51 protein-coding genes and 3 pseudogenes (2 of these 54 cut by a window edge) are annotated in these 56427 nt (G+C 64.2%); 30 read left to right on the forward strand and 24 right to left on the reverse strand.

Annotated elements, in window-relative coordinates:
• The 3 genes from QJT78_RS09205 to QJT78_RS09215 all read right to left on the reverse strand — a co-directional run.
• Positions 1-1005: the 5' portion of a di-heme-cytochrome C peroxidase gene (locus tag QJT78_RS09205; RefSeq protein ID WP_281460217.1), read on the reverse strand. Its footprint begins 774 nt before the window's first position; 1005 of the gene's 1779 nt are visible here — the first part of the coding sequence; it begins with the start codon at positions 1003-1005; the stop codon falls past the left edge of the window.
• A gap of 274 nt (positions 1006-1279) precedes the next feature.
• Positions 1280-4174, reverse strand: coding sequence for an AAA family ATPase (locus tag QJT78_RS09210; protein ID WP_162136998.1), 2895 nt, complete (start codon positions 4172-4174; stop codon positions 1280-1282).
• A gap of 249 nt (positions 4175-4423) precedes the next feature.
• Positions 4424-6013, reverse strand: coding sequence for an ATP-binding protein (locus tag QJT78_RS09215; protein WP_224580704.1), 1590 nt, complete (start codon positions 6011-6013; stop codon positions 4424-4426).
• Between QJT78_RS09215 and QJT78_RS09220 the strand changes: the two genes are divergently transcribed.
• Together QJT78_RS09220 and QJT78_RS09225 are read left to right on the forward strand one after the other, a co-directional pair.
• Positions 6012-6230: a hypothetical protein gene (locus QJT78_RS09220; RefSeq protein ID WP_231144588.1), complete on the forward strand. Its 219-nt coding sequence runs from the start codon at positions 6012-6014 to the stop codon at positions 6228-6230. The two genes, QJT78_RS09215 and QJT78_RS09220, sit on opposite strands and share 2 nt — an antisense overlap.
• Positions 6231-6598: 368 nt before the next feature.
• Complete coding sequence (locus QJT78_RS09225) at positions 6599-7567, forward strand: catechol 2,3-dioxygenase (RefSeq protein WP_028146669.1); 969 nt, start codon at positions 6599-6601, stop codon at positions 7565-7567.
• 156 nt (positions 7568-7723) lie between these two features.
• Here the strand turns inward: QJT78_RS09225 and QJT78_RS09230 are convergent.
• Together QJT78_RS09230 and QJT78_RS09235 are read right to left on the reverse strand one after the other, a co-directional pair.
• Positions 7724-11247 (reverse strand): annotated as a pseudogene (locus QJT78_RS09230) (molybdopterin cofactor-binding domain-containing protein).
• Complete coding sequence (locus tag QJT78_RS09235; RefSeq protein WP_028146667.1) at positions 11247-11729, reverse strand: (2Fe-2S)-binding protein; 483 nt, start codon at positions 11727-11729, stop codon at positions 11247-11249. Before QJT78_RS09235 ends, QJT78_RS09230 begins: the two are co-directional and overlap by 1 nt.
• Positions 11730-11979: 250 nt before the next feature.
• On the opposite strand from QJT78_RS09235, the gene QJT78_RS09240 reads away from it, so the two are divergent.
• The 9 genes from QJT78_RS09240 to QJT78_RS09280 all read left to right on the forward strand — a co-directional run bounded on the left by QJT78_RS09240 (position 11980) and on the right by QJT78_RS09280 (position 20761).
• Positions 11980-13437, forward strand: a complete 1458-nt coding sequence (locus tag QJT78_RS09240; RefSeq protein WP_038942390.1) for a hypothetical protein — start codon at positions 11980-11982, stop codon at positions 13435-13437.
• On the forward strand, positions 13434-14330 hold the full coding sequence (locus QJT78_RS09245) for a UPF0280 family protein (RefSeq protein ID WP_028146665.1): 897 nt from the start codon (positions 13434-13436) through the stop codon (positions 14328-14330). Before QJT78_RS09240 ends, QJT78_RS09245 begins: the two co-directional genes overlap by 4 nt.
• Positions 14331-14345: 15 nt before the next feature.
• On the forward strand, positions 14346-14930 hold the full coding sequence (locus QJT78_RS09250; RefSeq protein WP_028146664.1) for an amino acid synthesis family protein: 585 nt from the start codon (positions 14346-14348) through the stop codon (positions 14928-14930).
• 80 nt (positions 14931-15010) lie between these two features.
• Positions 15011-16213, forward strand: a complete 1203-nt coding sequence (locus QJT78_RS09255; protein ID WP_028146663.1) for an ABC transporter substrate-binding protein — start codon at positions 15011-15013, stop codon at positions 16211-16213.
• A 152-nt stretch (positions 16214-16365) separates the two neighbouring features.
• On the forward strand, positions 16366-18255 hold the full coding sequence (locus QJT78_RS09260; RefSeq protein WP_038952600.1) for an ABC transporter permease: 1890 nt from the start codon (positions 16366-16368) through the stop codon (positions 18253-18255).
• A complete protein-coding gene (locus QJT78_RS09265) occupies positions 18252-19037 on the forward strand; it encodes an ABC transporter ATP-binding protein (RefSeq protein WP_038942388.1) in 786 nt (261 codons plus the stop codon). The genes QJT78_RS09260 and QJT78_RS09265 overlap by 4 nt, the downstream gene beginning before the upstream one ends.
• Complete coding sequence (locus QJT78_RS09270) at positions 19034-19738, forward strand: ABC transporter ATP-binding protein (protein ID WP_028146660.1); 705 nt, start codon at positions 19034-19036, stop codon at positions 19736-19738. The genes QJT78_RS09265 and QJT78_RS09270 overlap by 4 nt, the downstream gene beginning before the upstream one ends.
• Positions 19739-19751: 13 nt before the next feature.
• Positions 19752-20207 (forward strand): MarR family transcriptional regulator, encoded by a 456-nt coding sequence (locus tag QJT78_RS09275; RefSeq protein WP_028146659.1) that lies wholly within the window; start codon positions 19752-19754, stop codon positions 20205-20207.
• Between the two features lie 164 nt (positions 20208-20371).
• Entirely contained in the window at positions 20372-20761 is a 390-nt protein-coding gene (locus QJT78_RS09280) for a hypothetical protein (RefSeq protein ID WP_028146658.1), read from the forward strand.
• A gap of 4 nt (positions 20762-20765) precedes the next feature.
• On the opposite strand, the gene QJT78_RS09285 is transcribed toward QJT78_RS09280, so the two are convergent.
• Complete coding sequence (locus QJT78_RS09285; protein WP_281460218.1) at positions 20766-21446, reverse strand: hypothetical protein; 681 nt, start codon at positions 21444-21446, stop codon at positions 20766-20768.
• 125 nt (positions 21447-21571) lie between these two features.
• The gene (locus QJT78_RS09290) at positions 21572-22768 is read right to left on the reverse strand and encodes an amidohydrolase family protein (RefSeq protein ID WP_038942386.1); all 1197 of its coding nucleotides are present in this window, start codon (positions 22766-22768) and stop codon (positions 21572-21574) included.
• Positions 22769-22927: 159 nt separating this feature from the next.
• Between QJT78_RS09290 and QJT78_RS09295 the strand changes: the two genes are divergently transcribed.
• From QJT78_RS09295 to QJT78_RS09305, 3 genes are all read left to right on the forward strand, one after another.
• On the forward strand, positions 22928-23701 hold the full coding sequence (locus QJT78_RS09295; protein ID WP_038942385.1) for a ferredoxin--NADP reductase: 774 nt from the start codon (positions 22928-22930) through the stop codon (positions 23699-23701).
• Between the two features lie 106 nt (positions 23702-23807).
• Positions 23808-24131 (forward strand): hypothetical protein, encoded by a 324-nt coding sequence (locus QJT78_RS09300; RefSeq protein WP_028146654.1) that lies wholly within the window; start codon positions 23808-23810, stop codon positions 24129-24131.
• Positions 24132-24220: 89 nt separating this feature from the next.
• Positions 24221-25528 (forward strand): cytochrome P450, encoded by a 1308-nt coding sequence (locus tag QJT78_RS09305; protein WP_049807475.1) that lies wholly within the window; start codon positions 24221-24223, stop codon positions 25526-25528.
• Here QJT78_RS09305 and QJT78_RS09310 read toward each other — a convergent pair.
• The 4 genes from QJT78_RS09310 to QJT78_RS09325 form a co-directional block, all read right to left on the reverse strand.
• Positions 25429-26679 (reverse strand): DUF763 domain-containing protein, encoded by a 1251-nt coding sequence (locus tag QJT78_RS09310; RefSeq protein ID WP_028146653.1) that lies wholly within the window; start codon positions 26677-26679, stop codon positions 25429-25431. The two genes, QJT78_RS09305 and QJT78_RS09310, sit on opposite strands and share 100 nt — an antisense overlap.
• Positions 26680-26771: 92 nt before the next feature.
• Entirely contained in the window at positions 26772-27302 is a 531-nt protein-coding gene (locus QJT78_RS09315) for a transporter substrate-binding domain-containing protein (protein ID WP_281460220.1), read from the reverse strand.
• A 5-nt stretch (positions 27303-27307) separates the two neighbouring features.
• A complete protein-coding gene (locus QJT78_RS09320) occupies positions 27308-27571 on the reverse strand; it encodes a hypothetical protein (RefSeq protein WP_281460219.1) in 264 nt (87 codons plus the stop codon).
• A gap of 10 nt (positions 27572-27581) precedes the next feature.
• On the reverse strand, positions 27582-28559 hold the full coding sequence (locus tag QJT78_RS09325) for a tripartite tricarboxylate transporter substrate binding protein (protein ID WP_028146651.1): 978 nt from the start codon (positions 28557-28559) through the stop codon (positions 27582-27584).
• A 114-nt stretch (positions 28560-28673) separates the two neighbouring features.
• Here QJT78_RS09325 and QJT78_RS09330 point away from each other — a divergent pair, with 114 nt between their 5' ends.
• From QJT78_RS09330 to QJT78_RS09355, 6 genes and pseudogenes are all read left to right on the forward strand, one after another.
• Positions 28674-29384, forward strand: a complete 711-nt coding sequence (locus QJT78_RS09330) for a TetR family transcriptional regulator (protein ID WP_028146650.1) — start codon at positions 28674-28676, stop codon at positions 29382-29384.
• A 30-nt stretch (positions 29385-29414) separates the two neighbouring features.
• A complete protein-coding gene (locus tag QJT78_RS09335) occupies positions 29415-30299 on the forward strand; it encodes an amidohydrolase family protein (protein ID WP_028146649.1) in 885 nt (294 codons plus the stop codon).
• A 51-nt stretch (positions 30300-30350) separates the two neighbouring features.
• Positions 30351-31064, forward strand: a complete 714-nt coding sequence (locus QJT78_RS09340; protein WP_027517331.1) for a PIG-L deacetylase family protein — start codon at positions 30351-30353, stop codon at positions 31062-31064.
• On the forward strand, positions 31061-31744 hold the full coding sequence (locus QJT78_RS09345; protein ID WP_038942379.1) for a 4-carboxy-4-hydroxy-2-oxoadipate aldolase/oxaloacetate decarboxylase: 684 nt from the start codon (positions 31061-31063) through the stop codon (positions 31742-31744). The genes QJT78_RS09340 and QJT78_RS09345 overlap by 4 nt, the downstream gene beginning before the upstream one ends.
• Positions 31745-31771: 27 nt before the next feature.
• Complete coding sequence (locus QJT78_RS09350) at positions 31772-32641, forward strand: hypothetical protein (RefSeq protein ID WP_038942378.1); 870 nt, start codon at positions 31772-31774, stop codon at positions 32639-32641.
• Positions 32638-33533: pseudogene (locus QJT78_RS09355) on the forward strand (DUF1932 domain-containing protein). The gene QJT78_RS09350 and the pseudogene QJT78_RS09355 overlap by 4 nt, the downstream one beginning before the upstream one ends.
• A gap of 19 nt (positions 33534-33552) precedes the next feature.
• On the opposite strand, the gene QJT78_RS09360 reads toward QJT78_RS09355, so the two are convergent.
• The 3 genes from QJT78_RS09360 to QJT78_RS09370 all read right to left on the reverse strand — a co-directional run bounded on the left by QJT78_RS09360 (position 33553) and on the right by QJT78_RS09370 (position 36534).
• Complete coding sequence (locus QJT78_RS09360) at positions 33553-33864, reverse strand: hypothetical protein (RefSeq protein ID WP_038942377.1); 312 nt, start codon at positions 33862-33864, stop codon at positions 33553-33555.
• A 152-nt stretch (positions 33865-34016) separates the two neighbouring features.
• Positions 34017-35222, reverse strand: a complete 1206-nt coding sequence (locus QJT78_RS09365; RefSeq protein ID WP_028146645.1) for an amidohydrolase family protein — start codon at positions 35220-35222, stop codon at positions 34017-34019.
• Between the two features lie 73 nt (positions 35223-35295).
• Positions 35296-36534 (reverse strand): amidohydrolase family protein, encoded by a 1239-nt coding sequence (locus tag QJT78_RS09370; protein ID WP_028146644.1) that lies wholly within the window; start codon positions 36532-36534, stop codon positions 35296-35298.
• Positions 36535-36682: 148 nt separating this feature from the next.
• Between QJT78_RS09370 and QJT78_RS09375 the strand changes: the two genes are divergently transcribed.
• Positions 36683-37099: a hypothetical protein gene (locus QJT78_RS09375; RefSeq protein ID WP_038942376.1), complete on the forward strand. Its 417-nt coding sequence runs from the start codon at positions 36683-36685 to the stop codon at positions 37097-37099.
• Here the strand turns inward: QJT78_RS09375 and QJT78_RS09380 are convergent.
• Positions 37096-37854: a GntR family transcriptional regulator gene (locus tag QJT78_RS09380; RefSeq protein WP_028146642.1), complete on the reverse strand. Its 759-nt coding sequence runs from the start codon at positions 37852-37854 to the stop codon at positions 37096-37098. The two genes, QJT78_RS09375 and QJT78_RS09380, sit on opposite strands and share 4 nt — an antisense overlap.
• Positions 37855-38052: 198 nt before the next feature.
• Between QJT78_RS09380 and QJT78_RS09385 the strand changes: the two are divergent.
• The 4 genes and pseudogenes from QJT78_RS09385 (at position 38053) to QJT78_RS09400 (ending at position 42220) form a co-directional block, all read left to right on the forward strand.
• Positions 38053-38911 (forward strand): annotated as a pseudogene (locus tag QJT78_RS09385) (ABC transporter ATP-binding protein).
• Positions 38911-39687 (forward strand): ABC transporter permease, encoded by a 777-nt coding sequence (locus QJT78_RS09390; protein ID WP_028146641.1) that lies wholly within the window; start codon positions 38911-38913, stop codon positions 39685-39687. The pseudogene QJT78_RS09385 and the gene QJT78_RS09390 overlap by 1 nt, the downstream one beginning before the upstream one ends.
• Before the next feature lie 40 nt (positions 39688-39727).
• On the forward strand, positions 39728-40753 hold the full coding sequence (locus tag QJT78_RS09395; RefSeq protein ID WP_028146640.1) for an ABC transporter substrate-binding protein: 1026 nt from the start codon (positions 39728-39730) through the stop codon (positions 40751-40753).
• A 27-nt stretch (positions 40754-40780) separates the two neighbouring features.
• On the forward strand, positions 40781-42220 hold the full coding sequence (locus tag QJT78_RS09400) for an amidohydrolase family protein (RefSeq protein ID WP_038942374.1): 1440 nt from the start codon (positions 40781-40783) through the stop codon (positions 42218-42220).
• Positions 42221-42285: 65 nt separating this feature from the next.
• Here the strand turns inward: QJT78_RS09400 and QJT78_RS09405 are convergent, their stop codons facing one another.
• The 5 genes from QJT78_RS09405 to QJT78_RS09425 are packed head-to-tail and all read right to left on the reverse strand — an operon-like array spanning position 42286 to position 46805.
• Positions 42286-43425, reverse strand: coding sequence for an ABC transporter substrate-binding protein (locus QJT78_RS09405; protein WP_028146638.1), 1140 nt, complete (start codon positions 43423-43425; stop codon positions 42286-42288).
• 20 nt (positions 43426-43445) lie between these two features.
• Positions 43446-44423 carry a branched-chain amino acid ABC transporter permease gene (locus tag QJT78_RS09410; RefSeq protein ID WP_028146637.1) on the reverse strand — a complete coding sequence of 326 codons (978 nt, stop codon included), beginning with the start codon at positions 44421-44423 and terminating at the stop codon, positions 43446-43448.
• Complete coding sequence (locus QJT78_RS09415; protein ID WP_028146636.1) at positions 44420-45274, reverse strand: branched-chain amino acid ABC transporter permease; 855 nt, start codon at positions 45272-45274, stop codon at positions 44420-44422. The genes QJT78_RS09410 and QJT78_RS09415 overlap by 4 nt, the downstream gene beginning before the upstream one ends.
• A complete protein-coding gene (locus QJT78_RS09420) occupies positions 45271-46014 on the reverse strand; it encodes an ABC transporter ATP-binding protein (protein WP_028146635.1) in 744 nt (247 codons plus the stop codon). Before QJT78_RS09420 ends, QJT78_RS09415 begins: the two co-directional genes overlap by 4 nt.
• The gene (locus QJT78_RS09425) at positions 46011-46805 is read right to left on the reverse strand and encodes an ATP-binding cassette domain-containing protein (RefSeq protein ID WP_240537511.1); all 795 of its coding nucleotides are present in this window, start codon (positions 46803-46805) and stop codon (positions 46011-46013) included. The genes QJT78_RS09420 and QJT78_RS09425 overlap by 4 nt, the downstream gene beginning before the upstream one ends.
• A gap of 354 nt (positions 46806-47159) precedes the next feature.
• Between QJT78_RS09425 and QJT78_RS09430 the strand changes: the two genes are divergently transcribed.
• Positions 47160-48068, forward strand: coding sequence for an amino acid ABC transporter substrate-binding protein (locus tag QJT78_RS09430; protein ID WP_028146634.1), 909 nt, complete (start codon positions 47160-47162; stop codon positions 48066-48068).
• 10 nt (positions 48069-48078) lie between these two features.
• On the opposite strand, the gene QJT78_RS09435 is transcribed toward QJT78_RS09430, so the two are convergent.
• Entirely contained in the window at positions 48079-49305 is a 1227-nt protein-coding gene (locus QJT78_RS09435) for an MFS transporter (protein WP_028146633.1), read from the reverse strand.
• A 91-nt stretch (positions 49306-49396) separates the two neighbouring features.
• On the opposite strand from QJT78_RS09435, the gene QJT78_RS09440 reads away from it, so the two are divergent.
• The 4 genes from QJT78_RS09440 to QJT78_RS09455 are packed head-to-tail and all read left to right on the forward strand — an operon-like array spanning position 49397 to position 52989.
• Positions 49397-49870 carry a MarR family transcriptional regulator gene (locus tag QJT78_RS09440; protein ID WP_028146632.1) on the forward strand — a complete coding sequence of 158 codons (474 nt, stop codon included), beginning with the start codon at positions 49397-49399 and terminating at the stop codon, positions 49868-49870.
• A gap of 1 nt (position 49871) precedes the next feature.
• On the forward strand, positions 49872-51923 hold the full coding sequence (locus QJT78_RS09445; RefSeq protein ID WP_028146631.1) for an FUSC family protein: 2052 nt from the start codon (positions 49872-49874) through the stop codon (positions 51921-51923).
• Positions 51920-52126: a DUF1656 domain-containing protein gene (locus tag QJT78_RS09450; RefSeq protein WP_028146630.1), complete on the forward strand. Its 207-nt coding sequence runs from the start codon at positions 51920-51922 to the stop codon at positions 52124-52126. Before QJT78_RS09445 ends, QJT78_RS09450 begins: the two co-directional genes overlap by 4 nt.
• Complete coding sequence (locus QJT78_RS09455; RefSeq protein WP_028146629.1) at positions 52123-52989, forward strand: HlyD family secretion protein; 867 nt, start codon at positions 52123-52125, stop codon at positions 52987-52989. The genes QJT78_RS09450 and QJT78_RS09455 overlap by 4 nt, the downstream gene beginning before the upstream one ends.
• A gap of 660 nt (positions 52990-53649) precedes the next feature.
• On the opposite strand, the gene QJT78_RS09460 is transcribed toward QJT78_RS09455, so the two are convergent.
• From QJT78_RS09460 to QJT78_RS09470, 3 genes are all read right to left on the reverse strand, one after another.
• Positions 53650-54861, reverse strand: coding sequence for an acyl-CoA dehydrogenase family protein (locus QJT78_RS09460; protein WP_028146628.1), 1212 nt, complete (start codon positions 54859-54861; stop codon positions 53650-53652).
• A 29-nt stretch (positions 54862-54890) separates the two neighbouring features.
• A complete protein-coding gene (locus QJT78_RS09465) occupies positions 54891-56000 on the reverse strand; it encodes a glycoside hydrolase family 172 protein (RefSeq protein ID WP_028146627.1) in 1110 nt (369 codons plus the stop codon).
• Positions 56001-56093: 93 nt separating this feature from the next.
• A protein-coding gene (locus QJT78_RS09470; protein ID WP_028146626.1) for a long-chain fatty acid--CoA ligase crosses the window boundary here: on the reverse strand, positions 56094-56427 show its end. 1292 nt of this gene lie beyond the right edge of the window; only the last 334 of its 1626 coding nucleotides appear in the window; its start codon lies off the right edge, out of view — the gene reads right to left on this strand; the stop codon is at positions 56094-56096.

Below are 56427 nucleotides of genomic sequence, written 5' to 3' on the forward strand. Positions count from 1 at the left end.
TTGACCGTCTTTAGCCAGCTTCGAGTCGATAGGCGGCCATTCTGACGGCCATTTTGGCGGGCCCATCTTCAGGACCAACTCCTCGAGTCTTTTCAGTCCATCGAAGTTGATGGAGTTGGCATAGTCGAAGAAGGGGCCGAACGAGCGCCGCTTTGGTTCGAAGTTGGCGAATGCCAGAGCCTGCCCGGTGTTCCGGGCAAGTGCGAAAATGCGATTTCCATTCAACACAAAACCGGCCCAATCGGTTTGGTTTTGCATCGGTGTATTCCACAGGAAAGGATAGCGCACCGGAGCGTCGCCAATCTTCATGTTTTCCGGGATCAAGAAATCAGGCGGTGGCCCAACGTCGGTGCCGGATATGCGGTTGAAGATGATCCCGATGGCGTCCAGCCGCCCAGGTCCCCAGCCGACTGGCGGGAATGTACCGGCCACGAATGCATGAACGCGCCGGTGCCATGCATCAACCCTCCGACGTAGTTCGGCAACATCGGCAGCAGAAGGTGTCGCAGGTTCGGAGACGGCCGCAGCAAATGCAGCGAATGCCGTCTCGCTGGCGGTTGCGTCTCCTACCGCCTTGGCCAGGTCGCTCAGGAACTCCTGGAAATCCATAAAGGCTGGACCGCCATCGATGCGGTACGTCTTGCCCCCCACTTCAACCTGCCGCGTGTGACACGCGGAGCAAGTTATCCTGACCATCTGGGAGTCTGCGGGACCTGTGGTGTGGAGGCCGACGGGGAGCTTGGCCTTATTGTCCGGATTTGGGAGAAAGCCGTATCGGGTCAGGCCATCCGAGAGGAACGGTTGTCCGTCCTTCGTTTTCAATGCACGTAGCCAGGTGAGGTTGATTAAGCGGGAGCCTTGGTCGCGCGTGTAGTAGTCAGCCCTGTCTTCCGCTGTCCAATTCGGGCCTTGGTCGACATATATTGGATCACCAAGAGCGGCCTCTATTCCCAAACCGGCCGCGACAAGGAGCGCAAAGCGAATGAGGAAAGCGACACGACGCATCGCATGACCCTCCATAAACTACAAATGAACCACCCGTTTTCTCGAAACCAGAATCTGTGGAGTTATGCGCAGCTGGGCAAGACGCAGCTCGCCCGGTAGCGTCGAGAGCTGTCACAAATAGCCGCCGGATGCTCGAGATTGTACTTCTTGGCAAAGTCCCGTCAAGGTCGTTGCTCCGAGCCGAAGCTCCGGATTGCATGCCACGCCCGTTGAGCGCGGCGAGCCCGCGACACGGGTCCCGGTGAACTGGCGTGTCTCGACACGAGCGGCCTTGCTAAACCGCGAGCCGGGATCCGTCCCAGGCAATAATGCCAAACTGATCGCAAATCGCGTGCATCTCGGCGAGGTCCTCAACGACGCGGGCGGTGCCAGGCTTCGCCTCGGCGAGCAGTCGCGCCCTCAAACCGAGACATTCGACAATCAGCCATGGATTCCTGATGGTCCTGGCGATGGAAAGAGCAGCATCCAAGGCGCTCAGGCCACGTTCGGATTTCCCGTCCCGAACGAGAGCCTCAGCGTAACCCGCATAGAGAAGGCAGAGCTCGATCTGGCCTGTCCGCAGATGCGTGCCGCTCTCCATACAAGCGTCTATCAGGTCGACGGCCTGATGCGCCTGGCCTGTTCGTGCCAGAGCGGTCGCCATTGCTCCGGTCAGGTTGGCCTTGCTGGCATCGTAGCCGTTACGTTCGACGATCTCCCTTGCAATCGACAAGCACTCCACAGCCTGGTCATCTCGATGGAGCATGAGGAGATTTCGTCCCATCGTAATGCGGGCGAGCACTTGCCCGTATGAATCCTGTTCACGAACTGCGATCTCCAATGCGCGCGATGCGAATCCGAGCGCCTCCGCATATTGACCTGTTGCATTCATGAACCAGCTCCTGAAAGCCAAAACCGTGCATTTTGGACCGGCCGGTGTCCCGAGGCGGGCAGTCTCGAGTTCTCCTGTGAGCATTTCATTCAGTTCGTCCATCGCCGCAATCGCGCGATGGACATGGCCCATGCTGTGCAACACATTTGCCATGATGGTCTGATTTGAAAATATGAGTGCGGTCGATTTCAGCGCTCGAGCCGTTCTCAATCCCTCGCTCGTTATTTGCAGCCCTTCTTCATACCGGCCCTCAAACCAGTAGACCATCCCGAGTTGCGACTGGACGCTGCACACGTGAGCAATCCTGCCTTGGCGCCGCGCCAGCTCCAACGTTCGCGGCAAATGCATATTTACTTTTTTGAATTCGCCGAGTTGCAGCATCGAAGCGAAGCTCATTCGACCGAAGTCGACATATTTTTCTTCGGCGGCTTCCCCAAGACGCTCGATGAGCTTGAGCGCCCGGTCGTATATCAAACTGAGCGATGAGGCTGCCGCGTTCCGGCGCGCTTCGACGGCAGCCTCCCAGAGATAGCCAAGTGCAGCATCAGCATCTCCGGCTTCCTCTGCATGAAAGGCCAACTGTTCGTAACGACCATCCAGATTCGGGTAACGCCGAATGATCGCCTGGACAGCGGCCTGGTGGATTTCCAGACGCCGGCCACGCGGTATCGTGTTTGCACAGGCCTCGGCGATGATCTGATGCCGGAAACGCACGGAATTACCCGCAAGCGGATGGACAAAAGCAAATCGGGCAAGCTCGAACAACGCAGTCAGCAGCTCGCCTACGTCCACGCCGAGCACCGTCGTAGCCAATTGGATTTCTACCTCCTGTCCCAGCAGGCTGAGCGTCTGCACGAATGCCTTCAACTTCGGAGAAAGTCGTTGCAGCCGCGCATGAATCACGGACTCGACGCTCTGAGGCAGCGAATGTTCGCTCGTTGCGTTCGTCGCGTCCGCCGAACGCAGGAACTCTTCCAATACGAAGGGGACGCCGTCGGCGCGATCGATTGCTCTCGCAAACACGGTCGGGGATCGAGTTTTCGGCCACAATTGGCGTCCCAAAGCCTCCATGCAGGCCCGCGACAGCGGTTGTAGATGAACGAGCGAGTCCGCAATCTCCATGGACTGGTCTGATGATTCCGGACGTCCGGTCAGCAATATGCAAAGCGGCTGTGGGGTACTTGCGCGTGCGAGCAATTTCAGGAAATGGCGGCTTTCCGGGTCGATCCACTGGAGGTCTTCGATCAGCAAGAGAGTTGGCCTATCAAGCGCCAATGCGAGGAAGGCATTGACAAGTGCACGTGCAATTTGCGTTTGCGTATTGTCGGTCAATCGTTGGCGAGAGGACGCTTTTCCAGCGATGAATAGGGCTTCGAGCTTTCTGCGATCGCCTGCCTCGATGTGCAGTTCCGCGAGAGCCTCGCGAATATGTGCATCCGAAGATGAGCTGTTCGCAGCGAGCATGTCGCCCACCAGGGTGCGGGCGGCGGCGAATGCGGTGGCTCGTTTCTGTACGCCGCCATAAAAGACGCAGCATCTCACGTCGGATGTCAGTGCCTCGGTCATGACGGCTGTCGCAAGGCGGCTCTTGCCGATACCTGGTTCGCCCAGCAGCGTGACGGAGCAGCTTTTGCCGCCCGGGCGCGGGAGGAGCTCCCGAAGCGCCGCAAGTTCGTCGACCCGATTCACGATCGGATTTTGATAGCGGCTGGCGATTTCGTTGTGATCGACATCGTCCGGCCGGGCATTCAGCGTGTAGGCCTCGATGACCCGATCGGCGATTCCCGAAGTCGTCTTGTGCGCCGTAAGGCCGAGTGGCGATCGGCACAGCTTTGCGGTTTCGGCGCTAACCCTGATCTCGCCTGCCGCTGCTTCCTGCTGCAGCTTGGCGGCAACGTGCACGGTCGCTCCGGCAACGTCGAAGCGGGCGATGGCATTTTTGCCGCCTATGCGTAAGCCGACCAGGCCGGAGTGAAGTCCGACGCGAAAATTGACCGGATCTCCCCTGGGGCCGGTCGACTGGCTATGACTCTGAATGTCCCAGGCTGCGATGCACGCACGATCCGCATGATCCTCATATGCGGTTGGCCAGCCGAATATGGCAATGCCACCGTCTCCCGCATAGTGGACAATCTGTCCCCCGAGACGCTCCACGGAGCTGCGGATGTGATCCAGCCACTGGTCCAAAAACGCTTGAGCTTCATCGGGGTCGCAAGCCGCGATGTGGCGAGTTGAACCCACCATGTCGACGGCGAGCACCGTTATGATGTTACGATCCGCAATATTGGCACCGCCCACGGACATCCTCGCGCCCCGCGTGCTCAAACCGGCTCCAAAAGGCAACGGTAGCACGAAGGACAAGCCTTGGGCTATCCGCGAGACGCGGCCTTGAGCCGGGATATCCGGGGCATTCCCCGTCTCTCACGACTGTCCGCTGTTCGGGAAATTCCAGAGGCGATCGTGATTGAATCGAGGGGCAGCGGCGTACTGGATGCCCCGGTCAAGCCGGGGCATGACAGCGGAATTTGCCGAAGCGGTGTCCGTTCTTTACCGCAGTGGCTTCTTCAGCAGCGAGAAGCGATCCGGGTCCAGCCCCATCGAGGGCTGCAGCATCGGCGCTTCGGCGGTCGCGAGCGTCTTTGCGGGCGGCTGCGAGAACACCGGGTCGTTCGGCACGTCGCGCTGCGAGGTGGCGCCGCGCCAGCGCTCGAGCACGGCACCGACGAAATGCATGTCGTGACCGGAGGTGACGGACGGCACGCTTGAGATGGTGGCTTCGCCGCGCGGCAATTGGTGCGGCGGCACCTCCTTGAAGCGCAGGCGGGTCGGCAGTGCGACGCCTTCGCCGAACGCCAGCACCTCGCGGGTGCCGAGCGATGGCACGAAGGACAGCAGGTTCGCGGCCGCGTCCGACACCGCGGCGCGCAGCAGCGCCTGGTCGCGCTCGTTGGCCAGACGCATCGTGAACAGCGTGTTGCACTGGGAGATAATGGTGGCGTCGAGTTCGGCCGGACGCTGGGTGATGAGGCCGAGATAGACGCCGTATTTGCGGCCTTCCTTGGCGATGCGCGACACCGCCTTGCGGGTCGGCCCGAAGCCGACATTGCGGTCGGCCGAGGCATAGCGGTGCGCCTCTTCGCAGACGAACAGCATCGGCGACACGCCGTCGCTCCACAGGCCGAAGTCGAAGGCCATGCGGCACAGCACCGAGACGACGGAATCGATGACCTCGGCCGGGAAGCCGGCGAGCTGCATCACCGTCATCGGCTTGCCGTTGGCGGGCAGGCGGAACAGATGGCTGATCACCTCGGCCATGGTGTCGCCGCCGACATTGGCGTTGTCGAACATGAAGGCGTAGCGCGGGTCGTTGCGGACGGCCTCGATGCGCGAGATCAGCTTGTGATAGATGATGCGCGAGGAGCGGTTCTCCAGCTTGCCCATGCGCTCGTCGATCAGCGAGATCAAATCGACCAGGCGGTACGGCACCGGCGTGTCGACGGTGAAGCCGACCTGCTTGGGATCGATGCGCTTCAGGCCGAGCCGATCGGTGTTCTGGTACTGGGTGTAGATGCCCTTGGCGATCGGGATCACCTCGGCGAGGACGTCGAGCTCCTCCGGCACGCCGGCGCGGCCGCCGAACAGCACGTCGACGATCTCTTCGAAGTTGAACAGCCAGAACGGCAGCTTCAGGTTCCGCGGGTTGAGCACCAGCGCGCGGTCGCCGAAGCAGCGGCCATATTCGTTGTGAACGTCGAGCAGGAAGATGCGCAGGTTCGGGCGTGATTTCAGGATCTCGTTGAGCAGCAGCGACACGCCGGTGGATTTGCCGACGCCGGTCGATCCCAGCACCGCGAAATGCTTGGAGAGCATTTCCTCGACGTCGACATAGGCGACGACGGAGCGGTCCTGCTGGAGGAAGCCGACATTGATCTGGTCCGATCCGGTCGGCGCGTAGATCGTGCGCAGCTCCTGGCTCGTGATCAGGTCGACGGAATCGCCGATGGTCGGATAGTTGGTGACGCCGCGCTGGAACTTGGCCTTGTCGGCGGCATTGTGGATTTCGCCGAGCAGGTCGACCGACGCGATGGCGATGTAGTCGGAGCTCGAGAGGTTCTCGCAGGACACCTCGGTGATCATGGCGACGATCACCGAGCTGGCGCAGCGGATGCTGACGAAACGGCCGACGGTGGCCCGAATTTCCGAGACCGGCATCTGGCTTGCCGCCAGCAGCCCGACCCGGGCGAGCGATCCGCGTACCGAAATCACGCGTCCAAAGGATGTCACGATGAATGAACCTGGCATGAGCAAGGGGTTTAACCCTGACTATGCGTGCCGCGGCTGGACAAACGGTTAAACGGCAGGCGTGGGGGCTTTGTTAAATCTGCGACAATTCGGTTGAGAGATTTGCTCCTAATGCATACTTGCGGGCGGAATCGGTAGGGGAATGCCGCTTTTCTAGGCCGATAGGCCCGACAGCGCTTAAGGAAGATTTTACCATTCGGCCAGTCGGTCCGCCGTTCGGGGATGGAGGTCATCCCGGCTGGCGCGTCACTCGATCCGGGCGGCCATGTTTTGATTTGTTGACGGGACCTAATCATTTGTACATTAGTACAAATGAACCTGCGGCCTGGATGCCGCCCCCGTACGCTCGAGCGCGTTTGCAGCCTTGCGTCCGGTTGCGCGATCCGGTCCGGCGGATCGCAGCCACGCCTGGAGGAAAGTATGCAGCCCGAACCGATTCTCGATCTTGCTCATCTCGGCCACATGGAGCTGCTGACGCCGAAGCCCGACGAGAGCCTGAAATTCTTCGTCGACGTCATGGGCATGACCGTGAGCGGGCAGAAGGGCGAGTCGGTTTACCTGCGCGGCTGGGACGATTACGAGCGCTATTCGCTCAAGCTCACGGCGTCGAAGACATCAGGCATGGAGCATATGGCGCTGCGCGCGCGCAGCCAGCAGGCGCTGGAGCGCCGCGTCGCCGCGCTCAAAGGCTCCGGCTTCGACATCGGCTGGATCGACGGCGACATGGGGCAGGGGCCGACCTTCCGCTGCCGCGACCCTGATGGCCATATCGTCGAGCTCTATTACGAGACCGAATGGTACCAGGCGCCGCCCGAGCTGAAGCCGGCGCTGAAGAACCAGGCGCAGCGTTTTCCGGCGCGCGGCGTCAACGTCCGCCGCCTCGATCACCTCAACTGCCTCGCCGTGGACATCAAGGCCAACCGCGAGTTCTTCGAGAACTATCTCGGCTGCCGCCTCACCGAGCAGATCGTGCTCAACGACGGGCGGGAAGCGGCGATGTGGCTGACGATGTCGAACAAGAGCTACGACTTCGCCTATTCGCTCGACCACTCCGGCACGCCCGGCCGCTTCCACCATGTCACCTACGCGCTCGACAGCCGCGAGGAGATTTTGCGCGCCGCCGATATTTTCCTGGAGAACGGCGTGCACATCGAGACCGGCCCGCACAAGCACGCGATCCAGCAGACCTTCTTCCTCTATGTCTACGAGCCCGGCGGCAACCGCGTCGAGGTCGCCAACGCCGGCGCGCGCCTCATCCTCGCGCCCGACTGGAAGCCGATCGTGTGGACCGAGGAGGAGCGCAAGAAGGGGCAGGCGTGGGGATTGAAGACCATCGAGTCGTTCCACACCCACGGCACCCCGCCGGTGGAGACGAAGAAGCACGGCTAGAGTTGTACCTCTGACGTTTCACTCGGCGTCATTCCGGGGCGCCGCGAAGCGGCGAGCTATGATGCGCAATTGCGCATCTGAGAATCCATAACCCCGGCTAGTGATTATGGATTCCGGGCTCCCTCGCTGCGCTCGAGCCCCGGAATGACGGAACGTCTAGTGCACCGACGATCGCACCCGCGCGATCGTCTCTCGGACGCCGGTCCAGGCCGGCTTGTCCGGTGCGAACTGCTGGCGCAGGAAGCTGACGAGCTCTTCGACCTGCGCATCGCTCATGCTGTTCTTGAACGCGGGCATGTAGCCGAGGTCGCTGGAGACGGGCTCATTGATGCCGTGCAGGACGACCTGCACGAGATTGTCCGATGTCGCGCTGTGCAGATTGCTGTTGAGCGCGAGCGAGGGCCGAGTTCCGAACAGCGGCAGGCCGCCGACCTCGTGGCAGACGGCGCAGGCGCCCTGATAGAGCCGCGCGCCGGTGGAAGGCGCAACCGTGACCCGCGTTGAGCTTTCAAGCTTTGCGGCAAGTGCATCCTGGCCCCGCGTATCGATCGCGGTGTCATTGAACGAGTTGAGATAGACCGCCATCGCGCGGATGTCGGGGTCGGGCAGGGCCTTGAGGTCTCTGATGATCGGCGCCATCGGGCCGGCCGCGACGCCGTGATAGCGCGAATGGCCGGTGCGCAAATACGCGAACAGCTCGTCCTCGCTCCACGGGATCGGCGCGCGTGAAAGCGAGGTCAGCGCCGGCGCTTCCCAGCCTTCGGCAAATCCGCCCGCGAGATAGGCCTCGCGTTGCTCCGCACCGAGTGCGTTGCGCGGCGAATGACACGCGCTGCAATGGCCGAGGCTCTCGACGAGATAGGCGCCGCGATTCCATTGCTCTGATTTGGCGCGATCAGGCTTGAACTCTTGCGTGTGGTGGAACAGCGCGTTCCAGCCCGCAAGCAGCGGGCGGAGGTTGAACGGGAAGGCGAGCGCATTCGCCGGCGCCGTGGCGCGAACCGAAGGCCGGCTCATCAGGTAGGCGTAGAGCGCCTGCATATCGGCGTCGCTGGTCTTGGCGAAATGGGTGTAGGGGAAGGCGGGGTAGAGCTGCCGTCCGTCGCGGTGCAGCCCGTCGCGCGTCGCGCGCTCGAAGGCGGGATAGGACCAAGCGCCGATGCCGGTCTCGGCGTCAGGCGTGATGTTGGTTGAGTAGATCGTGCCGAACGGCGTCTGGAGTGCGCGGCCGCCGGCGTTGAGCACGCCATTGAGGCTGGTGTGGCACTCCGCGCAATTGCCGAGTGCTGCGAGTTGCTCTCCGCGCGCGATCGTCGCCGCGGAGTAGACCGAGGCATCAGGCCGTGCGATCGGCGCGATCGCGCGCCCGGGCAGGAGTGCTGCGCCGACGCCGATCGCGGCGGTGCAGACGGCCGCGATCGTCGCGAAGATGCCGGCGCGCTTGGCGAAGGGATTCTGCCAGATGCGAGATGGAGGCGGCGTAGCGGGTGCGGGCAGCGCCTGTGGTACAGGCGATGTCTCGGCGTGCAATCCCTTCAGGATGCGTTCCGGCGTGAACGGCGGCTCGCGGAAGCGCACGCCGGTGGCATCGAAGATCGCGTTGGCAATCGCCGCTGCGCTCGGCACCGACGCGGACTCGCCGACGCCGAGCGGCGGCTGGTCCGCGCGCGGCAGCATCAGCACGTCGATCGCACGTCGGGGAAGGGGATGATCGGATAGGCGCCCCATTCGCGCGCCGTCACCGCACCGCGCTCGAACGAGACCTCCTCCATCAGCGCGCGGCTGGTGGACTGGATGACGTTGCCGTGGATCTGGTGGCGCACGCCGTCCGGATTGATCATCAGGCCGGAATCCTGCCCGGCTACGACGCGCGTGACGCTGACATCGCCCGTCGCCTTGTTCACGGCAACGTCGGCAACCCAGGCCGACCACGCCGCGCCATAGCCGGGAAACTTGCTGTGGACATAGAGCGCATAGGCAAAGCCGCGCCCGTGCACGACCTCGCCGTCCTTTTCCTCGCGCGCGGGGCGCGGCGTCCAGCCCGCACGTTCGGCCACCGCATTGACGAGATCGACGGCGCGCTGGTCCTTCAGGTAACGCAGGCGGTATTCGATCGGATCGACACCGGCCTCGGTCGCGGCCTCGTCGATATAGGATTCATGCGCGAAGGTGTTCGGCAGGGCCGAGACACCGCGAAACCAGGAGGCGCGCACGATCGGCGCCATGTCATGGGCGACGACGCGCATGTGGTCGTAGTCGTAGGGCGGGATCGCGGTGCGGTCGCCCATCTGGAGCACCATGGGCTCCGGTGAAATCCGCCCCGTCAGCAGCAGCGCGAGCGTCGGCGCGGCATTCGAGGGATAGTGCGTGGCGAGATCGTAACCAGCGATGCCGCCGTCGGCGTCGAGCCCACCATTGACATCGATCAGCTGCGCGGTGCCCTTGGGCTCCCAGGCATGCTCCTGCTCGCGCGTCAGCTGCACGCGCACGGGCCGACCGACGGCGCGCGACAGCAGCAGCGCATCCGCGGTGACGTCATCGGCGCAGTTGCGGCCGTAGCAGCCGGCGGCCTCCAGGCGGATCACCTCGATCTCGCTTTCGGGACGTTCGATTAGCAGCGCAAGGTCGCTGCGCAGCACATGCGGGTTCTGCGTGCCCGACCAGACGCGGATGTTGCCGCCCTGGACATCGGCGACCGCGCAGGACGGCCCGATCGAGGCGTGCATCTGGTACGGCCACACATAAGTGCGCTGCATCGGCTTGGCCGCGCCTGATATCGCCTTATCGACGTCGCCCTTGTCGATCAGCGTGCGCGGCGTCGATGGATTGGCGCGCAGCGCGGTCTCGACGTCGGCAAGATCGGTCAGGCCGGGCGTCGGCTTCCAGCTCACCGCGAGCTGCTCCGCCGCGCGGATCGCGTTCTCCTCGCGCTCGGCGACCACGCCGACGAAATCGCCGATGCGCACGACGGCAATGATGCCGGGAATGTCGCGTACCGAGGACTCATCCACCGCGATCAGGCTGGTGCCGACGAACGGTCCGGCATCGACGCCGGCATAGGGCGGGCGCACCACGCGGCCGTGCAGCATGCCTGATAGCCGGATGTCGTGCACGAAGGTCAGCTCGCCCGTCGCCTTGGCGGGCAGGTCGACGCGCGGCGTCGACTGGCCGACGATGGTGTAGTCGCCAACGGGCTTGAGCGCGACGTCGTCGGCAAGTTCGAGGCGAATGGTCTCGCCGCCGATCAGTTCACCATAGCTGACGCTGCGGTTGTGCCCGCGCACGAGGCCGTCTTCGATCCTGAGGTCACTGGCCGGCAGCTCCAGCCGCTCGGCTGCGCGCGCGATCAGGAAGTGCCGCGCCTGGGCTGCGGCCTTGCGCAGGGGGACGGCGGTGATCTGGATGGTCTCGCTGGCGATCGTCGCGCCCTGGTTCGGCACCACGGCGGTATCGCCGAGCACCACGACGACGCGGGCAAAGGAGACGTCGAGCTCCTCGGCGACGATCTGGCCGAGTGCGGTGCGGATCCCGGTGCCGAGATCGACATGGCCGTTATAGGCCGTGACCGATCCATCCGCGGTGATGCGGACGAAGGTCTCGGATGTGATCTCGTCCACGGTGCGGACGACGACGAGCGAACCCGATTGCCGCTCAGCTCCGTTCGAAAGAGGGGAGGCCATCAATCAACGGCCTCAGTGATCTGGCCGGATGCGCGCATCACCGCGCGCAGGATCTCGACATGCGTGCCGCAGCGGCAGAGATTGTAGCGCAGCGCCGCCAGCGCCTCCTGCTCGGTCGGCCGCGGGTTGATGGCGAGCAACGCCTTGGTGGTCATGATCATGCCGTTGAGGCAATAGCCGCATTGCGCGGCCTGCTCGTCGATGAAGGCCTGCTGCACCACATCCGGCTTGTCGCGCGTGCCGAGCCCTTCGAGCGTCAGGATGTCGCGGCCTGCGCAGCCGCTGACGGGAATCACGCAGGAGCGTGCGGCCTGCCCGTCGATCAGGACAGTGCAGGTGCCGCATTCGCCCAAGCCGCAGCCATATTTCGGACCGTTGAGCGCGAGATCGTTGCGCAGCACATAGAGCAGCGGCGTCTGCGGCGCTGCCGTGACCTCGTGGATCCTGCCGTTCACGGTGAGGCGGATCGGTGTCTGCGTCATCCTCGTTCCCAAGCCCGTGGCCAATTGCTCGTCAAAACCTACGTCGCGACGATACCGTTTGTACACAAACGTGCAAGCCGCGCATGCCGCAGTGCAGCGCGACTGCCTTCTTTGTGGACAGAGCGGATAGGCAAATGGGGTTTTATGCGGCAGCCGCATCTTTTGCGCCGCACCGCCGCTTGACAGCCTTCGGGAGGGCGCGCAACATCGTTCGTATACGAATGATAACCGCAGTCGACTGGCTTTGGACATGGTGACTGAAACGACGAGCGCCGCCATCGACAAGATCCGTTGCGATGCCTGTCCGGTGATGTGCTACATCAAGCCGGGTGCGGCGGGCGCCTGCGATCGCTATGCCAACCCCGACGGCAAGCTCGTCCGCGTCGACCCGCACGTGATCCTGGAACGCACCGTCTCGCATGGCGGCAAGCTCGTTCCATTCAGCCGCACCGAAGACTGGGACGGCAAGATCGTCCACGAGCCCTCAACCTTTGTCACCGCGATCGGCGCGGGCACGACCTATCCCGACTACAAGCCGGCGCCGTTCATCGTCTCGTCCGAGATCGATGGCGTCGACATGGTGACCGTGGTCACCGAGGGCATCTTCTCCTATTGCGGCATCAAGGTGAAGATCGACACCGACCGCTATCTCGGCCCGGAAACCGCGACCGTTCGCGCGCAGGGCGACGCGGTCGGCCACGTCACGACCAGCGAATATGGCTCGCAGATGCTGTCGCTCGGCGGCGTGCATCATCTCACCGGCGGCTCCAAGAAAGAGGGCCGTGCCACCTGTGACACGCTGATGGATCTCGCCAATTGCAAGGCGGTCGAGTTGACCATCGACGGCGGCGCCAGCGTGGTGGTGCAGGCCGGACAGCCGCCGATCGTCAACGGCATGAAAGAAGAGCGCATGCGCGTCGGCTGCGGCTCGGCGACGATCGGCATGTTCGCCAAGCAATGGCACGGCAAGGTCGACGAAGTCGTCGTCGTCGACGACCACATCACCGGCGTGCTCTCGGAGCACCAGGCCGGCAAGCTGCTCGACATCGCCGACACCGGCATCAAGATGAAGGGCCGTCGCTCGACGCCTGGCCGCTATTTCCAGGTCGCCGATCCCGGCACGGGCTGGGGCGGCACCAACATCTCCGATCCGCTGGCGATTCTCGGGCCGTTCGATGCCAAGGAAGCCAAGCCTGGTCTCTCCATGCTGATGGTCTCCACGACCGGCGAGCACTCGTCTTACTATGTGCTCGACGAAGCCCTGAAGCCGGTCGAAACCGAGATGCCTGATGACCTGAAGTTCTCGGTCGAGCGTATCCAGGAGAATTGCGAGCCGGCGCTGTGCACGGTGTTGTTCATGGCGGGCGCCGGCGGATCCTTGCGCGCCGGCGTCACCGACAATCCGGTACGGCTGACGCGTTCGGTGAAGGACGCGCTGACGCGTGTCACTAGCGGCGGCGCGCCTGTTTATGTCTGGCCGGGCGGCGGCATCACCTACATGGTCGATGTGACGCAGATGCCTTCGGGTGCGTTCGGTTATGTTCCGACGCCGGCGCTGGTCGCGCCGATCGAATTCACGATGAAGCTGTCGGACTATGCCGCGCTCGGCGGGCACATGGATCATGTGAAGCCACTGTCCGAGGTGCAGAACGGTGACGACGTCCGCCAATTGCCCTGGCAGAACCCGATTCCAGGGCGCTGGGCATGACCAGGCTCCCGCAAATCGCATTGCTGTCTGGTGGCCGGCGGCTGCATTTGCAGGATGGACCGATTGATCTGATCGTGGCGGCGAGGGGGGGCGCGGACGCAGTGCGTGCGGCCTATGAGGCCGCGGCGCGGCGATTCACCGGACTGCTCGACGAACTCTGCGCGGAATTGCCGGACCTGCGGACGGCTGCTGAGAAGCAGACTTCGCTGAAGGGCGTCGTGGCGCGTCGGATGCACGCTGCTGTCGCACCCTATGCGGACGATTGCTTCATTACGCCGATGGCCGCGGTTGCCGGCAGCGTTGCAGAGGAGATTCTCGGTGCCATGCTGGGCGCTGCGGCGCTCGATCAGGCCTATGTCAACAATGGCGGCGATATCGCGCTGCATCTCGGCGAAGGCGAACATTTCTCGGTCGGCCTGATGGATCGGCCTGATCGTGACGGCGTGCTGCGCAAGATGAGGGTCTACTCAGGTGATCCCGTGCGCGGCATCGCGACCAGCGGGCGTCACGGCCGCAGCTTTTCGCTCGGCATTGCCGACGCGGTCACGGTGCTGGCTGCCACCGCATCGCGGGCCGATGCGGCCGCGACGGTGATCGCCAATGCCGTCGACCTGCCCGGGCATCCCGCCATCATCAGAAAGCCTGCGAACGAGCTTCAGCCCGACAGCGATCTCGGCGCGCGTCTCGTCACCCGCGATGTCGGTGAATTGTCGCAGGACGAGGTCGCGGCCGCGCTGGAATCTGGCGCGGAATGTGCACGGCAATTGTTCGATCGCGGATTGATCGAGGGTGCCGTGTTGCAGCTTTGTGGTGATATGCTTGTCATCGGAACCAGGGATATAGAAGAGCAACGAACGCGCCCGCTCATGCTGGAGAACGCGGTCTATGCCTGAACAGGGAAGCGAAACATGAGCGCGATCATCCGCAAGATCGTCACCGTCGTCGAAGAGACGCAGATGGAAATGGGCCGCCAGGTCTCGCCGCCGACGCGGCGCGCCGCGGCGATCGCCGTGATCGAGAATCCCTTCGCCGGGAAATATGTCGAGGATCTCTCGCCCCTGATCGCCATCGGCGAGGAGCTCGGCGAGCTTCTGTCAAAGCGCGCCGTGGCGGCGCTGGGCATCGATGGCGCGAAGGCGCAAAGCTACGGCAAGGCCGCGGCCGTCGGCGAGAACGGCGAGCTGGAGCATGCAGCGGCTATCCTGCATCCGAAGATGGGTGCTCCGGTGCGCAAGGTTCTGAGCAGGGGCGCGGCGCTGATCCCGTCGTCGAAGAAGCGCAGCGGCCCCGGCACGACGCTGGATATCCCGCTCGGGCACAAGGACGCCGCCTTCGTGCGCAGCCATTTCGACGGCATGGAGGTGCAGATCAACGACGCGCCGCGCGCCAACGAGATCATGGTGGCGGTCGCCGTCACCGACAGCGGCCGCCCCTTGCCGCGTGTCGGCGGCCTGACGGTTGCGGAAGTGAAGGGCGAAGACGGGTTGAGATAGAGTTTGAACCGGGGGGGCGGGCATAGCTTCTCCGACAAGATCACGCTGAAGACGTAGAGAGTTCAAAACTGGAGGTTGGGATGCGAGCGAGAAACACTTTTGTGGGCGCGGCCTTCGCGCTGCTGGCGGGCGGCATGGCTCATTCGGCCGTGGCGCAGGAGATCAAGATCGGCGAAATCAACAGCTACTCGCTGTTGCCGGCGTTCACCGAGCCCTATCGCAAGGGTTGGCAGCTCGCAGTCGAACAGGTCAATGCGGCCGGCGGCATCAACGGCAAGAAGCTCGTCGTCGTCTCCAAGGACGACGGCGGCAAGCCGGCGGATGCGCAGACTGCGGCCAATGAACTCGTCTCCAGCGAAGGCGTAGCGATGCTGACGGGGACGTTCCTGTCGAACATCGGCCTCGCCGTCAGCGACTTCGCCAACCAGAAGAAAGTGTTCTTCCTCGCGGCCGAGCCGCTGACGGATGCCATCACCTGGTCCAAGGGCAACAAGTACACCTTCCGTCTGCGTCCCTCCAACTACATGCAGGCGGCGATGCTGGTGGAAGCAGCCAGCAAGCTGCCGGCCAAGCGCTGGGCGACGATCGCGCCGAACTATGAATACGGCCAGTCGGCCGTTGCGGTGTTCAAGAAGCTGATGTCGGAGAAGCGTCCCGACATCCAGTGGGTTGACGAGCAGTGGCCGCCGCAGGGCAAGATCGACGCGGGTCCGGTGGTGCAGGCGGTTGCCGCGGCCAATCCCGAAGCGATCCTCAACGTCACCTTCGGCGCCGACCTCGTGAAGCTCGTGCGTGAAGGCAACACCCGCGGCCTGTTCAAGGGGCGCGAGGTCGTCTCGTTCCTGACCGGCGAGCCCGAATATCTCGATCCGCTCAAGGACGAGACCCCGGAGGGCTGGATCGTCACCGGCTATCCCTGGTACTCGATCAAGACGCCCGAGCATGACGCGTTCCTGAAGGCCTACCAGGCCAAGTACAACGACTATCCGCGCCTGGGCTCGATCGTCGGTTACCAGACCATCAAGGCGGCCGCTGCGATCCTTGCGAAAGCCGGCTCGACCGATCCGGAGAAACTGATCGCCGCGGCGGAGGGGCTGTCGATGCCGTCGCCGTTCGGCGAGATCACCTTCCGCAAGATCGACCACCAGTCGACGCTCGGTGCCTATGTCGGCAAGACCGCGCTGAAGGACGGCAAGGGCGTGATGGTTGATTCTTCTTACAAGAAGGGCTCGGACTATCTGCCGAGCGACGCCGAAGTCGAGAAGCTGCGTCCGAAGGATTGATGTGAAGAGGAACCGGGGCCTCGTGGTTCGAGACGCGCGGCGTTGCCGCGCTCCTCACCATGAGGGTCCCGGACCTCATCCTGAGGAGGCGCGTAGCGCCGTCTCGAAGGATGAAACCCCATACTGAGACTTATTCTTAACCCGGACCGCCGATGGCCTTTTATGTCGTACAGTTTCTGACCGGTCTCGCCAGCGCAGCGTCGCTGTTCCTGGTGGCCTCGGGCCTGTCGATCATCTTTGGCGTGACGCGGATCGTGAATTTCGCGCATGGCGCCTTCTACATGATCGGCGCCTACATCGCATTCACGCTCACCGAGCGGCTTTCGGGTGCGTTTGGCTTCTGGGGCGGGATCGTCATGGCCGCGTTTGCCGTGGCCTTGATCGGCGTCATCGTCGAGATGGTGCTGCTGCGCCGCATCTATCACGCCCCCGAGCTGTTCCAGCTGCTTGCGACCTTCGGCCTGACCTTGATGGTCGAGGATCTCGTCGTGCTGATCTGGGGCCCCGACGATCTCGTCGGCCGCCGCGCGCCGGGCTTCAAGGGCGCCATCGATTTCTTCGGCCAGAACATCCCGAGCTATGATTTGTTCCTGATCGTGCTCAGCCCGGTCGTCCTCGGCATTCTCTGGCTGCTGTTCCAGCGCACGCGCTGGGGCGTGCTGGTGCGCGCGGCGACGCAGGACCGCGACATGGTCGCAGCGCTCGGCGTCAACCAGAAATGGCTGTTCACATCCGTGTTTGCGGTCGGCGTCTTCCTCGCCGCACTCGGCGGCGCGCTCCAGATCCCGCGCGATGCCGTGCATCACGCCATGGATCTGCGCATCATCGTCGAGGTCTTCGTCGTGGTCGTGATCGGCGGCCTCGGCAGCATCGTGGGCGCGTTCGTCGCGGCGGTGCTGGTCTCCGAGCTCAACGCCTTCGGCATCCTGATCTTCCCGAAGATCTCCATCATCCTGGTCTTCCTGGTGATGGCGGTGGTGCTGATCGTCCGGCCCTGGGGCCTGTTCGGCAAGCCCGAGGCGCCCGCGCGCAAGACGCCGGGCCTCACTGTCAATCCCTGGCGGCCGCTGACGTCGAACGAGCGGCTTGCCGCGCTTGCCACGCTCGTCATCGCGGCGACGCTGCCGCTGTTCGCCGGCAATTACGTTCTCACGGTCGGTTCGGAGATCGCGATCTTCGTGATCTTCGCCGTCAGCCTGCATTTCCTGATGTCGGTCGGCGGACTGGCGTCCTTCGGGCATGCCGCTTATTTCGGTCTCGGCGCCTACGGCGTCGCCTTCCTCGCCAAGATGGCGGGGCTGCCGATGGTCGTGTGCCTGCTGCTCGGGCCGCTGCTGGGCTGCATGGGCGCTGCCGTGTTCGGCTTCTTCGCGGTGCAGCTTTCCGGCGTCTATTTCGCGATGCTGACGCTTGCGTTTGCGCAGATCGTCTGGTCGATCGCGTTCCAGTGGGTGAGTGTCACGGGCGGCGACAACGGCATACTCGGCGTCTGGCCGTCAAGCTGGGCGGCGAGCCCGGGGCATTTCTATTGGTTGGCGCTCGGCGTTGCCGCACTCGTGACGGTCGCGCTACGGGCCATGGTCTTCTCGCCGTTCGGCTACGCACTCCGGGCCACACGCGACTCGCCTCTGCGCAGCGAGGCGGTCGGCATCAATGCCAAGCGCATCCAGTGGACGGCGTTCGTGATCGCAGGCACGACCGCCGGCATCGGCGGCGCACTGTTCGCCTACCTCAAGGGCAGCGTCTTCCCCGACAATCTCGGCATCTCGCTGTCGGTCGACGCGCTCGTCATGGTGCTGCTCGGCGGCGTCGAGACGGTGTCGGGCGCGGTGATCGGCGCCATCGTCTACAAGGCGCTCAACATCTGGCTGGTCAGCCAGACCGACCTGTCAAAGCTCGTGCTCGGCGGCTTCATCGTGCTGATCGTCGTCGTCTTCCCTAAGGGCATCGTCGGCATGCTGGAGATGCTAGCGCAGCGGCGCAGGAAGACATCGCCGCCGGGATCTCCCTTGCTTGCCAAGCCGATCGAGTCCGTCGAATGAGCGTTGCACCCCCACTTCTCGCGGTTGAAGGCCTGTCCAAATCCTATGGCGGCATCCACGCCGTGCGCGGCGTCTCGTTCTCGCTGCGATCAGGCGAAATTCTGGCGCTGATCGGTCCGAACGGCGCGGGTAAGAGCACCTGCTTCGACATGCTCAACGGTCAGAACAAGCCTGATACCGGCCATGTCCGCCTGCTCGGCGAGGAGACCACCGGCAAGAAGCCGCGCGAGATTTGGCGGCTCGGCGTCGGACGCACCTTCCAGATCACCGCGACCTTCGCGACCATGACCGTGCGCGAGAACGTGCAGGTCGCGCTGATCTCGCATGGCAAGCAGCTGTTCAATCTCTTCGGCTCGGCCCCGAATTTCGACCGTGGCGAGGCTGGGCGGCTGCTCGAGCTCGTGGGCATGGGCGGCTACGCCGATCGACCCTGCGGCGAGCTCGCCTATGGCGACCTCAAGCGGCTCGAGCTTGCGGTGGCGCTTGCCAACGATCCCAAGCTGCTGCTGATGGACGAGCCGACCGCCGGCATGGCACCGCGCGAGCGCGTCGATCTGATGCGGCTGACGGCGCAGATCGCGCGGGAGAAGTCGATCGGCGTGCTCTTCACCGAGCACGACATGGACGTCGTGTTCGAGCATGCCGACCGCATCATCGTGCTCAATCGCGGCACGCTGATCGCCGAGGGCTCGCCGGCCGAGGTGCGCGCCAATCCGCAGGTGCAGGCCGTCTATCTCGGCGAGGGCCTGCTTTACGATGCCGGGCATGGAGCCTCCGCATGAAGCTCACGGTGCAAGACCTCAACAGCCATTACGGCCCTGCGCATATCCTGTTCGACATCGGCTTCGAGGTCGACGCCGGCGAGGTGGTGGCGCTGCTCGGGCGCAACGGCGCCGGCAAGTCGACCACATTCCGCTCGATCGTCGGGTTAGTGGCGCAGCGCTCGGGGCGGATCATATTCGAAGGCAAGGACGTCTCGGCCCGTCCGACGCATGAAATCGTGCGCGACGGGCTCGGATATGTGCCGGAGGAGCGGCGCATCTTCACCGATCTGACGGTGGAGGAGAATCTCGAAGTCGGCCGTCAGCCGAAGCGTCCGAACGCTCCGCACTGGACCCGCGAAAAACTGTTCGCGCTGTTTCCAAATCTGGGTGAGATGAAGAACCGACCGGGCGGCCGCATGAGCGGCGGCGAGCAGCAGATGCTCACCATCGCGCGCACGTTGATGGGCAATCCGTCGCTGGTGCTGCTGGACGAGCCCTCGGAAGGGCTGTCGCCAAAAATCGTGGAGCAGATGGTCGATGCCATCCTGACCATGAAGAAGGAGGGCGTCAGCATCGTCGTCTCCGAGCAGAATTTGCATTTCGCGCGGCTGATTTCCGACCGCGCTTATATCATCGAGCGCGGCCGTATCTGCTTCGGCGGCACCATGGCCGAACTCGACGCGCGTCCGGATATCCGCGACGCGCATCTGTCGTTGTGAGGGGCGAGACTGAATGGCAAGAAGCGTCGCGGCGAAGAAGAGCGTCAAGCCAGCCAAATCATCCTACGTGCTAGACGAGCAGGTTGGCTTCATCCTGCGTCAGGTCTGGCAGCGCCACAGCTCGATCTTCTCGCGCGACATCGGCACCAATCTCACGCCGACGCAGTGGGCGGCCTTGTCGAAGCTGGCCGAGACCGGACCATGCTCGCAGAACCAACTCGGGCGGCTGACAGCGATGGATGTCGCGACCATCAAGGGCGTGATCGATCGCCTTACGGCGCGCGGTCTCACGGAGACCAGCCAGGACCCTGAAGACGGACGTCGGCTGCTGGTCAGCCTGACGCGCGCCGGTCAGCAGCTTGCGGAGAAGGTCGCGCCGAATGCGCTCGCGATTACCCGGGAAACGCTGGCGCCGCTCGACGCCAGGGAGCGCGAGATGCTGATGGCGCTGTTGAGCAAGCTGCGGTGAGGACGGTGCCGTAGGGTGGGCAAAGCGAAGCGTGCCCACCGTTCTTCCTCAAGTCGCAAAGATGGTGGGCACGGCGCTTCGCGCCTTTGCCCACCCTACGGCAGTTGAACAAGGGGCGGGGACTGGCGACTAACTTCGATGAAGGGTTTGTCGAGGTTGCCGTCATGCGAGCAGTCACGCGATTTGCGATGGTTCTGAGTCTTACTGCCGCGTTGGCGAGCAGCTGCACTGCCGCCTTTGCCGCGCAGCTCTACGAGGGCTTCTGGGCATCGACCAAAAAGGATTGTCGCGACCAGGACAGCGCCAACCGGATGAGCATCGAAGGCGGCAATCGCCTGTACTGGTACGAGACGCGATGCCGCGCCGGCGAGATCACCGCAGACGGCAAGCAAAGCTGGAAGATGCGGCTTGCCTGCGAAGGCGAGGGCGAAAAGTTTCGTTCCAATCCCCGGGTTTCGGTCGCGTCGGATGGCCGGCTGGTGATCGAGAATGGCCCGGTCGGCCAGGCCAAGCGCCAGACCTACGTGCGCTGTGAGATCGCAAAGAAGCGCTGATCCCTTACGTCTTCCCCGGCCATTTGGCGCGGTAGCGGATTTCGCTGCCGTCGGCGAGCCGCCGCCACGTGCCGAACTCCGGCGTATGCGGCGCCCGGGCCGTCAGGTCGATCGGATAGATCCGGCTCGGCTGGCCCTGGATGTTGACGGCGAGCTGCCGGTGGGAGGTACGGAATGCCAGCTCGACCTCGCCGGCGATGACGGGCTGATCGCCGTCGCGATAGAAGGCGGTGGGGGTCACTTCGCCCGGCATGGTGTTGAGGTCGGTCTGCAATTCGATTGCGATGCCTTGCGGTGACGTCGGCACCGTTACGCCGGCCGGAAAGCGAACCTCGAACACAAGCAGGGGATTGCTTGCGTTCGGATTGAGCCAAGGCGTTGCGGTCGCATAGGCGTAGGCAATGTAGATGCCGATACCGGCGGCGCAGACGACGCCGAGCGACTTCAGGCTGTTGCGCGCGACGTCCCCTTTGCCTGCGTCCTTGCCCGAACGCGTCACCAGCCAACTGGCGAGCATCGCACCGGCGATCGCGCCGATGGGGGAATAGAAGAACAGCCCCAACAGACCCGACGTGATCGGGTCTGCGCGGTTGCCGAAATCGATCAGGGAGAACAGCACAAAGGTCGCGACATAGCCCGCTACCGCGCTGGCAACGCCGACGGCTATTCGCGATGAGTTCTTCATGTCTCCCTCGATGGTCCAGCAATGAACTGCCGCCGCCGAGGGCTGCCTGCGTTAGACGCTGCAGGCAGCAGACTTGTTCAATGCTTTCGAGGCGCGACGCGGAGCGGCTAGCCGCTCCGGCTGCGTCACTTCGCCACCACTTCCGGCACCCGGCCGGCCGGCGGCGTGTTGCGGCTGCGCTGGGTGCGCACGATGCCGTCGATGATGGTCATGCCGATACCGGGGAGGTCGCCGAGCTGGACGCTCTCCAGGATGGTCTTGCCGGGCGAATGCTGGGCCTTGTCCATGATGACGAAATCGGCGGAGCGGCCGACCTCGATCAGGCCGCAATCGAGCTGACGCATTCGCGCGGTGTTGCCGGTGGCAAGACAGAAGGCGAGCTCGGCCGGCAAATCGCCGAGCGAGGACAGCATCGAGACCATCCGCAAGATGCCCAGCGGCTGCACGCCGGAGCCGGCCGGCGCGTCGGTGCCGAGGATCACCCTGTGCAGATCGTTCATTTCGCGCGCAATGCGCAGCGTGAACAGGGCCGAGCGCTCATTGCCGTTGTGAACGATCTCGAGGCCGCGCTTGCAGCCCTCGCAGATGCAGCGGATCTGGTCGTCGGGGAGCGCGGTGTGGCCGCCGTTGATATGGCCGACCACGTCGGTGTCGGCCTCCAGCACCACGTCCTTGTCGATCAGGCCGGAGCCGGGGATCGAGGGGCCGCCGGTGTGGATCGTGCTCTGGATGCCGTATTTGCGGGCCCAGCCGACCATCTTGCGCGCCGTCGGGCCGTCCTTGACGCCGCCGAGGCCGACCTCGCCGAGCAGCTTGACGCCGGCCGCGGCCAACTCCTTGAAATCCTCCTCGACCATCTCGCATTCGATCACTGGTGCGCCGGCGTGAACCTTCACGCCGCCCGGGCGCAGATTCCAGAATGCGCGCTGGGCGAAGATCGCCATCGCCTTCAGCCCGACGACGTCGCGCGGGCGGCCGGGCATGTGAACCTCGCCGGCGGAGATCATCGTGGTGACGCCGCCATGCAAATTGCTGTCGATCCAGCCGATCTGGTTCTGGCGCGGCGTCCAGTCGCCCGCCACAGGGTGGACATGGCTGTCGATCAGGCCGGGCGCGACCGTGGTGCCGTTGGCCCCGACGATGGTGGTCGCGCCTTCGGTGTTGAGGTCCTTGAAGCGGCCAATGGCGGTGATCTTGCCGTTCTCGGCGACGATGGTGTCGCCGTCGAGGATCGGCTTTTCCAGAGCGCCGGACAGGATCAGGCCGATATTCCGGATCACGAGCTTCGAGGGTCCGGTGGCCTGGGGGGCGTCATGCGCCATGGAAGGGGCTCCTTGTTCCTAACTGCAACGCTCGCGATCTTGGGCAGCCTTGACCCCGGGAGCAAGCAGGATTATTCATTTGTACACGAATGATCGTGTACAAACGACGCATAGCTGCCCCGCCTCGAAAACCGCATTGGAAGCGACAGGGAAGGTGAGATGAGCAATTTCAATCAGGAAAGCGTTTTGAGCGTCCACCACTGGACCGACACGCTGTTCTCTTTCAAGACCACCCGCAGCCCGACCTTCCGTTTCCGCAACGGCGAATTCACCATGATCGGGCTCAAGGTCGGCGAGAAGCCGCTGCTGCGGGCCTACAGCGTCGCCAGCGCCAATTACGAGGACACGCTGGAGTTCTTCTCGATCAAGGTGCCGGACGGTCCGCTGACCTCGCGCCTCCAGCATCTGAAGGAAGGCGACGAGATCATCGTCAGCCGCAAGGCCACCGGCACGCTGGTGATCGACAATCTCGAAGAGGCCCGCAACCTCTACCTCATCGGCACCGGCACGGGCCTCGCGCCGTTCCTGAGCGTGATCAAGGACCCCGAGACCTATGAGCGGTTCGAGAAGGTCGTGCTGCTGCACGGCTGCCGGCATGTGAAGGAGCTCGCCTATGGCGAGATGATCACCGAGACTCTGCCGAAGGACGAATTGATCGGCGAGTACATCCGCGATCAGCTGATCTATTACCCGACCGTGACCCGCGATCCCTTCCGCAACCGCGGCCGCATCACCGACCTCATCACCTCGGGCAAGCTGTTCGCCGATATCGGCCTGCCGCCGCTGGAAGCCGCCCATGACCGGGTCATGATCTGCGGCAGCCCGGCATTGGTCGCTGACACCCGCGCGCTGCTGGGCGAGCGTGGCCTGATTGAGGGCAATCATGGCGAACCGGCCCAATTCGTGGTCGAAAAGGCCTTTGCCGAGCGCTGATCGCAGATTTTTCGCGCAATAAGACCGTATTTCCGCCGTTCGGTGGGCGTTGCGGCGCCGATTCCGTGCGCGATACACTGTGGGAACGAATCAGCGGAGTTCCCACATGGTTGCGGACAGCGACAGCAACATCGCCTGGCACCGGGTTCAGTTGAAGAAGAACCGCGCCGAGTTGAAGGCGCTCGAGACGGCGCGCTTCACGATGGGCGAGATTGCGTCTTCGAAGCGGGACGGGCAGACCCAGAAGGCGATTGCGGAACTCAAGCGCAAGATCGCGCAGTCCGAGCGCTTGGTCGCCGATCACGACAAGCGCACGCGCCGCCCCCTCGGCACCGATCTGCAAAGCCTCGCCAACGGTAGCTGGAGCCATTGGGACGCCTACACCAATCAGCAGCGCAAGACCGGCCAGCGCTCGCCGGGGCGCGGATAGGCTCTCTTCTTTTCGCGCGGTTCCGGCCCTTGCGCGTCGCCTCGTGCACACCATCTGGTTGAGGCGCCACCAAGCAGTACGGTGAACCCATGACACCGCGCCTCGATTTCACCAGCGAGGCCTTCTTCCGCGATCCGCCCAAGGCGATCGCGGCGCTGCGCGCGTCCGGCCCCGTGATCGCGACGCGCTTTCCCCTCGTCGGCGATGTCTGGGTCACCACGACCCATGACGCCACGGCGCAGGTCCTGAAGGACGGCACCACCTTCACGCTGCGCAAGGGGGACGGCAAAGTCGCCGGCCTGCGCTGGTGGATGCCAAAGCTGGTCACCACCATCGCCAACAACATGCTAACGATGGACGAGCCTGATCACACGAGGCTGCGCAGCATCGTGGACGAGGCTTTTCGCCGCCGCGCGATCGTGGCGATGGAGCCACGCATTCGCGCCATCGCCGACGGCCTGGCGAACGACCTGTTTGCCGATGGCGGCCCCGCCGACCTCGTCCAGCGTTACGCCCGCATCCTGCCGGTGTCGGTGATCTGCGAATTGCTGGGCCTGCCTGCGGCCGATCGCCCACGATTCATCGCCTGGGCCAACAAGATGTCGTCGCTGACGAATGTCGTCAGCTTCTTCCGCCTGCTGCTCGCGTTTCGCAAGATGCGCGCCTATCTCGAACGGCAGTTGCAGGTCGCCCGCGTGCAGGGCGGCGAGGGCCTGATTGCCGAGCTGGTTCAGGTCGAGCGTGAGGGCGGCCAGATCACGCCGGACGAAATGGTGTCGATGGTGTTCCTGCTGCTTGCGGCGGGATCGGAGACCACGACGCATCTGATCAGCGGCTCGGTCTACGAGCTTCTCAGAAATCCGGGCTTGCGCGATTGGCTGGAGCAAGACCGAAGCCGTGTCGGGCTCGCTGTCGAGGAGTTTTTGCGCTTCGTATCACCGGTGCAGTTTTCCAAGCCGCGCTATGTGCGGCGGGATATCGAGCTTGCGGGCGTGCCGCTGAAACAGGGCGATCGCGTCATGGTCATGCTCGCCGCGGCGAACATGGATCCGGCGGTGCATGACCAGCCCGAGCGGCCCGACCTCACGCGCAAGCCGAACCGCCACATCTCGTTCGGAACGGGAATTCACTTCTGTCTCGGCCATCAGCTCGCACGAATCGAGGCGGCCTGTGCGCTGGAGGCGCTGTTTGCGCGATGGCCGAAGCTCGGTCTCGCCGTCGATCCCGCGCAAATCCACTGGCGCAAGCGGCCGGGCATGCGTGCCATCGCGGAGTTGCCGGTCGTCGCGGTGGACAGTCAGCCTGTCGATTTCCTGGAAGCCACGACATCGCGTTCCCAGCCGAACACGGATCGGCCGTCGAGATCGGGCGAGGCCTCACGCTCTCCGGCGATGTAGGCCTCGACCGACGGACCGCTGGCAGTCCGCTCCAGCCGTCGCGCCTGGTCGTCGAGGCGCCTGATCGCCTGCATCTCCTCCTCGCGTCCGAGCTTGGCGTTCTGGATCGCGCCCTTCAGCACGCGAATGGTCTCGTCATAGACCTTGATCGGGACGGGGTAGGGATGCCGGTCCTTGCCGCCATGGGCGAGCGAGAAGCGCGCGGGATCGTTGAAGCGATAAGGCGCGCCATGCACGACCTCGGCGACCATCGCCAGCGAGCGCACGGTGCGCGCGCCGACGCCGGGCGTCAGAAGCAGTTCCGGAAAATCGACCGGGCCGCGTTCGGCTGCGGCTGCCAGCGTGCCGTGCAGGCGGCGTGCGAACACGTCCTTGGGCCTGACATCATGATGCGCCGGCATGATCAGATGCGGCAGCATCGCCTGCGTAGGCTCGGGTGCAGTCCCAGCGAGGCGTTCGAATTCTGTGAGGATGCGATCGGGGCCGAGATCGCTCAACAGTTCGAGCTGCGCGGCACGCGAGACATCGGCGCGGTGATCGGTGAGATTGACGATCTCGCCCTGCTGCGGGCCGTCGATTGCGCTGTGCGGCGTGTCGACAAAACTCTTCAATGCTTCCGAATGCCAGTGATAGCGGCGGGCCTGCCGTTTGTCGCCGTTCATGCCCTGCTGCACCACCGTCCACTTGCCGTCGGCGGTGACGAAGAAGCCGTGCAGATAAAGGTCAAACCCGTCCTGGACCGCGGCGCTGTCGACCTTTGCGACCAGGCGGCTGGCGCGCGTGAGGCTCGCGCCGTCAAAACCGACGCGATCGCCGAGCTGCAACAGCTCGTCAGGCGTCTTGCGCGAATGCTGGCCGCGTCCGCCGCAGACATAGATGCCGAGCTCGTCCTGGAGCGGGCCTAGCCCGCGCTTCAGGGCGCCGATCACGGAGGTCGTGATGCCCGAGGAGTGCCAGTCCATCCCCATCACGGCACCGAACGACTGGAACCAGAACGGATGCGACAGCCGCTGGAGGAACGCGTCGCGGCCGTAATGATGCACGATCGCCTGTGTGACGATCGCCCCCAGCGACGACATGCGAGTGGCGAGCCACGGCGGAACCCGTCCGGTATGGAGAGGGAGATCGGCGCTGCCGGTACGTCGAGTCATGATCGACGCAAATTAGCGCAATTCGGCGACGGTTGCATCGAGGGAATACTGTATTGGGCAGGGCGGGAGGACACCTCGCCCAAGTCCGCGAGCTACTCGCGCGTCGCCTTGGTTGCGCCGCGCAGGCCCGCCTGCTGCTGGATCGTGTCCAGCGCGCCGGACGACTGCTCGTCCGTCACGAAGCGGTTGAGCAGGGGGAGGGCGTCCTCACGCCCCTTGGGGATCGCGATGGCCATATGCTCGGCGCCCCAATTGCCGTCGAGGATTCTCGCGCCCGGCATCTGGTCGGACATCTCGAACAGCGTCGGCTTGTTGGTCGCGTAGAGGTCGATCTCGCCGCGGCCGAACATGTTGATGGCGACCTTGACGCTTTCGGCGGGAACGATGGTCGCGCTCCTGAACTTCGCCGGCAATGTCCGTTCCGAGGTCGACCCTTTGGTGACGCCGATCTTCACACCCGGTCTGTCGATGTCCTCGATCTTGCCGATCGGCGAGTTCGCCGGGACGAGATAGCCGAGCTCGATCGCCAGCACGGGCTGGCTGAAGGTGACCTCGTTGGCGCGGGCCGGCGTGGCGTTGGTCACGGTGAAATCGACCTGGCCGTCATGGATCGCGCTGACGATATCGGCTACGCGCTGAAACCTGACATAGTCGACACCAACGCCGAGCCTTTGGCCAGTTCGCCGCCGAGATCGTAGGCGAGGCCATGCGGCTTGCCGGCGGCGTCCGTCACCATCGAGGTCGGGCTACCCGGATAGATGCCGACGCGCAACGTGCCGCTCGGCGCCAGCAGCCTGGCTTCGCCATCGGCGCGCGCGGGCGCGCCGAGCAGGCCGGTCATTACAAATGCGAGCAGGGCGGTGCGCGCAAATCGCCGGGAACAGGTCCTCATGTGACGAGCCTCACTGCGCGCGAATATCGGCGGCCTTCAGCACCGGCTCCCATTTGGTCGCCTCGGCGTGCATGTAGGCGTCAAAGTCCTTGGCGGAGGAGCCGACCGGCGAGGCGCCGATCTTGCCGAGCGTCGACAGCACGTTCGCGTCCTGCAGTGCGGCCTTCAGATCGGTCTCGAGCTTCGCCACGATCTCCGGCGGCATCTTGGCAGGTCCAAGAACGCCCCACCAGACCGAGACGTCGTAGCCGGGGACGCCGGATTCCGCGATAGTTGGTACATTCGGCAGCGCCTTGGAGCGTTCGGCCGAGGTCACCGCGAGCGCGCGCACCGGACCGCCTTCGAGCTGGCCGATCGCTTCCGCGAGCGGATTGATGCTGAGCGGAATCTCGCCAGCGATGACGGCGGTCAGCGCCGGTGCGCCGCCCTTGTAGGGGATCGCGACGATCTTGCTGCCGGACATGTATTTGAGCAGCTCGCCGGCGAGATGCGCGGAGGTGCCGTTGCCGGACATGCCGTATGACAGCTTGTCCGGGTCCTTCTTCGCGGCGGCGAGGAGGTCGCCGAGCGTCTTGTAGGGACTGTCCTTGGCCACGACGATCGCAAGCGGCGAGGAGGCGACCTCGGTGATCGCGGTGAAATCCTTGAACGTGTCGTAGGGCACGCTCGGATAGATGAACTGGTTGAGCGGATGGCCGCTCGCGACCAGGATCAGGGTGTAGCCGTCCGGAGCGGCCTGCGTCAGCGCTTGCGAGGCGACGATGCCGCCGGCGCCCGGACGGTTGTCGATCACCGGCTGCTGGCCCCAGGTCTTCGCCAGCGCCTGGCCGAGCGTACGCGCGAGCACGTCGACGGCACCGCCTGCCGCATAGGGCACAAGGATATGGACCGGCTTGCTCGGGTAATTGTCGGCAGCCTGCGCGGTGCCGCCCAGCAGCAAGCCGGCACCCAGCATCAAACCGCCGATTGTCTTGTTCAAACCCAGCATTTTCCAGCACTCCTTGCGGGCTTTCGCGTCCTGCTTCGGTGTTCCGAGCCGTCCGGACGCCGCCCATGGTCATTGTTGACGAGACCTGATCTTTTGTACGATAGTACAAATCACATGGTACGCAAGCCCACCAGCAAGGAAACGGCCCGCAAGCCGAACATGCGCGAGGCGATCCTCGCCGCGGCCGAGGAGCTGTTCGCCACCAACGGCTTCAATGCCGTCTCGGTGCGCGACATCGCGCAGGCCGCCGGCGCCAATCCCGGCAGCGTGACCTATCATTTCAAGACCAAGGACGGCCTGCTGCTGGAGATCTACCAGCGCCATTGCGGGCCGATGAATTTGCGCCGTTCCGAGCTGCTCGCCGCCGCCAAACGCGTGCGCGATCTCCAGGACCGGCTGGAGGCGATCGTGCGCGCCTATGTGGTGCCGGCCTTCACCTCGGGCAGCGATCTCGCCGGGGGCGGGGCGCGCTTCACGCGGCTGCGCGCCGTGATGTCTGCCGAAGGCAACGAGGTCGCGCGAAAAATCATCGCGCAGACCTTTGACGACACCAGTCACGCCTTCATCGATGCGGTCCACGAGAGCCTGCCGCATATTCCGCGCACCGATATCGTCTGGCGCAGCCACTTCCTGCTGGGTGCGCTCTATTATTCGCTGGTGACGCCGGATCGCGTCTCGCGCCTGTCGCGCGGCAAGGGCGACGGCAGCGATGCCGCAAGCGCCATCGAGCAGTTGGTGCAGGCCACCGTCGCCGCGTTCCAGGCGCCGGCGCTCGATCAGGCCGCGCCGGTACGACGGCGGCCGGTCGTCAGCAGCAAGACTTGAAAGAAGCGATCTCGCTCGGCGGTTCACCTGATGACGATGATGTATACGCCGACCATTCCGCCGCCCGATCCGAACACGCGCACGCCGAAGTTCAAGCTGCCAAAGCTGTCCTGCGATGCGCATTGCCACATCTTCGGCCCCGGCGCGACATATCCGTATGCGCCTGACCGTTCCTACACGCCGCCGGATGCACCGCTCGAGGACTTTCGTGCGCTGCATGCCAAGCTCGGCGTCGAGCGGGCCGTCATCGTCAATGCCAGCGTGCACGGCACCGACAATACGGTCGCGCTCGATGCGATCGCGCAGAGCAATGGCGCCTATCGCGCGGTTGCCAATATCGACGACACCATCACCGAGCGTGGCCTCCAGGTGCTGCACGAGGGCGGCTTCCGCGGTTGCCGCTTCAATTTCGTCCACCATCTCGGCGGCGTCCCCGACAAGCGCGTGTTCGATCGCATCATCGCGATGGTCGCGCCGTTGGGCTGGCACATCGATCTGCATTTCGATGCGATTGATTTGCCCGAATATGCCGACATGCTGACAAGGCTGCCGCTGAGCTACACCATCGACCATATGGGCCGGGTGAAGGCCGCCGAAGGGCTCGACCAGCTTCCGTTCAAAATCCTGATCGAGCTGATGCAGCGCGACGAGAAATGCTGGGTCAAGATCTGCGGCTCGGAGCGGGTGTCCTCGGCCGGACCGCCGTTCACGGACGCGGTGCCGTTCGCGCGCAAGATCGTCGAGACCGCGCCCGACCGTGTCATCTGGGGCACCGACTGGCCGCATCCCAACGTCAAGGTGATGCCGAATGACGGCGACCTCGTCGATCTGATCCCGCTGTTCGCGCCGGAGCCGGAATTCCAGCAGAAGATTCTCGTCGATAATCCCGCGCGTCTGTTCGAGTTCGACACATGACGGTGCTCGCGATCGATACGTTGCTTATCAAGGAAAGAGGGGAGTAGTCCCATGAAAACAGGTCTCGTGATCACCGCCCATCCCGGCGATTTCGTCTGGCGCGCCGGCGGCGCCATCGCGCTGCATGCGAAGAAGGGTTATCGCATGAAGATCGTCTGCATGTCCTTCGGCGAGCGCGGCGAGAGCCAGTTCGCCTGGAAGGAAAAGGGCGCGACGCTGGAATCGGTCAAGGCCGGACGCAAGGACGAGGCGGAGCGGGCGGCGAAGCTGCTCGGCGCCGAGATCGAGTTCTTCGACTGCGGCGACTATCCGCTGAAGCTCACGGAGGCGCATTTCGACCGCATGGTCGATATCTACCGCGAGCTCAATCCGAGCTTCGTGCTGACGCACGCGCTGGAAGACCCCTACAATTTCGACCATCCCAACGCGGCGCATTTCGCGCAGGAGACCCGCGTCGTGGCGCAGGCGATGGGCCACAAGCCCGGCGCGCAGTACAAATACTCCGCGCCCCCGGTATTCCTGTTCGAGCCGCACCAGCCCGAGCAGTGCAATTACAAGCCGGACCTGCTCCTTAAAATCGACGAGGTCTGGAAGGAGAAGTACGAGGCGTTCCAGATCCTCGCCGCGCAAAAACATCTCTGGGGATATTACGAGCGCGTCGCGCTCAACCGCGGCATCCAGGGCAGCCGCAACACCGGCGTGCCCATGACCTATGGCGAGGCCTATCAGCGGCTGTTCCCGACGGTTGCGGAGGAGCTGGCATGAAGCCCGTCGTCGTTCGCAATATCAGGCGTGCCGATCCCGCAGGGATGGCAGAGTACGGCGTTTCGACCGTGCACGAGGCGTATGGCCGCATTGGGCTGATGAAGCCTTACTTGCGGCCCGTTTGGGCCGGCGCGTCGATCGCTGGTCCCGCCGTCACCGTGCTGGCACAGCCCGGCGACAACTGGATGATCCATGTCGCGGTCGAGCAGTGCAGGAAGGGCGACATCCTCGTCGTCGGCTGCACCACTGATAACACTGACGGCATGTTCGGCGAACTGCTCGCGACGTCGCTGCAGGCGCGCGGCGTGCAGGGGCTGATCATCGACGCCGGCTGCCGCGACGTCAAAGCGCTGCACGAGATGAATTTTCCGGTGTGGTCGCGCGCCGTCTCGGCCAAGGGCACGGTCAAGGCCACGCTCGGCTCGGTCAACATCCCCGTGGTCTGCGCCGGCGTCAATGTCGATCCCGGCGACATCGTCGTCGCCGACGATGACGGCGTCGTCGTGGTGCCGAAGCGCTATGCCGCTGAGGTCGCCGAGAAGGCGAAGAAGCGCAATGCGGATGAGGGCGGCAAACGCAAGCGGCTTGGCTCGGGCGAACTGGGGCTCGACATGTACAGCATGCGCGAGGCGCTGGCGAAAGCCGGCCTTGTTTATGTCGACAATCCCGAGGACGTCTGAGCGGGACCAGAGAAGCGGAGCGGGCGGATGGATCGTCTCAAGTTGAAGGCCGTGCTCGGCAGTCACCCTCATGTCCAGGCGGTGAAGAGCGGCGAGCTCCGCTCCGACCTCTTCGACCTCGATTTCATCGCGTACACGCCGACCAACACGGCGTTCAAGCCGATGCTGCGCGAGCAGGCTTTCGACGTCTGCGAGATGGCCATCGTCACCTATCTGATGGCGAAGGCGCATGGCAAGCCGCTGGTGCTGCTGCCGGCCACCATGCTCGGTCGCTTCCAGCATTCCTACGCGCTCTACAACCCTGCAAGGGGAGTGCTCGGGCCATCGGATCTCGAAGGCAAGCGCGTTGGCATCCGTTCGTTCACGACGACGACCGGCGCATGGATCAGGGGCATTCTCGCCAACGATTACGGCGTCAATCTCGACAAGATCCGCTGGGTCACCTTCGAGGATCCGCACGTTGCCGAATATGTCGACACCACCGAGCGTGCGCCGAAGGACAAGAAGATCCTGCAGATGCTGATCGATTGCGAGCTCGATGCCGTCCTCGGCGAGACCTCTGATAGTCCCGCGTTGAAGCCGCTATTCTCCGATCCGGCTGCGGAAGCGGCCAAATGGCACGCGCATCGTGGCGTCGTCCCTGTCAATCATCTCGTGGTCGTGACCGAGCAGCTCGCAAGATCGCGCCCCGATGTGGTTGCGGGCATCTATGATCTCCTGAAGCGGAACAAGGCGCAGGTGGGACCCGCGGCAACGCCCGACCTCGTTCCGTTCGGGATCGAGGCGAATAGAAAACCGTTGGAGCTGATCGTCGACTACGCATTCCAGCAGGCGCTGATCCCGCGCCGCTACGCGGTCGAGGAGCTGTTCGACGAGACGACGCGAGGACTGAACTGATGTCGGATCCGAGACGATGGCAGATCGGGCTGGTTGGTTATGGTGAAGTTGGGCGAATCCTGGCTGAGGATTTGCGCCAGCAGGATATCAAGGTAGCCGCTTACGACATCAAGCTCGGAGGCGAGCACGGCGCCCCCCTGAAAGAGCATGCGGCAAGGTTCGGCGTGACGCTGGCGGTGTCTCACGCCGAGCTGACCGCGAAATCCGATTTCATCATCTCCGCGGTCACGGCGAGCCAGGCCGTGCCGGTGGCAAAAGCCTGCGCTGGTGCAATCAACCAGGGCACCTGGTTCCTCGATTTCAATTCGGCGTCTCCCGGCGCCAAGCGGCGCGCCGCCGCTCTGATCGACGGCGCTGACGGACGCTATGTCGAGGGGGCCGTGATGACCTCGGTGCCGCCTTATCGCATCAAGGTGCCGCTGCTACTCGGCGGCCCCGGTGCGAAGGAGCTGGAGCCGCTCCTGAATGCAATTGGGTTCGTGGCCAAGGTTGCGAGTGACAAGCTCGGTGTGTCCTCCGCGGTGAAGATGTGCCGCAGCATCATGATCAAGGGCCTTGAGGCCATGGTCATCGAAAGCTTCACCACCGCGCGCGCCTATGGCGTCGAGGATGCGGTGCTGGCCTCGCTCGCGGAGACATTTCCTGCCATCAATTGGGAGAAGCAGGGCGCCTATTTCTTCCAGCGCGTGATCGAGCACGGCCGTCGCCGCGCCGAAGAGGTACGGGAGGTCGCCGAGACCGTGCGCGAGGCCGGGCTGACGCCATGGTCGGCGCAGGGCACCGCCGAGCGCCAAGCCTGGGTCGCCGATCTCGCTGATGAACCAAGGAATTTGCCCGCAGCGCCGATTGGCGCACCGAGGCGGATCGCATTCTGGCGAAGATCAAGCGCTGAGATCCAGCGCGCGTTCAGCTCAAGTCTCTGCTGCCGCCGTGTAGTCCGAGAGTTCGTCGCGCGCGAGCTCGATCAGGCTGATCAGGCTCGTGGCTTCGCGGACGACTTCCGTGGTGCGCTCGGTGCGGAACTCGGTGAGAATCGTGCGAATGCATTTGTCGGCGGTATCGAGCGTCAACAGCGCGCGGGCCATGTCGTCCTGCGTGTGGATTGCCGATATGTCGATGCCCGACAGGACTTCGCCGATGCCGGTCAGTCGCTTGATGGCCATCTCGGCGGGCGTGTTGGCCCGAATGGAATGGTAATCGATGCTGCTGAATGCGCTGAACATTTCCATACTCCCCAGAGAACGCAGATGTCAGTGCGGGTCTTAGTATGATCTCCTTGGCCCGTCGTGCAATGCGCGCATTTACGGTCAGGGATTCTACCGGATTCGGGGGTGAGGAAAGCTAGCGGTATAATCGAACGGAAAAGATCCGATCATTAGCTGCGCTTCCCGACAATCTTACCGTCGCATGCGACGAGCTTGCCTTCCTTGTACACGGAGCGCCCTTGCGGCACTCCGACAACGGCTTCAGGAATATGCTCGGCATTCAGTGTCACGAAATCGGCCTTGGCGCCGACGCGCAGGCCATAGCCTTCGAGCCGCAGCGCTTTTGCGCCTGATACGGTGACGACATCGAACGCGACACGCAGCTCTTCATCGATGTTGAAGCCCGAGCGATAGCCGAGCGTCGTGGCCCGGCGCAGCATGTCGCCGTCGCCATAGGGCCACCAGGAGTCGCGGATGTTGTCGTTGCCGCTGAAGACGGTGACGCCGGCATTGCGCAGGGCCAGGATCGGCGGGAAGGGCCGGGCGCCCGGCGCATTGGTCATGATCGCGACGTCGGAACGGGCGAGGTTGTCGGCGATCTTCTTGAGCTGATCCATGAGGATGTCGCCGAGCCCGTAAGCATGGCTGACGGCAACGCGTCCCTCCATACCGAGCGCGCGGGTGCGCGCTGCGATCTGCTCGATTTCGAACGCGCCCAGCGTGCCCATGTCATGCAGATGGATGTCGACGTCGACGCCGTGCTTGCCGGCCACACCGAACACGACGTCGAGATGCTTCTCGATGTCGCGATCGAAGCTTGCGGGATCGAGCCCGCCGACGAGATCGGCGCCGAGCCCGATGGCCTCGTCCAGCAATTGCGGCGTGCCCGGGCTCATCAGGATGCCGCTCTGGGGGAAGGCGACGAGCTGGATGTCGATCAGGCCCTTGTATTCCTCGCGCACGCGCAAAATCGTCTCGAGCGATTTCAGGCCGACCGAGCCGTCGACCATGACGTGGCTGCGCATCTGCGTGGTGCCGTGGCCGATGCAGAGGTCGAGCTGGTTGCGTGCGCGCACATCCATCGGCGCTGATGCGGCCATGTTCTGGGCCTGGAAAGCGACGCGCTCATGCACGTCGAAGCCGTCAGTGCATGGCTTGTGCGGACGCCAGGCGTCGCCATAGAAGCTGGTGTCGAGATGGATGTGGCCTTCGACGAAGCCGGGAACGACGAGGACGTTGCCGAGGTCGATGGTCTCGTTTGCGGCGGGACGCTCATCGGCGGACGTGATCGCGGCGATGCGGCCGTCGGCGACGGCGATGTGATGGCGGGCTCCGCCGTCGAAGCGCGCGTTCAGGAAGATCGTGTCGAAGGCCATCCGGTTGCTCCGTTGGTCGATTGTCATGATCATCGCGCAAGCTGCGGGTCGGGCGCAAGGCGCGGAAAGTCGGTCAGCCCGGCCCGAACAAAGTGGGCCGCTGCCGCTCGAACGTCTGCCGGCCAGCCTTGAAGCCCATCACGATGTCCGGCAGCTCGGCGATGGCGAAGCGGCTGTCCTGGGTATCGAGCACGACGAGATCGGCGGGGTTGCCGACCTTGATGCCGTAATCACTGAGGTTCATCAGCCGCGCCGGCAGTTCGGTCACGAGATCGAGGCAGGTATCGAAGTCGCTGACCGAGGCGTGCGCGACGTTGGCATAGAAGTTTGCCATCCGCAGCAGCGAGGCGTCGCCGAACGGCGTGAACGGGTTGAGCACGTTGTTGGTGGCGACCGAGCACAGCACGCCGTCGTCGGCGAGCTTGTGCGCAAGCGTCACCCCGCGCGGCACGTTGTGGGTGGCTTCGCGGCCCATCAGATAGAGATCGGTCGCGGGCAGCACGGTGACGGCAACGCCTGATGTCGCCAGTTGCGCGGTGGCCGCCTTCATCCGTTCGGGCGGCAGGGCCGAGAGTTTTGTGGCGTGGCCGATCGCGACGCGTCCCCCGTAGTTGCGCAGCTCGGTCTGCCGGCAGACCTCGTCGAGGTGCCACCAGGATGGGTCGAGGTCGAAATCGAGATGGAGGTCGACGTCGACGTCGAATTCCTGCGCGAGAGCGAAGATGCGCTCGAGGTGCGCGTTCGGGTCGGTGTCCATGTAGGGACAGCCGCCGATCGCATCGCCGCCGTCGCGCAGCGCCTGCACCAGCAGCTCGTCGCTGCCAGGGTCGTTGGTCAGGCCTTCCTGCGGGAAGACGCAGAGCGACAGGTCGATCGCCCAGGCATAGTCGCGCTTCAGCGCCTTGACCGCCTCGAAGCCGCGCAAGGCAATGCGGGGATCGATCTCGACATGGGTCCGCATCCGCGTCGTGCCGTGCACGATGGCGCGTTCGAGCACTTTTGCGCCGCGCGCGTAGACGTCCTCGACCGTAAAGTCCTTCTTCATCCCGGCCACGGCGCGGATCGCGTCCGAGACGCTGCCGCGATTGTGCCCGCAGCGGCCGAGCAGGCAGGCCTTGTCGAGATGGATGTGGGTATCGACGAACCCGGGCAGGGCGAGGCGCCCGCCGACATCGACCTCGACGCCATCGCAGGCAAGCTGCGGTTCGATCGCGGCGAAGCGGCCGCCTCTCACGCCGATATCGACGGGTGCGGCGGTTGATCGCAACAGCGTGTTGCGGAAGATCAGGTCGAAGGCGGGTTGGGCGGTCATGGCGTCGGATTCAACTGTGATAGCCTAGCGGAAGCTTTGGAAGCTGGCAGCTCCAGATTGTGTGCAGTTAAGCTACCAAATTGTTCAAAAAATGTGCATGCACTTTGGGGCGTGAATTGTAGAATGCCGGCACCCCGGAGAGCCCACCATGTCTGTCCCCGCAAAAGCTGAACGCCCGATGACCGACGCCGAGATCGTGGAGGCCTATCTCACGGCGTCGATGATACCCGATCCCGATGCGGCTGCGGCCTATATGAAGCCGGGCACGGTGGTCACGTTTACCGGCGGGCGCGAGTTCGACCATCCGCGCGGCCCGACCGGCTTCAATGCGAACCGCTATCGCTGGGTCAAGAAGAAGATGGACCGGTTCGACGTCTGTCCGGGCACGGACGAGACCGTGGTCTACAGCGTCGGCACGCTCTATGGCGAGTGGATGGACGGCACGCCGTTCGAGGGCAATCGCTATGTCGATCGCTTCGTCGTGCGGAGCGGACAGATCGTGAAGATGGACGTCTGGAACGATAGCGCCGAGCGTATCCTGGTCCAGCGCGGGATTGAGGCCTAACCTCTTCGCGCCACTTTCGGCAGCTTGACGACGCGGTCGCTCGTCACTTCATCCGCATAAGGCGCGAGAATATCGAGCAGGTCGCGGCCACGTTGCGGGGTAGGGGCCACCAATGCACGATTGGCCACGGAATCCAGATGATGGTGCATCAATTGCATCACCTTGGCTTCGTCGCCCTTGGCGAGCGATGCGATGATGGCGCGGTGCTCGCTGATCGCGCATTCGGTGGAATGCGGTCGACTGTAGAGTGACAGCGTCAGGCAGCAGCGATAGGCGACCTCGCTGACATAGCGCACCAGGATCGGGCTGTTCGTCATGTGCGCGAGCAGGATGTGGAATTCGGTGGCGAGCCGGATCGAAACTGCATCCGTGCCGCCGCGCGCGCGGTCCTCGGCATCGACATGGGCGTTCAGCTCGGCGATCTGGTTCTTGCTCAGCTTGCCCGCGAGCTGGCGGACCACGAGGCCCTCGAGCTGGATGCGGATGTCGAAGGCATCGCGCGCCTCCTGCCAGCTCGGCGTCGCCACCACCGCGATCCGGTTGCGGCGGAGCTCGACGAGGCCTTCGGCAGCGAGCTGTCCCAGCGCATGGCGCGCAATGGTGCGGCTGACGCCGAAGCGTTCGCCCAGCGCATCCTCGGGCAGCTTTGCACCGGGCTCCAGCGCCTGCTCGATGATCGCGCGCCTGAGCGCGCGGCAGATCACGCCGACTTTGTCCGATGATTCAGAAGTCTTGCTGGTCGGGCGCGCCGCCATCGGCGAATCCTTGAGGGAAGGGTCGAAATCACTCTTTAGCACAGGCTAACGTCAATCCAGCGCTCCAATTGCATGCAGTTTGACATCCGGACTGCCTAAATCGAATCCGGCCACTCGGCGAGGCGTTTGGTCAAATCATTGATTTTGCGGGGGTGGACGACTGGCACTCAGCTTGCATGCACTTTGGCTGTGATGCGTATGCAACCTAACGCCCAATTTGACGGCCAGCCTGTTCCCGAAGGCTCCGGCCCTGTTGCCATCGAGCTGTCCGAGGCCTCCGTGACCTTCGGGCGCGGCGACCGCGCCGTGCCCGCTCTGTCGAAGACGACGTTGCGGATCGCCGACGGCGAGTTTGTCGCACTGGTCGGCCCGTCCGGATGCGGCAAATCGACCATTTTGCGCCTGGTCAGTGGCCTGGTGCAGCCGACCAGCGGCGTCGTCATCGTCGGCGGCCGCGAGGTCGCGGCGCGGGCGCTGCGGGTCGGCATGGCCTTTCAGAACCCGACCATGCTGCCGTGGATGACGATCGAGCGGAACATCATGTTGCCGCTGAAGATCGTCGAGCCGTTCCGCTCGAACTTCCGCAAGCTGCGCAAGACCGAGTTTCGCGACAAGGCCAATGCGCTGCTGGAGCAGGCCGGTCTCAAGGGATTTGGCAGTCGCTATCCCTGGCAGCTATCCGGCGGCATGCTCCAGCGCGCCAATCTCTGCCGTGCGCTGATCCATGAGCCGCGGATGCTGCTGCTGGATGAGCCGTTCGGCGCGCTCGACCAGTTCACCCGCGAGGAGCTGTGGGCGATACCTCCAGAACCTCTGGATGACGCACAAGCCGACCGTGCTGCTGGTGACGCACGATTTGCGTGAAGCCGGTTTCCTTGCCAGCCGCATCTGCGTGATGAGCGCGCGTCCCGGCCGCATCCTCGACGACAGCCGTGTGGAGTTCGCGCGGCCGCGCACCGTCGCGATGACGTTCGAGCCGGATTTCGTCGCGCTGAACCAGAAGCTGCGCGCCTTCATCGAGGATGCACGCAGTGCGGCGCAACAGGGGACAGGCTGATGTTCGGGATCGATATCAGGCAGAAGGCATGGTCGGCCGGACTGATCGTGCTGTTTTTCGTTGCCTGGGAGCTGTTCTGCCTGATGACCGGCATGTCCGACTTGGTGCTGCCACGGCCGTCGCAGGTTTTTGTCACGCTGTTCCAGCGCTTCCCGGTGCTGTGGCCGCACATCGTGCAGACGCTCGCGACCACCATGTTCGGCTTCGTCCTCGGCGTTGCGCTCGGTGTCGCCCTCGGCGCCATCATCGGCGTCTCCAAGACGGCCTATGACACCTGCTATCCGTTGCTGATCGGCTTCTCCTCGATCCCCAAGGTCGCGGTGGTGCCGATCTTCGTGCTGTGGTTCGGCTCCGGCACGGTGCCGGCGGTGCTGACCGCGCTGTCGATCTGCTTCTTCCCGATTGTCGTCAATATCGCCACGGGCCTCGCGACCACCGAGCCCGAGCTCGAAGACGTGTTGAAGGCGCTCGGCGCGAGCAAGTTCGACATCCTCTGGAATGTCGGTTTGCCCAGGACCATGCCGTTCTTCTTCGCCTCGCTGAAGGTCGCGATCTCCTACGCTTTCGTCGGCGCCGTGCTGTCGGAGACGGTCGCCTCCAACCGCGGCATCGGCAACGTCATGATGACCGCGTCCTCGAATTTCAACGTGCCGCTGGTGTTCGCCGGCCTGTTTGTGCTCGCCGGCCTCGGTGTCGCGCTCTACGCGGTGTTCTCGCTGATCGAAGGGCGCGTCACCGGCTGGGCCACGCGCAAGAACGATGTGATCGCCACCTGAATTTCTGAACCGTCACGCAAGGAAGCTTGAGGAGGTCTCGATGTTGAGAAAAGTAACTGTCGCGCTGTTGGGATTGGCCCTGTCCGCGGGCGCTGCCACGGCCGAGGACACCACGATCAAGTTCACGCTGGGTTGGAAGACGCAAGGCAGCGATGCCGCATTCTTCTACGCCAAGGACAACGGCTACTTCAAAGAGGAAGGCCTCAACGTCGTCATCGATCAGGGCGAGGGCTCCGGCGCCACCGTCACGCGCGTGATGTCGGGGGCCTATGACGCCGGCTTCGGCGACGTCAACGCCATCATCCAGAACGCCTCGACCAAGCCGCAGGAGGCGCCCGTCATGGTCTACATGATGTGGAACCAGCCGCCGTTCGCGATCGTCGCCAAGAAGACCAGCGGCATCAACACCATCAAGGATTTTGAGGGCCACACGCTGGGCGGCGCGCAGGGCACGCCGACGACGCGGCTGTTGCCGGTGTTCACCCGCAAGAACGGGCTCGACGGCGAGAAGATCAAGATCTCCAACATGGCCCCGAACCTGCAGGAGCCGATGCTGATCAAGGGCGACATCGACGCCGCGCTCGTGTTCAACATCACCAGCTATTTCAACCTGGTGCTGAACCGCCAGGACCCGGACAAGGATTTCAAATGGTTCTCGTTCGGTGAGTACGGCCTCGATCTCTATTCCAACGGCGTGATGGTCTCGAAGAAGCTGATCGCGTCGAACCCGAAGGCCGTGGCCGGCCTCGTCCGCGCCATCAACAAGGGCGCGATCGCGGTGGCCAAGGACCAGAACGCCGGCATGAAGGCTGCGCTGAACTACGACAATCTGATCGACGTCGCCGTCGAGAAGCGCCGGCTGCAATATTCCTTTGACAAGCTGATTGTCTCGCCGGAGATGAAGGAGATCGGCATCGGCGACATCAAGGATGACCGCATGACGCGCGCCATCGGCATCGTGGTCGAGGGCTATCAGCTCGCCCGCGCGCCGACGCCCGCAGAGGTGTTCTCGCGCGAGTTCCTGCCGCCGCGTGCGGAGCGGGAGCTGGTGTATACTGCCAACTGATCTTCACAGATCTTTGGAGAGACCGTCATGGCCACGGAGATTGCGGCAACCAGCCTGTTCCGTGGCCCTGATCTCGGTGTGACCGACAATGTCGTGCTGCGGCACGATAGCGGTATCATCACCGACATTCTTGAAGGAGCGGGGCCTGCTGGCAGGCCTCGCTCCTTCGTCATTCCTGCCTTCGTCAACGCCCATGACCATGCGCGCGCGACCGCGTCGTCCTTCGGGGCGGTCGGCATGCCCCTCGAAAGCTGGATCCTGCGCACCGCGCTCGGTTCGCCCATCGATCCCTATCTGACCGCGGCCTCCGCACTGGCACGTTCCGCCAGGGCTGGTTGCGCGGCGATGATGGTGCACTACACCCGCCCGAGCGGGACGATGCCGTTGCTCGATGAAGCCAAGGCGATTGCGAGGGCGGCATCCGATGTCGGCATCCGCGTGGCATTTGCCCTCGCGGTGCGGGACCAGAATCCGATCGTTTATGGCGATGCCGAGCCGATTCTCTCCGGCCTCCCCAGTGACGACCGCAAGACCATCGAAGACCTCTTCGTCCGCGCGCCGATGTCGCCGAAGGCCTATATCGAGCTGACCGATGCGATTGCCGCCGCCATCTCCGGCCCGATGGTCGACGTGCAGCTTGGACCCGCCGGCGTGCAATGGTGTTCGAAGCCGCTGCTGGAGGCGGTGGCGGAGAACTCGGCGCAGACGGGCCGCCGCATTCACATGCATCTGCTGGAGACCGTCTATCAGCGCGCCTGGGCCGACCAACACTTTCCGGACATGGTGCGTTGGCTGCGCGATATCGGCTTCCTCTCGGAGCGGCTGACGCTGGCGCACTGCATCCACGCTCGTCCCGATGAGCTGGAGATGATCGCAGCCTCCGGCGCGCGCATCGTCACCAATTTCAGCTCGAACATGCATCTGCGCTCGGGGCTCGCCCCGATCGCCGCCGCACGCAAATGTGGCTGCGCCATCGCGGTCGGCGTCGACGGGTTGGCGCTGGACGAGGACGACGACATCCTGCGCGAGATGCGGCTGGTGCAGATGGCCCATGGCGGCGTCGGCTTCAAGGCGACTTGGACGCCAGCCGAGTTGTTCGCGCTTGCTGTCCGCAATGGGCGCCGTGCCATCGGCGCGCCCGGGACCGGCGAGCTCGTCGCAGGCAATCCCGCCGATTTCGTCGTGATCGACCTCGACCGGCTGGACCGAGATCAGATCATGCCCGTCGACCCCATGGCGCTTCTGTTCGCGCGGGGCAATGCGTCGCTGGTGAAGGAGGTCGTCGTCGCCGGCAAGACGATCGCCAAGGACGGGGCCTGCATGGGCGTTGACCTGCCGGCCATCGAGCAGGAGTTGCGGGGGATGTACCGCGCCAATGTCGGCAAGCTCGGAAGTTTTCAGCGCATGTGGCCGTCCCTATCGGAGCGCGTGTCCGGTTGGTTCGAGCAGCAGCTCACTTGCGAGTAGGAGGCGACCAGGGAAACGCTCGCCTGACGACCAGGCGGGCGCTCCCAAAGGCTCGAATGCCGTCGTTACTGCAATGCCTTGAGCTTGGTGTTCTTGCCGTCGACCACTTCGAACACGACATAGCGCGGCTGCATTTGGCCGTTCGGCAGGAACTGGACGTCGCCGAACACGGTGCCCTTGACGGGCTTGCCGCGGATCGCCTCTGCCACGGTCTTGCGATCGAGCGACTTGGTCTGTTCGACCGCCTGCGCCCACACCTGCACGGCGGCGGCGCCGAGCGCGGCGCTCTTGTCCGGATCAACGCCGTAGGCCTTCTTATAGGCCGCGACGAACGCTACGCTCTCCGGCTGCGTCGTGAACGGCGGCAGATCGGGGAAAAAGATGTCGGCCGATATCACGCCGTTGTTGGCGTCGCCGGCGACCTTGTACACGGTGCTCAGCATGATGCCGACGGCGCCGACGAAGGTGGATTTTATGCCGGCCTGGCGATACTGGTCGACCAGCGCGGGAAGGCCTGAGGAATTCGACGAACTGGTGACGATGACGGCGTCTGGATTGGCACCCTTGATATTGGTCAGCTGGACGCGGAAATCGGTGTCCTTGAACGCGAACTTTTCGGTCATGATGACTTCGCCCGAAAAGTTCATCTTCTTGAATTCGGCCTCGACGGCGGTCTGAAAGCCGTTGCCATAGACGTCATTCTGAGTGAGGAACGCGATTTTCTTCGCCTTCATCGTCTGGGCGACGTATTTTGCGATGACTTCCGCGTCGAAGCCGTTCGAGCTGTTGATGCGCATCGCGTAAGGGTTCGTCTCGCCGCTGAGGATCAGATCCGACTTCGAGACCGCGGTGAAGTCGAGAATGTTACCGCGGGCGAGAATCGGCTGCATCGCCAATGTGACCGGTGAGTTCCAGCCTTCGATGACGATGTCCGCCTTCTCGGCAACCATCTCGTTGGCGCGGCTGACGCCGACCGCGGGCGTGCTCTCGTCGTCCTTGGAGATCACCGTCAGCTTGCGGCCGAGCAGGCCGCCCTTGTCGTTGATCTGTTGGACCATCAGCTTGACGGCGTTGGTCACGGTCTGGCCATCAGGGCCGGCGCCGCCGCTGAGCGGAAAGATGGTGCCGACCTTGATGTCCTGCGCCACGGCAGGCACAGCTGCGAGACCCAATAATAGCGCGAGAGCCAGTTTCGTCTTGTGCATGCGCGTCCTCCCAATGCGTTCTACGTCTTCTTGGTGATACGGCGGTAGAGGCCCACGAGCCCGGCGGGCCAGAAGATCAGGACGAGCGCCAGCACCGATCCCAACACGATCTTGTTCCAGTCGCCGCCGAGCGACAGCAAGTTCTGCTGGACAATCAGGACGGCGGTGCCGATCAAGGGGCCGAGCAGGATACGGCGCCCGACCAGCACGATCGCGGTGAGCATCATGACGAGGAAGTAGGACTCGAACATGTCGGGGCCGACATAGGCGCGCTGATAGGCGTAAAGCCAGCCGGCAAGCCCGGTGATCGGTGCCGAGATTACGAACACGGCGAGCCTGATCCGGCGCGGATCGACGCCGAGGCTTGCGGCCAGCGCGGGGTTCATCTGTACCATCAGCGCGGTGGTGCCCAGCCGCGAGCGGCGGAAGCGCGCGATGAAGGCGAGGGTGAGCAGCAGCAGCGCGAAGGCGATCGGCCAGAGATCTTCCTGCATCGCGCCGGAGAAGTTGGTCACGAGCAATGGGAGCTTCAGCGGCGGAATGCCGACGATGCCGTCGGACCCACCGACGGCGTCCCAGTTGAATGCGATCTCGTAGGCGACCACGGCGGCCGCATAGGTCACGAGGGAGAACACGAACTCGCGGGTCCGCAGGGTGACGGCGCCGAGGAACGCTGCGGCCGCGAGGCACAGCGCGATCGTCGCGGCCGCCGTCGCCCAGCCGTTCAGGCCGTATTTGACCGAGAGGTTCGCGGCCGCATAGCCGCCGATGGCCCAGAACACGGTGTGGCCGAGGCTGACCTCGCCGAGATAGGACAGCACGATGTCGGCGCCGTAGCACATCACCGCGAAGATCGCGATCGTGGTCAGCGTGGAATAGGCGACCGAGGTACCGCCGAGCAGGCGCGGCAGGAAGAAGCCGATCACGACCAAGGCCGCGACTGCGGCGAGGCGCAGGAACGGGATCGAGGCGGGCTGCGGGGATTCGATCGCGGTCATTTGGTTGCAAGCCCCGCGGGACGGATCACGAGCAGCGCCAGCAACAGCGCAAAGGCCGCCGCTGTCGTATAGGCCGGTGCGACGAACGCGCCGAAGAAGGCGGTGAACAGGCCGAGCCCGAGCCCGGCTGCGAGCGCGCCGCCGATCGAGCCGATGCCGCCGAGCACGACCACGACAAAGGTCATGATGACCTCGTTGAAACCCATGCTGGTCAGGATCGGCGAGCGGGGCGCCACCAGCGCCGCCCCCAGCGCGACCGCGGAGCATTCGAAGACGAAGACGCCGAGATAGACGAACTTTGCGTTGATCCCGAACAGCTCTGCGAGCTTCGGGTCCTCGGCGACGGCGCGGATGACCGAGCCGAAGCGGGTTCGCTGGGTGAACAGCCAGACTGCGCCATAAAGAAGAAGGGTGACGACCAGCACCAGCACGTCCTGCCAGGTGAACCAGAGCGGACCGATGTCGATTTTGGCGCGCGCCAATGTTCCGGGCAGAGTCTGTGGATTGCCGCCGAAGATCAGCGCGCTGCTGCCCTGCAGGACGTAGCCGAGGCCGAGCGTCACGATCATCAGGCTGGTGAGGTTTTGCGTCATGACCAGGCGCATCATCGCGCTCTGCATCAGGAGGCCGATGACGCCGAGCACGATGATCGCCACCAGAATGGCGAGCGGGTAGGGCAGGCCCAGCCTGGTGATGGCGTACCAGGTGACGAAGGCGCCGAGCATGTAGAGCTGGCCATGGGCGAAATTCACCAGCCGCGCGACGCCGAGCAAAATGGTCCAGCCCAGCGCGATGCAGGCATAACCGGAGCCAAGCACGATGCCGTTGATGACCTGCTGCGCGATATTCATGCCGGCGTTCCATCGGCGATGGTGCCGAGATAGGCCTCGATGATGCGATGGTCCGCGGCCATGACGTCGGCAGGACCTTCGCCGACGATCTTGCCGCGTTCGAGCAGGTAGAGGTGGTCGACCACCTTCAGAGCCGCCTTGACGTTCTGCTCGACCAGCAGCACCGGCAGGCCGCGATCGACCAGCAGGCGGATGCGGGAGAGCAGGTCGGTGATCAGCCGGGGCGCGAGGCCCGCGGAAGGCTCGTCCAGCATCAGGACGCGCGGGCCGGCGAGCAAGGCGCGCCCGACCGCGAGCATCTGCCGCTCGCCGCCGGAGAGCGCCGCGCCCTTGTGCGAGCGCCGCTCGGCGAGGCGCGGGAAGAACTCGAAGACCTCGGGGATGGTGAAGAGATGCCGGCCGGTCGTGTCCGCGGGCGGCCGCACCAGTGCCAGGTTCTCGTCGACGGTCAGCTCCGCAAAGATGTTCTTGCCTTCCGGCACCAGCGTAAGGCCGCGCGCCACCCGCTCGTGCGCGGCGAGTTTCTCGATGCTGCGTCCTTCGAGCTGGACGCTGCCGGTGACCACGGCGCGGCCACGGGACCAGCCGGCGAGCGCATTGACCAGCGTGGTCTTGCCGGCGCCGTTGGCGCCGACGAGGCCGACCATTCGCCCCGCGGGCACGCCGATATTGACGCCTGACACCGCGACATTGCCTGCGTAGCGGACCGAGAGACCGTCGCTCTGGAGTACGCCGCTCATTCGTCGCGTCCCAGATAGGCTTCGCGCACGCGGGGATCGCGCTGGATGTCAACAGGCGTTCCCGTCGCCAGCATCGCACCCTGGTCGATCATGACGATGCGATCGGCAATCGACATGATGAGGTCCATGTGGTGCTCGATGACGACGAGGGCGAGGTTACGCTTGCGCAGACCAATCAGGACGTCGGCGAGCTTCTTCATGTCGCCGCCGCTGAGGCCGGCCGCGGGTTCATCGAGCAGGAGCACCTTTGCGCCGGTGCCATAGGCGAGTGCGACCGAGAGCAGGCGCTGCACGCCGTAGGGAATGTCGCCGGGAATCTGGTCGTGGTACTGCCGGGCGATGCCGAAGAAGTCGAGCAGTTGTGCGGCCGCCAGTTCGGCTGCGCGGCGCGTGGTGGCCTCGCGCCAGGGCGCGAACAGGGATGTGGCGAGATCGGTCGAGAAATCGCGGAAGATGGCCGAGACCGCGTTCTGCAGGACGGGCAGCTCGCCGAAGAACGAGTTCTGCTGAAAGGTGCGGCGCAGGCCGCGGCCGGCGAGGTCGAACGTCCGGAGCGCCGAGACGTCGGCCTTGTCGAGGAATGTGCGGCCGCGATGGGTGACGGCATTGGTGACGGCGGCAAAGCAGCTGCTTTTTCCCGCGCCGTTCGGGCCGATGATGCCGAGGATCTCGTCGTTATGGACTGACCAGCTCACGTCGCGCAGGGCGACGAGCGCGCCATACTGCACGGTCAGCCCTTCGACGCGCAGCACCTCGCTCGCGCCGCGACGCGTTTCCCCGGAACTTGCCACCCGGCCGTCCATCCCTTGTTGTCCCGGCCGCGCTGACGGCAACCGGTCCTTTTTGGCGAGGCAGCGCACGGCAATCGATGCGGGATCAAATCGCAGGAGAGAGCCAGCCTCGCGAGAGGCAAGGTATTGCGCGCCAACTCTGAAAACTTGTGCTGACTGGTTGTCAGACCAGAGACGCCTCCGCTGCAGCGCGCTCAACCTTGACGACGCGGCACGGTATTTTCTCCCGCAATGGTACATACAAAACCGCAATAGCTGATAGACGGAACCTCGTCTGGCGATCATCCGGGCTGTGGGCTATGAACCCTGGAGTTGCGCCGCGGCGCAGCCCATGACCCCCTTGAGGAGCCCCCGATGCGTCTTCCCATCGTTATCCTGGCCGTCACCTGTCTTGCGGGCGCAGCTTCAGCCGAGGATCTGTCCGGCACGCTCCAGAAGGTCAAGGAGACCAAGAAGATCACGCTGGGCTATCAGGAGGCCTCGGTCCCCTTCAGCTATCTCGACGGCAACCAGAAGCCGATCGGCTTCGCGATGGATATCTGCCTCAAGATCGTGGATGCCGTGAAGAAGCAGCTCGGCATGCCCGACATCGCCGTCGACACCCTCGCCGTGACGTCGTCGAACCGGATCCCGCTGATGGTCAACGGCACCCTCGATCTGCACTGCTCGGCGACGACAAACAACGCCGACCGCCAGAAGCAGGTCGCCTTCACCAACACGCATTTCCTCAGCGCGACCCGGTTTGCAGCCAAGAAAGCGGCGAAGATCAACACCATCGACGATCTCAAGGGCAAGGCCGTCACGGCGGTGGCAGGCTCGGTCAATCTGAATCAGCTTGCCAAGGTCAACACCGAGCGAAATCTCGGCATCAGAATAATGCCGGCCGTGGATCAGGCCGAAGCGTTCCTGCTGCTGGAAACCGACCGCGCTCAGGCTTACGCGCTCGACGACGTCCAGCTTGCGGTCGCGATTGCGCGCTCGAAGGAGCCGGCGCTGTTCATGATCAGCGAAGAGACGTTCTCGAAGGCCGAGCCCTTCGGGATCATGCTGCGGCGGGAGGATGCGCCGTTCAAGGCGCTGGCGGATCGCGCGACCGCGGAGCTTTACGCGAGCCCGGAGATCGAGGTGCTCTACAGGAAGTGGCTGGAATCGCCGACCCCGCCGAATGGCCTCAACTACAATGTCCCGATGTCGGCGGCCTTGCGCAACGCCTTCAAGAAGCCGAGCTCGAGCGCCGATCCCGACGTCTACGTGGTGAACTGAGGCGAGGGCGCTAGCGCGTCCGGGGCGTGTCCAGCAGCTGGCCCGCCAGCGCCGCGCCGATCGCCGCGATCGCGGCCATGGCGAGCGCCCAGGTCGCGAACAGCCGATGACCGATCAGCGCGCCGCTCAGGAGCGGTGCGCTGATATTCGCGCCCGACATCAGGGACTGGTTGAGGCCCATGATCATGCCCTGGCGGTTGATCGCGGTCGAGCGCGACAGCTCCGCCGTCAGCGTGCTGCGCGCGAACATGGTGCCGACGATGATCAGTGTCAGGTTGATCGCGAGCAGGCCGACATTGTCGCGGGCCGCAAGTCCGGCAAATCCGAGACCCATGCAAGCGAACGCGGCCATCACGATGCTGCGGTCTGACGCGATGATGCTCACACGCGTGATGAGCAGTCCCTGAACCACCATGTTGATGAAGCCGGCATAGGCGAACATCCAGCCCAGCTCGCGCGCGCCGAAGGGATGTCCGTCCCAGGAGAACCGCGCCGACAGGAACAGGCCGATCTGCGACAGGAACATCGAGTTGACGAAGAAGAACACGATGAGCAGGCCGAGCAGCCGCCAGGCATAGCGCATGCCGAGCAGGCTGCGGGTCAGCGTCGGCTCGGGCACGCGATGCTGGTAGAGCGGCTCGGACGCCGGGTGATCCGGCGGGAGCAGGGCGATCGTCGCAACGATGCTGATCAGCGATAGCACGGCCGCGGCCCACACCGGCGCGGTCTGGCCGTAGTGCACGAGGAAGCTCGAGAGAGCAGGGCCGAGCAGCAGTCCGGTTCCGATCGCACCGCTGGTCATGCCGAGGGCCTGCTTGCGCGTTGCCGGCGCGCTGTGCTCGGCGGCATAGGCGTGAGCGACCGAGATGTTGCCTGAGGTCAGGCCGTCGATGATGCGCGCCAGGAACACCAGCGTCAGGTTGCCCGCCAATGCGAGCAGGATGAAGCCGATGAAGGTGCCGATCTGGCTGACGACCAGAACCTTCCGCCGGCCGTAGCGATCCGAGAGCATGCCGACCACGGGGCCGGCAACGAGCTGACAGACGGCATAGGCCGAGATCAGCGCGCCGAGCAGGAACGGCGTTGCGCCGAGTCGCTGCGAGTAGAACGGCAGCAGCGGCAGGATGATTCCCATGCCCGTGGCGTCCACAGCGACGACCACGAAGGTCGGGACCAGCGTCAGCGTGCTCTCGCCCGCTATCGTCTCCCTTGCTTCGGTCGCGGAACCCGGTCCCATCCAGCGCTGTCCTCGTTCGCATTTGCGTGATCGATTGCGATACGTCGGATTATATAGTTGCAGGCTAATAGTTCGCGTCCTATCAAATTGCATGGCTCCCTCGCAGGCGCATATCCACGGCGAGATCGGCCGGCTCATCGCACGTCTGGCCCGCATCTGGCGCCGCGAGTCGGATCAGGCGCTGTCCGATCACGGCCTGTCCTATGCGACCGCGATTCCGCTGCTGGTGCTGTCGCGGCAGGGCGAGAACGTGCGACAGGGCGTGCTCGCCGACGAGCTCGGCATCGAGGGGCCGTCGCTGGTCCGGTTGATCGATCTGCTCGAGGCCGAGGGGCTGGTTGAACGTCGCGAGGATCCAAGCGACCGCCGTGCCAAAACGCTACATCTGACCAAAGCGGGCGAGGCGAAGGTCGAGGAGACCAACCGGGTGCTGCGCCGGGTACGGGCGAGCCTGCTCAAGGATATCGGTGCGGACGAACTTGCGATAACCTTCGAAACTCTTCAGCGCATCGAGCAGCGGGCCAGTCGCCTGCAGGACACCAAGACCGGTCCAGAGACGAAATAGCATGCGCGCAGACGAGCCGTTCCTGGTCCGCCACGCGGACGTCATTTTTGCGTTGAAGACGTTTGCCGCGTCGATGCTGGCGCTCGTCATCGCATTCGCCATGGACCTGCCGCGGCCCTATTGGGCGATGGCGACGGTCTACATCACCTCGCAGCCGCTCGCGGGCGCAACCAGCTCAAAAGCGTTCTTCCGCGTCATGGGTACGCTGGTCGGCGCCACCATGACAGTGGCGCTGGTGCCGAACCTGGTCGATGCACCGGAATTGCTTTGCCTCGCGATCGCGCTCTGGGTCGGGCTCTGCCTCTATCTGTCGCTGCTGGATGGCACGCCGCGCAGTTATGTCTTCATGCTGGCGGGATACACGGTCGCGTTGATCGGGTTTCCTTCCGTCTCCGAGCCCGGCGCCATCTTCGATACTGCCGTTGCGCGGGTGGAGGAGATTTCCCTCGGCATCATCTGCGCGAGCCTCGTCTCCACCATCGTCTTTCCTCGCAGCGTCGCGCCAGCCGTTGCCAATCGCGTCGACGCATGGCTGTCGGATGCGCAGCGCCTGAGCCAGGCGGTGCTGCTTCGCCAGGGAACGAGTGAAACGCGCCGCGGCAGACGACTCAAGCTTGCGACCGACATCGTCGAGATCGACACGCTGTCCACTTATCTTGCGTATGACCGGCTGACCGATCGCAATGCGGTGACTGGCCTCGGCGAGATCCGGCTGCGCATGCTGATGCTGTTACCGGTGATCGCGTCGCTGGAGGATCGGCTGGCGGCGCTGGGGGAGGAGGCGTTGCGCCGGCAGCCCGAGCTGAAGCGGCTGCTGGAGGATCTTGCGCAATGGATTGCGAGTGACGTCGGCGTGCGGCAACCGGCCGAGCCGATCCGCGCCATGATTGCAGAGCGACAGGCGGTGCTCGATGACAGCGCCTCATGGGAGCGGATCATCACCACGAGCCTGCTGTTGCGGCTGCGCGAGTTGGTCGACCTGTCGCACGACTGCCGCGTGCTCAGCGAGGCCATCGCCAAGAGCCGCAATGTTTCGACGCTCGATCTGGCCTTCCGTTCCGAGGCCGGTGCCGCGCCGGTGCGCCATCGCGACCGCGGCCTTGCCTTGTGGTCGGCGGCCGGCGCGGCCACGGCCATCCTGATCTGCTGCGCGTTCTGGATCGGGACCGGCTGGCCCGACGGCGCCTCGGCGCCGATGATGGCGGCGGTCGCGTGCTCCTTCTTTGCCGCGCAGGACGAGCCCGCACGTTTCATCCGCAGTTTTGGCCTGTGGTCGCTGGTCGCCATCGTGGTCGTCGCGATCTATCTGTTCGCGCTGGTCCCCGCGATCTCCCATATCGAGGTTCTGATCGTCGCGCTGGCGCCGACCTTCCTGCTCTACGGCTTCCTGATCGGACGGCCCGCAACGGCGGGAACAGGCATGGCGCTCGCGGCCAACACCGCAACGCTGTTGGCGCTGCAATCGACCTACAGCGCGGATTTCGCATCCTATGCCAATTCCGCGGTCGCCTTCTTCGTCGGCGTCGTCATCGCCGAGCTCGTGACGCGGATCGCGCGTGGCGTGGGCGCGGAGTGGGTCGCCCATCGCCTGGTGCTGTCGAGCTGGAAGACGCTCGCTGTCGCGGCCGAGCGCCGCGGCAAGCATGATCGGGCAGAGTTTGCGGGCCTCATGCTGCATCGGCTCGGGCTGCTGGTGCAGCGCATCGCCTTCCTCTCCGAGAGCGATCGCCACGATGCCGACAGCCTCGTGCAGCTTCGAATCGGGATCAATATCATCGACCTGCGCCGCGCCCGCTATGGGCTTGCCGCAACCACCATTGCAGTCATCGACGACATGCTTGATCAGCTCGCGATCGCTTGCCGCAGCCATGCCGGTGGAGGAATGCCGACCGAGCTGTTGACCAGCGTCGATCGGGCGCTGGCCAAGGCGGTGACGGATCCTAATGACAACGCGCGCGAAGACGCTCTGATCGGCCTCGTCGGCATCCGCCGCGGCCTGTTCCCGGACGCACCGGCCTACCGGCCGCGTACAGGCGAGAGTGTTGCCGCATGAGATACGTGATCGACATCTATGGCGTGCTCGTGCCGGCGCTGCTGCTGTGGATCATCGTCGCCTACGTCCTGAGCGCGATCCTGCGCCGGCTCATGCAGCGCTTCGACCTCTACCGGCTGGTCTGGCACCGTGCGCTGTTCGATTTCGCGATTTTCGTCTGTCTTCTCGGCGGCGTCGTCTATCTCTCGGAGTTTTTGCCATGAAGGGGAATTTCGCCTGGTTTGGCCGCCTTGCGCTGACCGTTCTCGCCGTCGTCGCCGCGCTTGCGGTCGGCCGTGAACTTTGGGTCTATTACATGGAGCAGCCCTGGACCCGCGACGGCCGCGTCCGCGCCGACGTGGTGCAGGTCGCGCCTGACGTCTCCGGGTTCGTCACGGAGGTGCTGGTCAAGGACAATCAGAAAGTCCATCGCGGCGATGTGCTGTTCCGGATCGATCGCGAACGTTTCGCGCTGGCCTTGCGGCAAGCCGATGCATCGGTGGCGGGTCATCAGGCCACGCTCGACCAGGCCAATTCCGATTTGAAGCGCTACAGCGCGCTGACGACCGACGCGGTGTCGCAGCAGAAGCAGGAGCAGGTGTTGGCCACCCAGCTCCAGGCCAAGGCGGCGTTCGATCAGGCCGTCGCCGACCGCGCGGTCGCGCAGCTCAACCTCGATCGCAGCGAGGTCCACGCCTCCGTGAACGGCGTCATCACCAACATGGATCTGCGTCCCGGCGCCTACGTCACGGCCGGTAAGGGCGTGATGGCGCTGGTCGACACGGACACGTTGCATGTGGAGGGCTATTTCGAAGAGACAAAGCTCGCGCGCATCCGCATCGGCGACAAGGTGCGGGTCCGCCTGATGGGCGAGACGGTCACGCTGTCGGGCCATGTCGAGAGCATCGCCGCCGGCATCGAGGACCGCGACCGCGCCGAGGGCGCGAACCTGCTTGCCAATGTCAACCCGACCTTCAGCTGGGTGCGGCTCGCCCAGCGCGTCCCGGTGCGCATCGCGCTGGACAATGTCCCCGACACCATGTCGCTCGTCGCCGGCCGCTCCGCGACGGTAGAGGTATTGGACTAACGCAACGAGCCCATGGATCACGCCTCGCTTGGGGAAAACCGCCAACAAGCGTTTCAATGCCAAATCGCAAGGCTAATCCTGACGCGCTTGTGTGAGTCGGGGGACCGTATGGGCGTTTGGTTTTTAGTCCTGGCAGCCTGCGTCGTCGGCGCGTTGCTCCTTTTGGCATTCTGCCGATAGAGCCGACAGCGGACGCAAATGTTGCTGCGAAGCATCAGCCAGCCGTTGAATAGCGGTTCCAGACCGATGGTTTTTGACTGTGCATGGATGACCGCGTTCACTTCCGGGATCGGAGGCGGACATGAGCTGGTTGTTTGTGTTTCTCATTGCCGCGAGCGCAGTCGTTTTGATCGCCCATGCGATTGACGCGATGCGTTCCTGATACTGCCTGCGACTCGGTTTCGTCGGTAGCTAGGTAAGCGACGAAATTGTTCCGAGGCGGGCGAGTGTCAATTTGAGGAACCTGGTCCTTCAGGCCAAGGTTGTCACAGCAGGAGGAATACGATCATGCTTGCGTTCTATCTGCCGATCATCATTTTCGGAGCGATGCTCGAAGCGATTTCGAAGCAAAATGTGTCTGCACCCATCCAGGAGCCGGCAAGCATCGATTAGACTCCGATGCTCAGGCGTTCGGCTCGTGACTGACGAACCAGCGTCTGCTCAGGCATTCGAGTATTTCTTCAGCTCGAAGCGCGCGATCTGGTTTCTGTGGACTTCGTCCGGCCCATCGGCAAGCCGCAGCAGGCGCGCGGTCGCGTAGGCCTGGGTCAAGCCAAAATCGTTCGAGGTGCCGCCGCCGCCGTGGGCCTGGATGGCCCAGTCGATGATCTGGCAGGCCATGTTGGGAACGGCGACCTTGATCATCGCGATCTCGGCTTTGGCGACCTTGTTGCCGACCGTGTCCATCGCATAGGCGGCGTTGAGCGTCAGCAGCCGGGCCTGCTCGATCATGATGCGGGCTTCCGCGATTCGCTCCTGCGTCACGGTCTGCTCCGAGACCGGCTTGCCGAAGGCGACGCGGCTGCGCACGCGGCGGCACATCTTTTCCAGCGTGCGCTCCGCCAGGCCGATCAGCCGCATGCAGTGATGGATGCGGCCGGGGCCGAGGCGGCCCTGTGCGATCTCGAAGCCGCGGCCTTCGCCCAGCAGCATGTTCTCCTTGGGCACGCGCACATTGGTGAAGACGACCTCGGAAGCGCGGTCGGGCACGCCGTAGAAGCCGAACACGGGCAGGGGACGCTTGACCTCGATGCCCGGCGTGTCCATCGGCACAAGGATCATGGATTGCTGCTTGTGCCGATCCGGATTATCCGGATCGGTCTTGCCCATGAAGATGCAGATCTTGCAGCGCGGATCGGTCGCGTTGGTCGTGTACCATTTCCGCCCGTTGATGACGTAATGGTCGCCGTCGCGCACGATCGAGCTTTCGATGTTCGTCGCATCGGATGATGCGACCGCGGGCTCGGTCATGGCGAAGCAGGAGCGGATTTCGCCTGATAGCAGTGGCTTCAGCCAGCGCTCCTTGTCCTTCTCCGTGCCATAGCGCTCCAGCACTTCCATGTTGCCGGTGTCGGGTGCCGAGCAGTTGAACACTTCGGGCGCCAGATGCGTGCGCCCCATCACCTCGCAGAGCGGGGCATATTCGAGATTGGTGAGACCCGCGCCGTGGCCGGATTCCGGCAGGAACAAATTCCAGAGACCCTCGGCGCGCGCCAGCGGCTTCAGCTCCTCGACGACGGGATAGACCTTCCAGGGCCCGAGCTCCTCCGCTTCGCGATAGAAGCGCTCCTCGTTCGGGTAGACGTGCCGGTCCATGAAACTTTCGAGCTTGCGCTTGAGCTCGACGACTTTGGGCGACATTGGATAGAGCATCTCGGGTCTCCTTGATCGACGGACGTCGGCTAGCCGATTTCGAGATAGTCAGGATCGGCCAGCTTCGGGAAGGGCGAGGTCGGCAGCGCCTGGTACCAGAACGCGACCGAGGCGATGTCGTCCTGCAATGGAAGATACTTCGCCTCCTTGACGCCCGGTAGCCAGCCCAGCGCCTGGATCGTCACGCGAAGATCGGAGCGGAAGCGCACGGGATCGGGGATGTGCCAGCGGTATAGGCCGAAGCGTTGCTGCGATTTGTAGACACCATCGGGACGGATCACCTGCGGCAGTCCGGCATAGGGCGTGGTGAATTCCTGGTAGCGGGATTGCCCCTGGCCGGAATGCGCGACATAGGGATCGAAATTATAGGCGCCGCAGAAATAATCCTCGGTGCCGGTGCCGCAGATGGTCGGGAACGCGCCGTCGCCGTCGATGAAGAACTTGATCTCGCCTTCGCCCCACCAGCCGTTGTTGTTGACGCCCCACGCCATATAGGTGCCGACATAATGGCCCGCACCGCTGACGCCATCGAGGATGGTGTAGACCTCTTTATACGGCAGCGGGTTGGTACGCCGGAACTGCGCATGGAAATAGGCGCAGTCCTCGGGCACCTCGGTGAGCGCGTAGTTGATCTGGTAGTAGACGGTGAGTTGCTCCTCGCTGCGGTTCTCCAGCGTGAAGCGCGCGCGCGTGCGGAACGGCATCTCCCAGTAGCAGTTGAAGGCGCGGCCGGGATTGACGCAGACCGCGAGCGAGGACACCTGCGCGAACTCCTCCCATCCGCAGGCGAAGAAATCGCCGGCCGGGCATTCCACGCTTGGCAGCATTTGGTCGTCCCAGTAGATGCGCAGGATCGAGTGGCGAAGCCGTCCGCGCGCCAGCGTCATCCAGATCTGCTGGATCGCGCCCTGGCCCTGAATGTCGCCGAGCGTAAAGGTCGCACCGGGCTCGATGACGACATAGGGCGAGATCTTCCAGCCCTGGCCGAGATCGCGGGCCTGGCGTGCGGCGGGGCCGTCGAGGGACATGCCGCCCTTGCCCTTCTCGCCGGTGAAATTCTCGGGGCTGATCGAGCGCGTCTGCGCATTCGACAGGCGCGACAGATTGCCGAGATGCAGGCCCAGTCCGGAAAACGCCATGCTGTCCTCGATCCCTGGAGTTAGCGACACCTCGATATATCGCCGTCGAATCTACCAAAAGATGAAGACCGCGCACGGCAGGGTGCGCGCACTTCAGGCGACGCGGTACTCCCTGAACTTCTCGCGTAGCGCGGATTTGAGCACCTTGCCGGTGCCGGTCATCGGAAACTCGTCGAGGAATTCGACGGCGTCGGGCATCCACCAGCTCGCAATCTTCGGGCGCATGTGGTCGAGCAAGGTCTTGCCGTCGACGGTCGCGCCCTTCTTGCGGACGACGAGGAGCAGCGGACGCTCCTGCCATTTCTCATGGTTGATCGCGACCACGGCGGCTTGCAGCACGTCGGGGTGGGACAGGGCGACGTCCTCGAGCTGGATCGAGGAGATCCATTCGCCGCCGGACTTGATCACGTCCTTGGAGCGATCGGTC

Origin of the sequence: Bradyrhizobium sp. Mp27, from assembly GCF_029953005.1 — a bacterium.
In the GTDB taxonomy this organism is placed as follows: Bacteria; Pseudomonadota; Alphaproteobacteria; order Rhizobiales; family Xanthobacteraceae; genus Bradyrhizobium; species Bradyrhizobium barranii.

What these genes read in the sequence shown, in the direction of transcription:
- QJT78_RS09360 (WP_038942377.1), bottom strand. Translation starts at nt 33,864, where the DNA reads ATGTTCAGCGCATTCAGCAGCATCGATTACCATTCCATTCGGGCCAAC.
- QJT78_RS09265 (WP_038942388.1), top strand. Translation starts at nt 18,252, where the DNA reads ATGAGCGTTGCACCCCCACTTCTCGCGGTTGAAGGCCTGTCCAAATCC.
- QJT78_RS09395 (WP_028146640.1), top strand. Translation starts at nt 39,728, where the DNA reads ATGTTGAGAAAAGTAACTGTCGCGCTGTTGGGATTGGCCCTGTCCGCG.
- QJT78_RS09310 (WP_028146653.1), bottom strand. Translation starts at nt 26,679, where the DNA reads ATGACTCGACGTACCGGCAGCGCCGATCTCCCTCTCCATACCGGACGG.
- QJT78_RS09365 (WP_028146645.1), bottom strand. Translation starts at nt 35,222, where the DNA reads ATGGCCTTCGACACGATCTTCCTGAACGCGCGCTTCGACGGCGGAGCC.
- QJT78_RS09275 (WP_028146659.1), top strand. Translation starts at nt 19,752, where the DNA reads ATGGCAAGAAGCGTCGCGGCGAAGAAGAGCGTCAAGCCAGCCAAATCA.
- QJT78_RS09445 (WP_028146631.1), top strand. Translation starts at nt 49,872, where the DNA reads ATGCGCGCAGACGAGCCGTTCCTGGTCCGCCACGCGGACGTCATTTTT.
- QJT78_RS09300 (WP_028146654.1), top strand. Translation starts at nt 23,808, where the DNA reads ATGGTTGCGGACAGCGACAGCAACATCGCCTGGCACCGGGTTCAGTTG.
- QJT78_RS09240 (WP_038942390.1), top strand. Translation starts at nt 11,980, where the DNA reads ATGGTGACTGAAACGACGAGCGCCGCCATCGACAAGATCCGTTGCGAT.
- QJT78_RS09410 (WP_028146637.1), bottom strand. Translation starts at nt 44,423, where the DNA reads ATGACCGCGATCGAATCCCCGCAGCCCGCCTCGATCCCGTTCCTGCGC.
- QJT78_RS09290 (WP_038942386.1), bottom strand. Translation starts at nt 22,768, where the DNA reads ATGGCGCATGACGCCCCCCAGGCCACCGGACCCTCGAAGCTCGTGATC.
- QJT78_RS09270 (WP_028146660.1), top strand. Translation starts at nt 19,034, where the DNA reads ATGAAGCTCACGGTGCAAGACCTCAACAGCCATTACGGCCCTGCGCAT.
- QJT78_RS09375 (WP_038942376.1), top strand. Translation starts at nt 36,683, where the DNA reads ATGTCTGTCCCCGCAAAAGCTGAACGCCCGATGACCGACGCCGAGATC.
- QJT78_RS09405 (WP_028146638.1), bottom strand. Translation starts at nt 43,425, where the DNA reads ATGCACAAGACGAAACTGGCTCTCGCGCTATTATTGGGTCTCGCAGCT.
- QJT78_RS09465 (WP_028146627.1), bottom strand. Translation starts at nt 56,000, where the DNA reads ATGGCGTTTTCCGGACTGGGCCTGCATCTCGGCAATCTGTCGCGCCTG.
- QJT78_RS09250 (WP_028146664.1), top strand. Translation starts at nt 14,346, where the DNA reads ATGAGCGCGATCATCCGCAAGATCGTCACCGTCGTCGAAGAGACGCAG.
- QJT78_RS09460 (WP_028146628.1), bottom strand. Translation starts at nt 54,861, where the DNA reads ATGCTCTATCCAATGTCGCCCAAAGTCGTCGAGCTCAAGCGCAAGCTC.
- QJT78_RS09345 (WP_038942379.1), top strand. Translation starts at nt 31,061, where the DNA reads ATGAAGCCCGTCGTCGTTCGCAATATCAGGCGTGCCGATCCCGCAGGG.
- QJT78_RS09215 (WP_224580704.1), bottom strand. Translation starts at nt 6,013, where the DNA reads ATGATCACCGAGGTGTCCTGCGAGAACCTCTCGAGCTCCGACTACATC.
- QJT78_RS09430 (WP_028146634.1), top strand. Translation starts at nt 47,160, where the DNA reads ATGCGTCTTCCCATCGTTATCCTGGCCGTCACCTGTCTTGCGGGCGCA.
- QJT78_RS09285 (WP_281460218.1), bottom strand. Translation starts at nt 21,446, where the DNA reads ATGAAGAACTCATCGCGAATAGCCGTCGGCGTTGCCAGCGCGGTAGCG.
- QJT78_RS09435 (WP_028146633.1), bottom strand. Translation starts at nt 49,305, where the DNA reads ATGGGACCGGGTTCCGCGACCGAAGCAAGGGAGACGATAGCGGGCGAG.
- QJT78_RS09295 (WP_038942385.1), top strand. Translation starts at nt 22,928, where the DNA reads ATGAGCAATTTCAATCAGGAAAGCGTTTTGAGCGTCCACCACTGGACC.
- QJT78_RS09370 (WP_028146644.1), bottom strand. Translation starts at nt 36,534, where the DNA reads ATGACCGCCCAACCCGCCTTCGACCTGATCTTCCGCAACACGCTGTTG.
- QJT78_RS09455 (WP_028146629.1), top strand. Translation starts at nt 52,123, where the DNA reads ATGAAGGGGAATTTCGCCTGGTTTGGCCGCCTTGCGCTGACCGTTCTC.
- QJT78_RS09380 (WP_028146642.1), bottom strand. Translation starts at nt 37,854, where the DNA reads ATGGCGGCGCGCCCGACCAGCAAGACTTCTGAATCATCGGACAAAGTC.
- QJT78_RS09260 (WP_038952600.1), top strand. Translation starts at nt 16,366, where the DNA reads ATGGCCTTTTATGTCGTACAGTTTCTGACCGGTCTCGCCAGCGCAGCG.
- QJT78_RS09305 (WP_049807475.1), top strand. Translation starts at nt 24,221, where the DNA reads ATGACACCGCGCCTCGATTTCACCAGCGAGGCCTTCTTCCGCGATCCG.
- QJT78_RS09390 (WP_028146641.1), top strand. Translation starts at nt 38,911, where the DNA reads ATGTTCGGGATCGATATCAGGCAGAAGGCATGGTCGGCCGGACTGATC.
- QJT78_RS09350 (WP_038942378.1), top strand. Translation starts at nt 31,772, where the DNA reads ATGGATCGTCTCAAGTTGAAGGCCGTGCTCGGCAGTCACCCTCATGTC.
- QJT78_RS09335 (WP_028146649.1), top strand. Translation starts at nt 29,415, where the DNA reads ATGACGATGATGTATACGCCGACCATTCCGCCGCCCGATCCGAACACG.
- QJT78_RS09220 (WP_231144588.1), top strand. Translation starts at nt 6,012, where the DNA reads ATGGCGACGATCACCGAGCTGGCGCAGCGGATGCTGACGAAACGGCCG.
- QJT78_RS09420 (WP_028146635.1), bottom strand. Translation starts at nt 46,014, where the DNA reads ATGAGCGGCGTACTCCAGAGCGACGGTCTCTCGGTCCGCTACGCAGGC.
- QJT78_RS09400 (WP_038942374.1), top strand. Translation starts at nt 40,781, where the DNA reads ATGGCCACGGAGATTGCGGCAACCAGCCTGTTCCGTGGCCCTGATCTC.
- QJT78_RS09225 (WP_028146669.1), top strand. Translation starts at nt 6,599, where the DNA reads ATGCAGCCCGAACCGATTCTCGATCTTGCTCATCTCGGCCACATGGAG.
- QJT78_RS09330 (WP_028146650.1), top strand. Translation starts at nt 28,674, where the DNA reads ATGGTACGCAAGCCCACCAGCAAGGAAACGGCCCGCAAGCCGAACATG.
- QJT78_RS09245 (WP_028146665.1), top strand. Translation starts at nt 13,434, where the DNA reads ATGACCAGGCTCCCGCAAATCGCATTGCTGTCTGGTGGCCGGCGGCTG.
- QJT78_RS09415 (WP_028146636.1), bottom strand. Translation starts at nt 45,274, where the DNA reads ATGAATATCGCGCAGCAGGTCATCAACGGCATCGTGCTTGGCTCCGGT.
- QJT78_RS09320 (WP_281460219.1), bottom strand. Translation starts at nt 27,571, where the DNA reads ATGAGGACCTGTTCCCGGCGATTTGCGCGCACCGCCCTGCTCGCATTT.
- QJT78_RS09280 (WP_028146658.1), top strand. Translation starts at nt 20,372, where the DNA reads ATGCGAGCAGTCACGCGATTTGCGATGGTTCTGAGTCTTACTGCCGCG.
- QJT78_RS09440 (WP_028146632.1), top strand. Translation starts at nt 49,397, where the DNA reads ATGGCTCCCTCGCAGGCGCATATCCACGGCGAGATCGGCCGGCTCATC.
- QJT78_RS09325 (WP_028146651.1), bottom strand. Translation starts at nt 28,559, where the DNA reads ATGCTGGGTTTGAACAAGACAATCGGCGGTTTGATGCTGGGTGCCGGC.
- QJT78_RS09255 (WP_028146663.1), top strand. Translation starts at nt 15,011, where the DNA reads ATGCGAGCGAGAAACACTTTTGTGGGCGCGGCCTTCGCGCTGCTGGCG.
- QJT78_RS09450 (WP_028146630.1), top strand. Translation starts at nt 51,920, where the DNA reads ATGAGATACGTGATCGACATCTATGGCGTGCTCGTGCCGGCGCTGCTG.
- QJT78_RS09340 (WP_027517331.1), top strand. Translation starts at nt 30,351, where the DNA reads ATGAAAACAGGTCTCGTGATCACCGCCCATCCCGGCGATTTCGTCTGG.
- QJT78_RS09235 (WP_028146667.1), bottom strand. Translation starts at nt 11,729, where the DNA reads ATGACGCAGACACCGATCCGCCTCACCGTGAACGGCAGGATCCACGAG.